Annotated in this window: 50 protein-coding genes (1 of these 50 running past the window's edge); 17 read left to right on the forward strand and 33 right to left on the reverse strand. The window is 63.9% G+C overall.

Annotation, left to right across the window (positions count from 1 at the left end; translation table 11 throughout):
* Positions 1-217 precede the first annotated feature (217 nt).
* The 10 genes from folD to ndk form a co-directional block, all read right to left on the reverse strand.
* Positions 218-1,117, reverse strand: a complete 900-nt coding sequence (gene folD / locus ABB27_RS08070) for a bifunctional methylenetetrahydrofolate dehydrogenase/methenyltetrahydrofolate cyclohydrolase FolD (protein ID WP_057628175.1) — start codon at positions 1,115-1,117, stop codon at positions 218-220.
* Positions 1,118-1,179: 62 nt separating this feature from the next.
* Entirely contained in the window at positions 1,180-3,039 is a 1,860-nt protein-coding gene (locus ABB27_RS08075; RefSeq protein ID WP_057628177.1) for a monovalent cation:proton antiporter-2 (CPA2) family protein, read from the reverse strand.
* A gap of 77 nt (positions 3,040-3,116) precedes the next feature.
* Positions 3,117-4,256, reverse strand: coding sequence for a molybdopterin-synthase adenylyltransferase MoeB (moeB, locus tag ABB27_RS08080; RefSeq protein WP_057628179.1), 1,140 nt, complete (start codon positions 4,254-4,256; stop codon positions 3,117-3,119).
* Between the two features lie 213 nt (positions 4,257-4,469).
* On the reverse strand, positions 4,470-5,870 hold the full coding sequence (gene der, locus ABB27_RS08085; RefSeq protein ID WP_057628180.1) for a ribosome biogenesis GTPase Der: 1,401 nt from the start codon (positions 5,868-5,870) through the stop codon (positions 4,470-4,472).
* 12 nt (positions 5,871-5,882) lie between these two features.
* The gene (gene bamB, locus ABB27_RS08090) at positions 5,883-7,079 is read right to left on the reverse strand and encodes an outer membrane protein assembly factor BamB (protein ID WP_057628181.1); all 1,197 of its coding nucleotides are present in this window, start codon (positions 7,077-7,079) and stop codon (positions 5,883-5,885) included.
* Positions 7,079-7,720 (reverse strand): YfgM family protein, encoded by a 642-nt coding sequence (locus tag ABB27_RS08095; RefSeq protein ID WP_057628184.1) that lies wholly within the window; start codon positions 7,718-7,720, stop codon positions 7,079-7,081. Before ABB27_RS08095 ends, bamB begins: the two co-directional genes overlap by 1 nt.
* A 55-nt stretch (positions 7,721-7,775) precedes the next feature.
* On the reverse strand, positions 7,776-8,618 hold the full coding sequence (locus ABB27_RS08100) for a helix-turn-helix domain-containing protein (protein WP_057628186.1): 843 nt from the start codon (positions 8,616-8,618) through the stop codon (positions 7,776-7,778).
* Between the two features lie 6 nt (positions 8,619-8,624).
* Positions 8,625-9,392 (reverse strand): type IV pilus biogenesis/stability protein PilW, encoded by a 768-nt coding sequence (pilW, locus tag ABB27_RS08105; RefSeq protein ID WP_425477515.1) that lies wholly within the window; start codon positions 9,390-9,392, stop codon positions 8,625-8,627.
* A gap of 10 nt (positions 9,393-9,402) precedes the next feature.
* Complete coding sequence (rlmN, locus tag ABB27_RS08110) at positions 9,403-10,608, reverse strand: dual-specificity RNA methyltransferase RlmN (protein WP_057628191.1); 1,206 nt, start codon at positions 10,606-10,608, stop codon at positions 9,403-9,405.
* Positions 10,609-10,623: 15 nt separating this feature from the next.
* Positions 10,624-11,049 (reverse strand): nucleoside-diphosphate kinase, encoded by a 426-nt coding sequence (gene ndk / locus ABB27_RS08115; protein WP_057628193.1) that lies wholly within the window; start codon positions 11,047-11,049, stop codon positions 10,624-10,626.
* Positions 11,050-11,259: 210 nt separating this feature from the next.
* Here ndk and ABB27_RS08120 point away from each other — a divergent pair, with 210 nt between their 5' ends.
* The 3 genes from ABB27_RS08120 (at position 11,260) to ABB27_RS08130 (ending at position 15,608) form a co-directional block, all read left to right on the forward strand.
* A complete protein-coding gene (locus tag ABB27_RS08120; protein ID WP_057628195.1) occupies positions 11,260-11,913 on the forward strand; it encodes a TetR/AcrR family transcriptional regulator in 654 nt (217 codons plus the stop codon).
* A gap of 34 nt (positions 11,914-11,947) precedes the next feature.
* On the forward strand, positions 11,948-14,320 hold the full coding sequence (locus tag ABB27_RS08125) for a 3-hydroxyacyl-CoA dehydrogenase/enoyl-CoA hydratase family protein (RefSeq protein WP_057628196.1): 2,373 nt from the start codon (positions 11,948-11,950) through the stop codon (positions 14,318-14,320).
* Between the two features lie 79 nt (positions 14,321-14,399).
* Entirely contained in the window at positions 14,400-15,608 is a 1,209-nt protein-coding gene (locus ABB27_RS08130) for an acetyl-CoA C-acyltransferase (RefSeq protein WP_057628198.1), read from the forward strand.
* Positions 15,609-16,006: 398 nt separating this feature from the next.
* On the opposite strand, the gene galU is transcribed toward ABB27_RS08130, so the two are convergent.
* The 8 genes from galU to cmk all read right to left on the reverse strand — a co-directional run bounded on the left by galU (position 16,007) and on the right by cmk (position 24,317).
* On the reverse strand, positions 16,007-16,885 hold the full coding sequence (gene galU / locus ABB27_RS08135) for a UTP--glucose-1-phosphate uridylyltransferase GalU (protein WP_057628199.1): 879 nt from the start codon (positions 16,883-16,885) through the stop codon (positions 16,007-16,009).
* Positions 16,885-18,801: a polysaccharide biosynthesis protein gene (locus ABB27_RS08140; protein ID WP_057628201.1), complete on the reverse strand. Its 1,917-nt coding sequence runs from the start codon at positions 18,799-18,801 to the stop codon at positions 16,885-16,887. Before ABB27_RS08140 ends, galU begins: the two co-directional genes overlap by 1 nt.
* A 14-nt stretch (positions 18,802-18,815) precedes the next feature.
* Entirely contained in the window at positions 18,816-19,766 is a 951-nt protein-coding gene (locus ABB27_RS08145; RefSeq protein WP_425477513.1) for an MraY family glycosyltransferase, read from the reverse strand.
* A 24-nt stretch (positions 19,767-19,790) separates the two neighbouring features.
* Entirely contained in the window at positions 19,791-20,969 is a 1,179-nt protein-coding gene (lapB, locus tag ABB27_RS08150; RefSeq protein ID WP_057628205.1) for a lipopolysaccharide assembly protein LapB, read from the reverse strand.
* A 6-nt stretch (positions 20,970-20,975) separates the two neighbouring features.
* Positions 20,976-21,275, reverse strand: coding sequence for a lipopolysaccharide assembly protein LapA domain-containing protein (locus ABB27_RS08155; protein ID WP_057628207.1), 300 nt, complete (start codon positions 21,273-21,275; stop codon positions 20,976-20,978).
* A 94-nt stretch (positions 21,276-21,369) separates the two neighbouring features.
* Positions 21,370-21,675, reverse strand: coding sequence for an integration host factor subunit beta (locus ABB27_RS08160; RefSeq protein WP_057628209.1), 306 nt, complete (start codon positions 21,673-21,675; stop codon positions 21,370-21,372).
* 89 nt (positions 21,676-21,764) lie between these two features.
* Complete coding sequence (gene rpsA / locus ABB27_RS08165) at positions 21,765-23,450, reverse strand: 30S ribosomal protein S1 (protein ID WP_057628210.1); 1,686 nt, start codon at positions 23,448-23,450, stop codon at positions 21,765-21,767.
* A 192-nt stretch (positions 23,451-23,642) separates the two neighbouring features.
* The gene (cmk, locus tag ABB27_RS08170) at positions 23,643-24,317 is read right to left on the reverse strand and encodes a (d)CMP kinase (RefSeq protein WP_057628211.1); all 675 of its coding nucleotides are present in this window, start codon (positions 24,315-24,317) and stop codon (positions 23,643-23,645) included.
* Between the two features lie 191 nt (positions 24,318-24,508).
* Here cmk and ykgO point away from each other — a divergent pair, with 191 nt between their 5' ends.
* From ykgO to ABB27_RS08200, 6 genes are all read left to right on the forward strand, one after another.
* Positions 24,509-24,634 carry a type B 50S ribosomal protein L36 gene (ykgO, locus tag ABB27_RS08175; RefSeq protein WP_057628212.1) on the forward strand — a complete coding sequence of 42 codons (126 nt, stop codon included), beginning with the start codon at positions 24,509-24,511 and terminating at the stop codon, positions 24,632-24,634.
* Positions 24,635-24,832: 198 nt separating this feature from the next.
* Positions 24,833-25,162 carry a hypothetical protein gene (locus ABB27_RS08180; protein WP_057628213.1) on the forward strand — a complete coding sequence of 110 codons (330 nt, stop codon included), beginning with the start codon at positions 24,833-24,835 and terminating at the stop codon, positions 25,160-25,162.
* Positions 25,163-25,232: 70 nt separating this feature from the next.
* A complete protein-coding gene (locus ABB27_RS08185; RefSeq protein ID WP_057628214.1) occupies positions 25,233-26,270 on the forward strand; it encodes an agmatine deiminase family protein in 1,038 nt (345 codons plus the stop codon).
* A gap of 310 nt (positions 26,271-26,580) precedes the next feature.
* Positions 26,581-27,468 carry a carbon-nitrogen hydrolase gene (locus tag ABB27_RS08190; protein WP_057628215.1) on the forward strand — a complete coding sequence of 296 codons (888 nt, stop codon included), beginning with the start codon at positions 26,581-26,583 and terminating at the stop codon, positions 27,466-27,468.
* Between the two features lie 11 nt (positions 27,469-27,479).
* On the forward strand, positions 27,480-28,010 hold the full coding sequence (locus tag ABB27_RS08195) for a GNAT family N-acetyltransferase (RefSeq protein WP_057628216.1): 531 nt from the start codon (positions 27,480-27,482) through the stop codon (positions 28,008-28,010).
* A complete protein-coding gene (locus tag ABB27_RS08200; RefSeq protein ID WP_057628217.1) occupies positions 28,003-29,235 on the forward strand; it encodes a TraB/GumN family protein in 1,233 nt (410 codons plus the stop codon). Before ABB27_RS08195 ends, ABB27_RS08200 begins: the two co-directional genes overlap by 8 nt.
* A gap of 361 nt (positions 29,236-29,596) precedes the next feature.
* On the opposite strand, the gene ABB27_RS08205 is transcribed toward ABB27_RS08200, so the two are convergent.
* The 3 genes from ABB27_RS08205 to ABB27_RS08215 are packed head-to-tail and all read right to left on the reverse strand — an operon-like array spanning position 29,597 to position 37,273.
* On the reverse strand, positions 29,597-32,668 hold the full coding sequence (locus ABB27_RS08205; RefSeq protein WP_057628218.1) for an efflux RND transporter permease subunit: 3,072 nt from the start codon (positions 32,666-32,668) through the stop codon (positions 29,597-29,599).
* A 4-nt stretch (positions 32,669-32,672) separates the two neighbouring features.
* Positions 32,673-36,140 carry an efflux RND transporter permease subunit gene (locus ABB27_RS08210; protein WP_057628219.1) on the reverse strand — a complete coding sequence of 1,156 codons (3,468 nt, stop codon included), beginning with the start codon at positions 36,138-36,140 and terminating at the stop codon, positions 32,673-32,675.
* Entirely contained in the window at positions 36,137-37,273 is a 1,137-nt protein-coding gene (locus tag ABB27_RS08215; RefSeq protein WP_057628220.1) for an efflux RND transporter periplasmic adaptor subunit, read from the reverse strand. Before ABB27_RS08215 ends, ABB27_RS08210 begins: the two co-directional genes overlap by 4 nt.
* Before the next feature lie 221 nt (positions 37,274-37,494).
* On the opposite strand from ABB27_RS08215, the gene ABB27_RS08220 reads away from it, so the two are divergent.
* Together ABB27_RS08220 and ABB27_RS08225 are read left to right on the forward strand one after the other, a co-directional pair.
* Entirely contained in the window at positions 37,495-37,878 is a 384-nt protein-coding gene (locus ABB27_RS08220) for a c-type cytochrome (protein ID WP_057628221.1), read from the forward strand.
* Positions 37,879-37,887: 9 nt separating this feature from the next.
* The gene (locus ABB27_RS08225; protein ID WP_057628222.1) at positions 37,888-38,349 is read left to right on the forward strand and encodes a c-type cytochrome; all 462 of its coding nucleotides are present in this window, start codon (positions 37,888-37,890) and stop codon (positions 38,347-38,349) included.
* Positions 38,350-38,566: 217 nt separating this feature from the next.
* Here the strand turns inward: ABB27_RS08225 and ABB27_RS08230 are convergent, their stop codons facing one another.
* Complete coding sequence (locus tag ABB27_RS08230; RefSeq protein ID WP_057628223.1) at positions 38,567-40,372, reverse strand: hypothetical protein; 1,806 nt, start codon at positions 40,370-40,372, stop codon at positions 38,567-38,569.
* Between the two features lie 13 nt (positions 40,373-40,385).
* The gene (locus ABB27_RS08235) at positions 40,386-40,985 is read right to left on the reverse strand and encodes an NfuA family Fe-S biogenesis protein (protein ID WP_057628224.1); all 600 of its coding nucleotides are present in this window, start codon (positions 40,983-40,985) and stop codon (positions 40,386-40,388) included.
* Between the two features lie 90 nt (positions 40,986-41,075).
* On the opposite strand from ABB27_RS08235, the gene ABB27_RS08240 reads away from it, so the two are divergent.
* From ABB27_RS08240 to zupT, 3 genes are read left to right on the forward strand one after another with little or no spacing between them, the layout of a single operon-like run.
* Entirely contained in the window at positions 41,076-41,423 is a 348-nt protein-coding gene (locus ABB27_RS08240; RefSeq protein ID WP_057628282.1) for a 4a-hydroxytetrahydrobiopterin dehydratase, read from the forward strand.
* 1 nt (position 41,424) lies between these two features.
* On the forward strand, positions 41,425-41,838 hold the full coding sequence (locus ABB27_RS08245; RefSeq protein WP_057628225.1) for an energy transducer TonB: 414 nt from the start codon (positions 41,425-41,427) through the stop codon (positions 41,836-41,838).
* A 20-nt stretch (positions 41,839-41,858) separates the two neighbouring features.
* Positions 41,859-42,668 (forward strand): zinc transporter ZupT, encoded by an 810-nt coding sequence (gene zupT / locus ABB27_RS08250; RefSeq protein ID WP_057628226.1) that lies wholly within the window; start codon positions 41,859-41,861, stop codon positions 42,666-42,668.
* Between the two features lie 197 nt (positions 42,669-42,865).
* On the opposite strand, the gene ABB27_RS08255 is transcribed toward zupT, so the two are convergent.
* Complete coding sequence (locus tag ABB27_RS08255; RefSeq protein ID WP_057628227.1) at positions 42,866-43,837, reverse strand: RluA family pseudouridine synthase; 972 nt, start codon at positions 43,835-43,837, stop codon at positions 42,866-42,868.
* Positions 43,838-44,248: 411 nt separating this feature from the next.
* On the opposite strand from ABB27_RS08255, the gene ABB27_RS08260 reads away from it, so the two are divergent.
* Positions 44,249-47,470, forward strand: coding sequence for an Rne/Rng family ribonuclease (locus ABB27_RS08260; RefSeq protein WP_057628228.1), 3,222 nt, complete (start codon positions 44,249-44,251; stop codon positions 47,468-47,470).
* A 588-nt stretch (positions 47,471-48,058) separates the two neighbouring features.
* Here the strand turns inward: ABB27_RS08260 and ABB27_RS08265 are convergent.
* The 3 genes from ABB27_RS08265 to ispG all read right to left on the reverse strand — a co-directional run bounded on the left by ABB27_RS08265 (position 48,059) and on the right by ispG (position 50,958).
* A complete protein-coding gene (locus tag ABB27_RS08265) occupies positions 48,059-48,706 on the reverse strand; it encodes a response regulator (RefSeq protein ID WP_057628229.1) in 648 nt (215 codons plus the stop codon).
* Positions 48,707-49,022: 316 nt separating this feature from the next.
* Complete coding sequence (locus ABB27_RS08270) at positions 49,023-49,712, reverse strand: phosphatase PAP2 family protein (RefSeq protein WP_057628230.1); 690 nt, start codon at positions 49,710-49,712, stop codon at positions 49,023-49,025.
* Positions 49,693-50,958, reverse strand: coding sequence for a flavodoxin-dependent (E)-4-hydroxy-3-methylbut-2-enyl-diphosphate synthase (gene ispG, locus ABB27_RS08275; protein ID WP_057628231.1), 1,266 nt, complete (start codon positions 50,956-50,958; stop codon positions 49,693-49,695). The genes ABB27_RS08270 and ispG overlap by 20 nt, the downstream gene beginning before the upstream one ends.
* Positions 50,959-51,039: 81 nt before the next feature.
* Here ispG and ABB27_RS08280 point away from each other — a divergent pair, with 81 nt between their 5' ends.
* Both ABB27_RS08280 and ABB27_RS08285 read left to right on the forward strand, forming a co-directional pair.
* Positions 51,040-52,266: an ATP-binding protein gene (locus tag ABB27_RS08280; protein ID WP_057628232.1), complete on the forward strand. Its 1,227-nt coding sequence runs from the start codon at positions 51,040-51,042 to the stop codon at positions 52,264-52,266.
* Positions 52,263-52,829 carry a response regulator transcription factor gene (locus tag ABB27_RS08285; RefSeq protein ID WP_057628233.1) on the forward strand — a complete coding sequence of 189 codons (567 nt, stop codon included), beginning with the start codon at positions 52,263-52,265 and terminating at the stop codon, positions 52,827-52,829. Before ABB27_RS08280 ends, ABB27_RS08285 begins: the two co-directional genes overlap by 4 nt.
* 215 nt (positions 52,830-53,044) lie before the next feature.
* Here ABB27_RS08285 and pgi read toward each other — a convergent pair whose 3' ends face one another.
* The 6 genes from pgi to pcnB form a co-directional block, all read right to left on the reverse strand.
* Positions 53,045-54,556: a glucose-6-phosphate isomerase gene (gene pgi, locus ABB27_RS08290; RefSeq protein ID WP_057628234.1), complete on the reverse strand. Its 1,512-nt coding sequence runs from the start codon at positions 54,554-54,556 to the stop codon at positions 53,045-53,047.
* A complete protein-coding gene (gene panD, locus ABB27_RS08295; RefSeq protein ID WP_057628235.1) occupies positions 54,553-54,933 on the reverse strand; it encodes an aspartate 1-decarboxylase in 381 nt (126 codons plus the stop codon). Before panD ends, pgi begins: the two co-directional genes overlap by 4 nt.
* Before the next feature lie 180 nt (positions 54,934-55,113).
* Positions 55,114-55,956, reverse strand: coding sequence for a pantoate--beta-alanine ligase (gene panC, locus ABB27_RS08300; RefSeq protein WP_057628236.1), 843 nt, complete (start codon positions 55,954-55,956; stop codon positions 55,114-55,116).
* Entirely contained in the window at positions 55,953-56,768 is an 816-nt protein-coding gene (panB, locus tag ABB27_RS08305; RefSeq protein ID WP_057628237.1) for a 3-methyl-2-oxobutanoate hydroxymethyltransferase, read from the reverse strand. Before panB ends, panC begins: the two co-directional genes overlap by 4 nt.
* A gap of 31 nt (positions 56,769-56,799) precedes the next feature.
* Positions 56,800-57,288 (reverse strand): 2-amino-4-hydroxy-6-hydroxymethyldihydropteridine diphosphokinase, encoded by a 489-nt coding sequence (gene folK, locus ABB27_RS08310; protein WP_057628238.1) that lies wholly within the window; start codon positions 57,286-57,288, stop codon positions 56,800-56,802.
* A 6-nt stretch (positions 57,289-57,294) separates the two neighbouring features.
* Positions 57,295-57,671, reverse strand: partial view of a polynucleotide adenylyltransferase PcnB gene (gene pcnB / locus ABB27_RS08315; RefSeq protein ID WP_057628239.1) — the final stretch only. It continues 997 nt past the right edge of the window; the window shows 377 of its 1,374 coding nt (coding positions 998-1,374); the start codon falls outside the window, past its right edge; it ends in the stop codon at positions 57,295-57,297.

The following is a 57,671-nucleotide window of genomic DNA, read 5'->3' on the forward strand; positions in this document are numbered from 1 at the left end:
AGGCGGTGTCGCGCTGGCGAGGGGGTATTCAGGAATTGAGGCGGCCATGTAGTGCCGAGCCATGCTCGGCAGAGGCATTACCGGGAAGCTTCACCTGTAGAGCCGAGCCATGCTCGGCTGGGGCATTACCGGGGAGGCCTCTGCCGAGCATGGCTCGGCACTACATTAGATGCTGTGCCGGGAAAGCCCCTGCCGAGCATGGCTCGGCACTACCGCCTCAGAACGTCAGGCCCTCGACGCTGGCCTCGGCCGCCTCGATCGTGTTCTGCATCAGCGTGGCCACGGTCATCGGGCCGACACCGCCCGGTACCGGGGTGATCCAACTGGCGCGCTGGGCCGCCGCCTCGAAGCCGACATCGCCAACCAGCCGGCCATCCTCCAGACGGTTGATGCCGACATCGATCACCACCGCACCCGGCTTCACCCATTCACCCGGGATCAGCTGCGGGATACCCACCGCCACCACCAGGATGTCGGCATTGCGCACCGCCTGCTCCAGCACGTCCTTGGGCGTGAACTTGTGGCAGCTGGTCACGGTGCAGCCGGCAATCAGCAGTTCCAGGCCCATCGGCCGGCCGACATGATTGCTGACGCCAACGATGGTGGCATTGCGACCACGCACCGGCTGATCGGTATGGCCAAGCAGTGTGGTGATGCCACGCGGCGTGCACGGGCGCAGGCCGAACTCGCGCAGTACCAGGTGGCCCACGTTCTGCGGGTGGAAACCATCCACGTCCTTGCGCGGGTCGATGCGCTGGATCAGGCGGTTGGCATCGGGAATGCCCGGCAAGGGCAGCTGGATCAGGATACCGTGGATCTTCGGGTCGGCATTGAGCTGGTCGATCAGGTCCAGCAGCTCGGCCTCGCTGGTGCCCTCGGGCAGGTCGTAATCAAAGGCCTCGATGCCAACCTTCTCGGCGGCGCGACGCTTGTTGCGCACATACACCGATGAGGCGGGATCGCCGCCCACCAGCACCACGGCCAGCCCCGGACGGGTGCCACCGGCCGCCAGACGGGCGTCGACACGCACCTTCAAATCGTCGAGCAGTTCCTCGGCGATACGGCGGCCATCAAGGATGCGGGAAGTCTGGGTGGAGGCGTCGGCGAGGACAGTCATGGGGCATGGCGATGAACACGGGGGCGGCTATTGTCCCTGATTACGGCCAGCGCCACACCTTGTCATGGTCCCGGCGCCGCGCCCGAACCGGAAACCGGCTCCTCCCCTGCCCCGGCAATCGCGTCCGGATTGAGGGGGCGCGACTCACGCCGCGGCGGGGTGAACGGGGTTGGCGTCGGCGCGCCCGGCATATTGCCGTAGAGCATCCCGGCACCGGCCTGCAAGCCGCCTCCGGCCATTTCCAGTTCAAAGCGCTCGGCATCGCGCCGGCGGATTTCGGTGGCGACCACATCAGCCTCATCCTCATCCACCCCCAGCTGCAGCAGCGCAGCACGGCCGAACTCCACCGCCGATTCGAAGGTTTCACGGATCTGGAAATCGACCCCGGCATGGATCAAGGCCAAGGAGTGCTCGCGGTCGAACGAGCGCACCAGCAACTTGGCCAACGGAAACTCATGACGCACCAGCTCGACGATGCGGTCGGCGGCAACCCGGTCATCCACGCAGACCGCAATCGCACGCGCTGTTTCGGCGCCAGAGGCACGCAGCACGTCCAGGCGGGTGCCGTCGCCGTAATAGATCTTGAAGCCGAAGCGGCCGGCGCTGCGGATCATCTCGATATCGTTGTCGATGATGGTCACGTCCACATCGCGCGCAAGCAACGATTGGCTGGACACCTGGCCGAAGCGGCCAAAACCAATCACCAGCACGCTGCCGGTCAGCCCATCGGCCGCATCCACGCCTTCGGTGGAGACCTGCCCTTCTTTTACCAGCAGGCGATACACCAGCATGCACAGGGGCGTCAGCGCCATCGACAACACCACCACGGCGGTCAGATTGGCATTGACCTTGGCGTCGATCACGCCCGTTGTCGCAGCAGCGGCAAACAGCACAAAGGCAAACTCGCCGCCCTGTGCCATCAGCACGCCACGGTCCAATGCCTGGCGGTGATCACTGCCCATCACCCGCGCCACACCGTAGATGCACAGCGCCTTGGCCAGCATCATCGCCGGCACCAGCAGCGCGATCACCTTCCAGTTCGACGCCACCACCGACAGGTCCAGCGCCATACCCACGCTGAGGAAGAACAGGCCGAGCAGGATGCCGCGGAAGGGCTCGATATCGGCCTCGATCTGGTGCCTGAAGGTCGACTCGGACAGCAGCACACCTGCAAGGAACGCGCCCATCGCCATCGACAGCCCGCCCAGCTGCATCAGCAACGCCGCGCCCAGCACCACCAGCAAGGCGGCCGCCGTCATCACCTCGCGCGCCTTGGCGGCAGCGAGGATGCGGAACAAGGGGTTGAGCAGATAGCGCCCCACCAATACCAGGCCAACGATGGCACCTGCACCAATGGCAATGCTCAACCAGCGCGAACCCTCCTGCGCCCCGGCCTGCACTGGCGCCATCCACGCCACAACAGCGAGCAGCGGCACGATCAGCAGGTCCTCGAACAACAGGATGGAAACGATTTTCTGCCCTGAGGGCAAAGTCAGGTCACCGCGCTCGCCAAGCAGCTGCATCACCACCGCCGTGGAGGTCAGCACGAAACCAGCAGCAGCGATGAAGGCAATCTGCGGGCGATAACCGAACATCATCGCCACGCCGGTCAGCACCAGCGCACAGGTCAGTATCTGCGCCGTACCCAGGCCGAAGATCTCCCCGCGCAGGCTCCACAGATGCGAAGGCCGCATTTCCAGGCCAATCACAAACAGGAACATCACCACGCCCAGCTCGGCCACGTGCAGGATGGCCTGCGGATCGGAGAACCAACCGAAGCCAAACGGACCGATCGCCAAACCGGCAACGAAATAGCCCAGCACGGAGCCCAGCCCCAGTCGCCGGAACAGCGGCACAGCCACCACGGCGGCGCCAAGCAAGGCGACTATCTTTACCAGTTCCGCTGAGGATTCCGCTGCCATGCCGCATCGCCTTGTAATCGTGTAGGCGCACGATAAAGCAAAAACCGTGCAGATCTGGTCACTGCCCGCCGCTCAATTCAAGCCGTGTGCGCGCAGAAGGCGGCGTAGTCGATGTAGCCCGGGAACGGGGTGCCGGGAGCACACACCGCGCATGCGGGATCTGCAGGGACGCGGGTTTCGCGGAAACGCATCTGCAATGCATCAAAGCGCAGCAGGCGCCCAACCAGCGGCTCACCGATGTCCAGCACCAGTTTGAGTACTTCGGTTGCCTGCATGATCCCGGCCAGGCCGGGCAGGACACCGAGTACACCGGCCTCGGAACAGTTGGGTGCGAATTCAGGCGGCGGCGGCTCCGGGAACAGGCAGCGATAGCACGGCGCGACACCGCGCTGACGGCCGGCATCGAACACGCTCACCTGCCCGTCAAAACGCTCGATCGCCGCATAGACCAGCGGCTTGGCGTGCTTGATGCAGGCATCGTTGAGCAGATAGCGCAGCGGAAAATTATCCGAGCCATCCAGCACCACATCGACATCCTGCAACAGCGCATCGACATTGGCCGAGGTGACACGCTCGCTGACTGCCTCGATCTCGATCCGCGGGTTCAGTGCCAACAGGCGCTCGCGCGCCGAAACCACCTTGGCGGTGCCCAGCGCGGCCTCGGTATGGATGATCTGGCGCTGCAGGTTGCTGCGCTCCACCACATCATCGTCGACGATGCGCAGGCGCCCAACACCGGCTGCGGCCAGATAGAACGCCGCCGGGGCACCGAGGCCACCTGCACCAACCACCAGCACTCGCGCCTGCTGCAGTCGGCGCTGCCCGGCCTCACCGACCTGTGGCAGCAGCAGGTGCCGCGAATAGCGGTCATAGAAGTCACGCTCACCCGCATCCAGCAAGGGCTGGACCAAGGGCAGGCCGCTCGTCCGCCAGGCGACTGTACCCCCGGCTACCGAGGCCAAATTGCTGTAACCGGCGTCCAGCAGTGCCTGCGCTGCATCGGCCGAGCGCTTGCCGCTCTGGCAGATCAGCAGGATCTCGCGCTGCTGCGCTGGCAGGTGTTGCGCCGGGTCGGCAAGCAGATCGGCCTTGGCAATACCCAGCGCGCCCTCCGCCATCCCGCCGGCCCGCTCATGCGCGTCGCGCACGTCGATCAGCAAGGCGCCATTGGCGTGGCAGGCCCGGGCCTGTTCCGGTGTCAGTTCACGGATGCTCATGGCTGGATTATCGGCCAAACGCAGCGGGCAGCGGAAATGAACCGCGCCCACGCTGCCTGTATGGGTCAAGCCTCGCGAGCGCGCCGACGACATCAACCGGCGCAAACATCGCCCCAACCATGCGCAGCAGCCAAGCGGCAAAAAACAAAAGCGGCCTTTCGGCCGCTTTCGTCTACATCACCCCGGGAGCTTGAATCGCGCCCCGGGTGCGAATCACTTTCTGCCCTTGACGTGCTTCATCAAGCGCCGCTTTGCCTTGACCTGGCGGTCGGTCAGTACGTTCTTCTTGCCTTCGTACGGGTTGGCACCCTCACGGAACAGGAAGGTCACCGGCGTACCCACCAGCTTGAAGCGCTTGCGGAAGAAGTTCTCCAGGTAGCGCTTGTACGAGTCCGGCAGTTCTTTCAGGCGCGTACCGTGCACGATGAAGGTCGGCGGATTGCTGCCACCCGGATGCACGTAACGCAGCTTGGAGACATGGCCACGGATGCTCGGCGGCGGGTTGGCTTCGTACGCCACTTCCAGCGCCTTGTTGACCTCGGCCGTGCTGAACTCATGCGTCGCCGAGGCATGCGCCCGGTGAATCGCCTTGAACAACTCGCGCAGGCCGGAGCCGTGCAGCGCGGAAATCCGCACGTTCTCGGCCCACGGCACGAAGCCGAGCTTCAGCGACAACAGGGTTTCAGCCTGCTGCTTGTCGTACTCGCTCAGGCCGTCCCACTTGTTGATCGCAATGACCAGCGCACGGCCGGCATCCAGCACCGCGCCCAGCACGCTGGCGTCCTGATCGGTCACGCCCTCGTGGGCGTCCAGCATCAGCACCGCCACCTGGCACTGCTCGATCGAGCGCAGCGTCTTGACCACGCTGAACTTCTCCACCACTTCCTCGACCCGCGCCTTGCGGCGCAGACCGGCGGTGTCGATCAAGCGGTACAGCTGGCCTTCGCGCTCCAGGTCCACCGCAATCGAATCGCGGGTGGTACCGGGCACTTCGGACGCAATCATCCGCTCCTCACCGAGAATGCGGTTCACCAGCGTCGACTTGCCCACGTTCGGGCGGCCAACGAAGGCAATGCGGATGCGATCCGGATCGTTGTCCAGGGTCTCGGCCGTGCCTTCTTCGGGCATGCGCTCGACAATTTCTTCAACCAGATCGTCGATGCCCTGCCGGTGCGCGGCAGAGACCGTCAGCATCTCGCTGAAGCCATAACGGGAGAACTCCGAACGAACGGCATGTTCGTCCGTACCGTCGATCTTGTTGATCAACAGCAAAGTAGGCCGCGCAAGTTTGCGCAGCCAAGACAGGATCTCGTCATCCAGGGCCGACGTGCCATCACGCGCGTCAACAACAAATACGATCAGATCCGCCTCACCGGCGGCGGCTCGGGCTTGGCGCGCAGTGGCGCCAGCCAGCCCTTCCTCTTCACCGGCGATACCACCGGTATCGACGATCAGGAAGGGATTGTCCTCATCAAGACGGCAGACACCGTAGTTGCGATCGCGGGTAACACCCGGCTGGTCATGGACCAGCGCATCGCGCGTACGGGTCAACAGATTGAAAATAGTGGACTTACCGACGTTCGGTCGTCCAACCAGGGCGACCAAAGGCAGCATCGCTATAACTCCTTATTGGGCCAACCGGAATGCGGTCAGCTTTCCATCAACGTTCTGCACCAGCAGGATGCCGTCAGCAACGACCGGCTGCGCCAGCAGAGCATCACCACCACTCTTCGCACGCGCAGCCAATTCACCATCGCTCAACCGCAGCCAATGCAGATATCCCTTGTAATCCCCCACCACGGCATAGTCACCCTGGATGGCGGCACCGGTCAGCGAGCGGCGAGCCAGCGCCTGCTGTGACCACATTGCCGAGCCGGAATTCTTGTCCAGCCCGTATACAGAACCCTTGCCGTCGGTGACCACGACATTGCCGGAGGACACCGCAACACCGCCGCCACCGCCATGGTCACGCGACCACATCGGGCGACCGGTCGGGCCTTCGATGGCCATGGTCTGGTTCTTGAAGCTGGTCACATACAGCGTATTACCTTCCAGCACCGGGGCGCCGTCAATATCCGCCATGCGCTCCAGCTCGGTACGGCCTTCCGGCGTACCCACCATCTGCTCCCACAGCGGACGGCCATCCTGCATCGACAGGGCGGCGACAGTGCCGTCGTCGTTGCCGATGAACAGCACGCCCGGGCCGGTCACCACCGGCGCGTTGCCACGCACGGTCAGCGAAGGCAGTTCCTGCGCATTGAACCAGCGCTGTTCGCCGGTAGCGGCATCCAGCGCGGTGGTGCGGCCATCATTGCTGCGCACGAACACCAGACCCTGGGCCACGGCCGGGGCGGCAATCACTTCGCCGGTGACCTTGGACTTCCACTTTTCGCTGCCATTGGCCGCGTCCAGTGCAATCACCTGCCCATCCAGCGTGCCGATCACCACCAGGCCATCGCCAACGCCCGGACCACCGGAAAGACGCAGCTTGGGCTTCTTCTTTTCCTTGGCCGGGCTGTATTCCCAGATTTCCTTGCCGGTCTGCAGATCCAGCGCATGCACGCCGCCCTGCACCGCTGCCGCGTAGACGCGGCCATCGGCAACCACCGGACCCTGACGCAGGCCGATACGGCCCTCGCCCTTGCCGACGTTGGCCGACCAGATCTTGTCGACCCTGGCGGTCGGCTCGAACTTGGTCAGTTCGGCCGGCTCCAGCGCCTTCTTGGCCGCAGCGTCCTTACCGGCAAACCAGCCCTTGACCGTGGAACAACCGGTCAAGGCCACTGCCATCAAGGCAATGCCTGCAACTTGCTTGAACTTCATCAATTCTTCTCCGCTGCAGGATCAGCCACGGTACCGCCGGCGTCCATCAATTTGGTTTCCAGCAAGCGGCGCTGCGGTGCAGCCACGTCCAGCTTGGCCAGCGCTTGGGTGTATAGCTCACGCGCTTCATCACGCTTGCCCTGCGCAATCAAGGCGTCGCCACGGATTTCCAGACCAGAACTGTCATCGGCCGCGCCCAGCAGGGTCGCCGCTTCCTGGGGCTTGCCGGTCTCGATCAGCAGCCGCGCAATGCGCTGGTCGATCAGGGTCTTGAACTCCCCCTCGACCTTGAGCGCGCGCAGCGTCTTGATCGCGTCCTCGCTCTTGCCCGCCTCAACCTGAGCCTTGGCCAGCTCCAGCGAAGCCAGGTCGGCATAAATGCCAGCCTTGCCACCGCCCAGCGCCGCTACCTCTTTGGCCGCCTCGTCCAGGTTCTTGGACTGCAGGCTGCGCGCCACGGCTTCATAACGGACATTGGCGTCGGCCAGCTTGCCGACCTGCTCTTTCTGCCACCACTGCCAGCCGGCAATAGCGCCAATACCGAGAACTACTCCGCCGATAATCCCGGCGCCATTCTTGCGCAGCCACGTGCGGACACGTTCGCTTTGTTCGTGCTCGTCGAGCAGGTCGTCAATCGCCATGCGTACTCTCGCTCACCCTGGCGGGGAGCCTTGTTGTTTTGTTCGACGCCTGGTTTCAGTGTGAAACCGGCGCCACGGAGCCGTCAGAGGATACCGTAAAGCGGGCCACATTACCGCGCTTGTACGGAGCCAGGTCGACGTTACCCGCCGCCTGCTGAACCTCAACCTCGGCCGCATTGCCCAACACCATGCGCCCCACCTGGCCGGCTGCAAAGCTACGCTTTTCACCCGCCCGCACCAGCGCCTTTTCGACCGTGGCACCGTCCGGAGCGGAAATATCCACCCAGCTGTCGCCCTTGAAATTCAGCGTCAGCGCCGACGGAGCCGCCGCCGCGGGCCGTGCCAGCGGTGCCATCGAGGCGATATAGGGGCCATTGTCGGGAGCCGCGACCGGCGCCGCCGCAATCGGCGACTGGACCGGCGCAGACGGCTGGCCGCCAGCATCCGTCGCCGGCACCACGTCCAACGAGGCGGTACTTGGCGGAGCGCTATTGGAATTGCCGCTGATCACATACCAGACCGGTACGGCCAGCACGGCAGTGATCACCACGTAGACCGCGCGCCGGCCGATGTTCTCGGCCGCACGCCGCAGCCGCGGGGTATGCGTATGACTGACCAGCTTGGGCGGCTCGACCGGCGCGATCTTGGCCTGCTCCAGCAAACCACCCAGATCGACCTTCAGCAGGCGCGCATAGCTACGCAGCTGGCCGCGCACGAATACCGGAGCGCCCAGTCGCGACCATTGTTCAGCTTCCAGCGCCGCCACCACCTGCACCGGCATGCGCAACTGCCCGCCCACCTGATCCAATGACAACCCGGCGGCCTCTCGCGCCTTGCGCAGCTGCTCGCCGCAACCCAGTACACCTTCTAAAGCATTTACACCCGGATCATTGATCACAATGCATCAGCCTTGGGGATTCGAGGTTGCCGCTGAAGGAAACTCTTCGCGCAACCGCTGTTGGAACCGACCGGCCGCCATCCTGTCGCCGAGTCGCTCTTCAATCTGAATGGCAAGTTGTAACACGGAAACCGTGGCCGGCGCAGCCGCCAAACGCCGCTGGTAGAAGGCTCTGGCCTCAAAGTAACGACCATTCAACACTTCATTGCGGGTCATCGACTCCAGCGCATAGGCATTGGTCGGGGCCAAGGCCAGGGCCTGACGAAGATTCTCTTCGGCGCGTTCGCGCTGGCCGGCCGCCAGTGCACAGCCGCCGGCATTGGCCAGGGCATCGGCGCGGCCACCGTAGTTCGGGTCAGCGAGGGCGCGGTCAAACCAGACCAGCGCCTCGGCGGGATGGCCGTTGCTGCACAGCCAGGCGCCGTAATTATTAAGCACATCACCCTGCTGCGGCGCCAATTCGGCGGCCTTGCGATAAAGCGCCCCGGCCGCCTCGGCCTGGCCCCTATGCCCTTCGATCACCGCCTGCATGGTGTAGGCATCAGGCGAGGCGGGTTCCAGCTTCTGTGCCGAGCGCGCGAACTGCAGCGCCTCGTCGAGCTGGCCACGGCCAAAGCGATCACCGGACAGGCGCAGGAACTCCTGGTAGCGCATGCGTTTATGTGCGGTCTTGTCCTGTTTGACGCTGTAGTCCGGCGCCACGACCCGCGGCCGGCCTATCTTGAGATTGTCGCGCCCGCACGCTGCGGTGAGCGCGACCAGAACCAGCAGCACTATCCAGCGATCAGGCGACCGCATCCCCGCCTTCCTGTTCCTGCAGCAGACGGTTGAACTCGGCCTGGCGACGCGTGCGATCCATCACCTGCCCCTTGAGCTGGCCACAGGCGGCATCGATGTCGTCGCCACGGGTACGGCGCACCATGGTCAGCACCTGCGAATCGAGCAGAATCTTCTGGAAGGCACGGATCTGCTCTTCGTCCGAGCGCTCGTAGCGAGTGCCTGGGAATGGATTGAACGGAATCAGGTTGACCTTGCCCGAATCCTTGGCCTGCACCGCATTGTCGAACTGGCGCATCAAGCGGGCCAGCTGGCGGGCATGCTCGGGCTGGTCGTTGATGCCCTTCATCAAGGTGTATTCAAAGGTCACCGAGTCACGCTTCTTGTTGCCGCGCAGGTAACGCGCGCAGGAAGCCATCAGCTCGGCGATCGGGTATTTCTTGTTGAGCGGCACCAGCGTCTCGCGCAGCTCATCGTTGGGCGCGTGCAGCGACACCGCCAGCGACACATCGCTCTCGACCGACAGGCGATCGATCTGCGGCACCAGGCCCGAGGTGGACAAGGTCACGCGCTTGTTGGCCAGGCCATAACCAAGGTCATCGCGCATGATGCTCATCGCGCGGATGACATTGTCGAAATTCATCAACGGCTCGCCCATGCCCATCATCACCACGTTGGTGAGACGACGCATCTGGTGCGGCACATTGCCCAGGTGACGCGCAGCGATCCACACCTGGCCGATGATCTCGGCGGTGCTGAGGTTGCGGTTGAAACCCTGGGTAGCGGTTGAGCAGAACGTGCAGTTCAACGCACAACCGACCTGCGAGGACACGCACAGCGTGCCGCGGGTCTTGTCGGGGATATAGACGGTTTCGATGGCGTTCTTGCCATCCACGCCCATCGCCAGCAACCACTTGTGGGTGCCATCGGTCGAGGGCTTGTCGAACACGATATTCGGGACGACGACCTCGGCATGCTGCTGCAGCTTGGCGCGCAGCGACTTGCCGAGGTCGGTCATCTGATCGAAATCGGTGACGTAGCGATGGTGGATCCACTTCATCACCTGATGGGCACGGAACTTCTTCTCGCCAAGAATATCGACGAAGAAATGCTCCAGGCCCGCGCGATCAAGGTCGAGCAGGTTCTGCTTGCCAGCGGTCGTTGCCGTTTTCGGCAGCGGCTGGATGGCGGGTGTCTGTACGACCTCGTTCACGACTTCAACCTCTAATTAACGCGAAACCACTTCGGTGGCAGCAAAGAAGTAAGCCACTTCGTTGGCTGCGTTCTCGACCGAATCCGAACCGTGCGCGGCATTGGCGTCGATCGAATCAGCGAAATCGGCGCGGATGGTACCCGGAGCAGCGTCCTTCGGGTTGGTGGCACCCAGCAGGTCGCGGTGGGCCAGGACGGCGTTCTCGCCTTCCAGGGCCTGGATCATCACCGGGCCGGAGATCATGAACTCGACCAGGGCGTTGAAGAACGGACGCTCGCGGTGCACGGCGTAGAAGCCTTCGGCTTCACGGCGCGACAGCTGCTTGTACTTGGCAGCCACAACCTTCAGGCCGGCCTTTTCGAAGCGGGCGTAGATTTCGCCGATCACGTTCTTGGCAACGGCGTCGGGCTTGATGATGGAAAGAGTGCGCTCCAGCGCCATGGGAATTCTCCGATATTGGGCCGGTCGGCCCGAGGGTACATTAAAAAAACCCGCGTGCGGACGCGGGCTTAGCCTGAATTGCGGTGGCTAATTCTACCGGGTGACTCTGCCCTTTGCACAGCGGCAGATGAATGATGCTGCGACGCAGCATGACCTGAACGAGCCGGCGGGCGTAGGATCCAAACAATCGTTTGATTGATTGAGCCAGCCATGGGCAAACCCGCCAGCTTCTCCACCAAGGACCGCATTCTCGGCGCGGCCGAGGAACTGTTCGCCCAGTACGGCTTTGCCGGCACCTCGCTGCGCCAGGTGACCAGTCACGCCGATGTAAACATCGCTGCGGTCAACTACCACTTCGGGTCCAAGGACAACCTGGTCAATGAAGTGTTCCGCCGCCGCATGGACGAGATGACTGCTGCCCGCCTGGGCCAGCTGGAAATGGCCCGCAGCACGCACCCGGGCGACTTGCGCGCGGTATTGGCCGCCTTCGTCGAGCCGGCCCTGGCCTTGGCCCAGGACCGCCAGAGCGGCGGTGCCTTCGTCCGCGTCATCGCCCGCGCCTATGCCGAGAAGAACGACAACCTGCGCAAGTTCCTGTCCGACCACTACGGCCATGTATTGCGCGAGTTCGGCAAGGCCATCGGCGCCTGCGTGCCGGGACTGAGCAAGGAAGAGCTGTACTGGCGCCTGGACTTCCTGGCCGGTTCGCTGACCTACGCCATGGCTGATTTCGGACTGATCAAGCGCCCAGCCAACATCAGCGAGGCCGAGCACCGCAGCAAGGCCGCGCAGGAACTGATCCATTTCGCCGAAGCCGGTTTCCGCGCCAGCGTGCGCAACCCGGCCTCCCCCGCTGTTTCCTGATCCAACCGTCATCGCAGACCAAAGGTTTATCGATATGTCCAATTCCCTGCTTGTCCGCCGCGCCGCCGTCCTTGGCGCAGGCGTCATGGGTGCGCAGATCGCCGCCCACCTGACCAATGCCGGCGTCGACACGGTGTTGTTCGACCTCGCCGCCAAGGAAGGTCCTGCCGACGGCATCGTGCTCAAGGCCATTGCCAACCTGGGCAAGCTGAGCCCGGCACCGCTGGCCAGCAAGGGGCTGGCCGAAGCCATCACCCCGGCCAACTACGACTCCGGTCTGGAGCAGCTGCGTGACTGCGACCTGATCATCGAAGCCATCGCTGAACGCATGGATTGGAAACAGGACCTGTACAAGAAGATCGCGCCATTCGTGAACAAACACGCGGTGCTGGCCTCCAACACCTCGGGCCTGGGCATCAACAAGCTGGCCGACGTGCTACCGGAAGAACTGCGCCACCGCTTCACCGGCGTGCATTTCTTCAACCCGCCGCGCTACATGCACCTGGCCGAGCTGATCCCGGCCAAGGCCACCGACAAGGCGGTGCTGGAAGGCCTGGAAACCTTCCTGACCACCAACCTGGGCAAGGGCGTGGTCTACGCCAAGGACACCCCGAACTTCATCGGCAACCGCATCGGCGTGTTCTCGATCCTGTCCACCATCCACCACACCCAGCAGTTCGGCCTGGGCTTTGATGAAGTGGACGGCTTGACCGGCCCGCTGGTTGGCCGCCCGAAGTCGGCGACCTACCGCACCTCCGACGTGGTTGGCCTGGACACCATGGCCCACGTCATCAAGACCATGGGCGACACCCTGCCTGACGACCCGTGGCACAAGTACTTCAACGCGCCGGCATGGCTGGGCGCGCTGATCAGCAAGGGTGCGCTGGGCCAGAAGACCGGCGCCGGCATCTTCCGCAAGGTCGGCAAGGACATCATGGTCATTGACCTTGAGAAGCAGGACTACCGACCGGCCGACCGCGCTGCCGCGCCGGAAGTGGTCGAGATCCTGAAGATCAAGAACCCGGCCGAGAAGTTCGCCAAGCTGCGCGAGAGCCAGCACCCGCACGCACAGTTCCTGTGGGCGACCTTCCGCGACCTGTTCCATTACAGCGCCTACCACCTGGCCGATATCGCCGAAACCGCACGCGACGTGGACCTGGCCATCCGCTGGGGCTACGGCTGGTCGCTGGGTCCGTTCGAGACCTGGCAGGCCGCCGGCTGGAAGCAGGTGGCGCAGTGGATCGCCGACGACATCGCCGCTGGCAAGAGCATGAGCAATGCGCCGCTGCCGGCATGGGTGCTGGACGGCCGTGACGGTGTGCATGCCGCCGAAGGCAGCTACAGCCCGACCCAGAATGCACTGGTGCCGCGTTCGTCGCTGCCGGTCTACCAGCGTCAGCGCTTCCCGGATGCATTGCTGGGCGAGAAGTTCGCCCAGGGCGAGACCGTGTTCGAGAACGACGGCATCCGCCTGTGGACCGACGGTGACGGCATCGGCGTCATCAGCTTCAAGACCAAGATGAACACCGTTTCCGACCAGGTATTGGACGGCATCCAGCACGCCATCGGCCTGTCGGAGAAGCAGTTCAAGGGCGTGGTGATCTGGCAGAACAAGGAGCCCTTCTCCGCCGGTGCTGACCTGTCCGGCGCGCTTGGCGCCTTGAAGGCCGGCAAGTTCGCCGAGTTCGAGGCGATGGTTGCCAACTTCCAGCGCACCAGCCAGCGCATCAAGTACGCCACCGTGCCGGTTGTCACCGCGGTTCGTGGCCTGGCGCTGGGCGGCGGTTGCGAATTCCAGATGCATGCGGCCAAGTCGGTTGCAGCGCTGGAAAGCTATATCGGCCTGGTCGAAGCCGGTGTCGGCCTGCTGCCGGCCGGTGGTGGCCTGAAGGAAATCGCCGTGCGTGCCTCGCAGGCCGCTGGTACGGACGGCGACGTGTTCGCCGAGCTGAAGAAGACCTTTGAAACCGTGGCCATGGCCAAGGTCTCCAACTCGGCGGTAAACGCCAAGGAACTGGGCCTGATGCGCGGCACCGACAAGGTCGTGTTCAACAGCTTCGAGCTGCTGCACATCGCCAAGGCCGAAGTCACAGCACTGGCCGAAGGCGGCTACCGTCCGCCGCTGCCGGCACGCCGCATCCGCGTGGCCGGTGACGTCGGCATCGCCACCTTCAAGATGATGCTGGTCAACATGCTCGAAGGCCGCTTCATCAGCCCCTACGACTACGAGATCGCCGAGCGCATCGCCACCGTGCTGTGCGGCGGCAAGGTCGATCGCAACACCGTGGTCGACGAAGAGTGGCTGCTGACCCTGGAGCGCAAGCACTTCGTTGAACTGGCCCAGCAGGAAAAGACCCAGGCCCGCATCGCGCACATGCTGACCACCGGCAAGCCGCTGCGGAACTGAGTGAGCGTGCCTCGGGGTGGCGTTGCCAGCGCCGCCCTCGCCCGCCCTCACGCTCACACCTATTGAAGAGATCACTGCAATGACCAAGCAAATCCAGGACGCCTACATCGTCGCCGCCACCCGCACCCCGGTTGGCAAGGCGCCCAAGGGCATGTTCCGCAACACCCGTCCGGACGACATGCTCGCCCACGTGCTTCGCTCCGTGGTCGCCCAAGCCCCGGGCGTGGACGTCAACCGCATCGACGACGCCATCATCGGTTGCGCCATGCCCGAAGCCGAGCAAGGCATGAACGTCGCACGCATTGGCGTGCTGCTGGCTGGCCTGCCCAACACCATCGCCGCGCAGACGGTGAACCGCTTCTGCTCGTCCGGCCTGCAGGCCGTGGCCATGGCCGCCGACCAGATCCGCCTGGGCAACAGCGACCTGATGCTGGCCGGCGGCACCGAGTCGATGTCGATGGTGCCGATGATGGGCAACAAGATCGCGATGGCACCGAGCGTGTTCGACAACGATCACGTCGCCATTGCCTACGGCATGGGTATCACTGCCGAGAAGGTGGCCGAGGAATGGAAGGTCTCGCGCGAGGAGCAGGACGCGTTCGCGCTGGCCTCGCACCAGAAGGCCATCGCTGCGATCCAGAACGGCGAATTCAAGGACGAGATCAGCCCCTACGATATCGTCTCGCACCTGCCTGACCTGGCCGATGGCAAGCGCATCATCACCCGCAACAAGCTGGCCGACACCGACGAAGGCCCGCGCCTGGACTCGTCGGCTGAAGGCCTGGCCAAGCTGCGTCCGGTGTTCCGCAACGGCCAGTTCGGCGGCTCGGTTACCGCCGGCAACTCCTCGCAGATGAGCGATGGCGCCGGTGCGGTGCTGCTGGCATCGGAACAGGCGATCAAGGATTACGGCCTGACCCCGCTGGCCCGCTTCGTCAGCTTCTCGGTCGCCGGCGTGCGCCCGGAAGTGATGGGCATCGGCCCGATCGCCGCTATTCCCAAGGCCTTGAAACAGGCTGGCCTGAGCCAGGATCAGCTGGACTGGATCGAACTCAACGAAGCCTTTGCCGCGCAGTCGCTGGCAGTCATCCGTGATTGCGGCCTGGACCCGTCCAAGGTCAACCCGCTGGGCGGCGCCATTGCCCTGGGCCACCCGCTGGGTGCCACCGGCGCGATCCGTACCGCCACCCTGCTGCACGGCCTGCGCCGTCGCCAGCAGAAGTACGGCATGGTGACGATGTGTATTGGTACCGGCATGGGCGCTGCGGGTATTTTTGAGTCGCTGTAAGCGGTTTGTTGCAAGATTGATTGAAGAAGGCGGCCGCAAGGCCGCCTTCTTTTTCTGCTGTGTTTGTGGCGAAGAGCTACCCCTCTCCCCAACCCCTCTCCCGCAAGGGGAGAGGGGCTAATGCACCGCGAGCGCAAGCATCCTGTGCAACTGCAGCTGTAGCCCCTCTCCCCTCGCGGGGCGAGCGAGAGCAGTTTGCGAACCCTTGGTTCGCTGCTCTCTGAGCGCCTTTGCGCCAGCGCAAAGGCCGGGGCGCGGAGCGGGGGCTGGGGAGAGGCGTGGCTTTTTCGCTCGCACGAAACAACTGCACAGCACCACAAACAAAAAGGCAGCCTTCCGGCTGCCTTTCATACGCACCAAGCCCAGCAAACAACACCAGGCTCCGAAACTCCCAGCGCTTACTCCGCCAGCATCTTCTGCATCATCGCGCGCGCCGGCCCGGCCAGCTTCTCGTTCTCCAGCGCGAAGCGGACAGTCGCCTCGACCAGTCCCAGATGGGTGCCACAGTCAAAACGCTTGCCTTCAAAACGATAGGCATCCACCGGCTCGCTCTTCAACAGCTGCGCGATCGCATCGGTCAACTGGATCTCGCCACCAGCACCAGTGCCGGTCGCCTCCAGCAGCCCGAAGATCTTCGGACTGAGCACATAGCGGCCGACAACCGCCAGGTCGCTGGGCGCATCTTCCGGCTTGGGCTTCTCGACGATCTGGGTGATATGCCCCTTGCGACCATCAAACTTGTCGGTGGCCACGATGCCGTAACTGCCGGTCTTGTCGTGCGGCACGTCTTCCACCGCGATGATGCTGGCACCGCTGGCCTCGTTGAGGTCGGCCATCTGCTTCAAGGCACCTTCACCCCGGTTCCAGATAAGGTCATCGGGCAGCAGAACCGCAAACGGCTCGTTGCCGACAATTGCCTTGGCACAGAGCACGGCATGGCCTAGACCCAGCGCTTCGGTCTGGGTCACGAATACCGCGCGCACGCCCTTGGGCAGCACGTGGCGGATCAGCTCCAACTGTTCCTGCTTGCCGGCACGCTCGAGCTTTTGTTCCAGCTCGTAGGCCTTGTCGAAATAGTCCGCTACCGCATGCTTGTAGCGGTTGGTGATGAAGATCAAGGTGTCGCAACCCGCCTCGATCGCTTCATCGACCGCGTACTGGATCAGCGGTCGATCAATGATCGGCAGCATCTCTTTCGGTACCGTCTTGGTTGCAGGCAGGAAACGCGTCCCAAGCCCGGCAACGGGAAACACTGCTTTTTTGATACGACCGTGCATCAGTGGTTTCTTCCGACTTCTTTGGAGGTGGGGAACGGCACGATGTTGGCAGTACCCGTCTGCGCACCAACATCATTGGCTGGCAGGAATTCGGGAATCGTTGTACCCAAAATATGCCTCATCGCCTCGATATCGTAGTCCGCAACCGCCTTTCGCAGCGCGGTCACATTGCTCAATACCAGTTCTGGCGAAAACTCGCGCACACCTGCAGCCATTACCTTGGGGTGGGCCGTGGGCTGGCAGTTCTCATCTTCGTAGAACAGGCTTTCGTGCAGCTTTTCACCGGGCCGCAAGCCGGTATAGATGATTGGAATATCAACCCCGGGCTGCTTGCCTGCCAGGCGGATCATCTGCTCAGCAAGATGACGGATGAACACCGGCTCGCCCATATCCAGCATGTAGATCGCCCCGCGTGACGACGACGCTGCTGCCTGCAGAATCAGCAGGCAAGCCTCGGGGATCGTCATGAAGTAGCGGCTTACGTCCGGATGGGTAACGGTGATCGGGCCACCCTTGCGGATCTGCTCACGGAACATCGGCACCACGCTGCCCACTGAACCGAGCACATTGCCGAAGCGCACCGTGACAAAGCGGGTATGCGGAGCACGCTTGTTCAGGCTTTGGCAGATCATCTCGGCGTAACGCTTGGTCGCGCCCAGCGCGTTGGCCGGATCCACGGCCTTGTCGGTGGAGATGAAAACGAAGTTCTCGACTTTGGCTTCAATGCAGGCCGTGGCAACGCATTCGGTCGACAAGGTGTTGTTGCGCACCGCTTCGCGCAGCTGCGCCTCCAGCAGTGGCACCTGCTTGTATGCCGCCGCATGGAATACCGTATCCGGGTTGTAGCTGCGCAAGGCATGGCGGATGACGGCCGGATCACCGCAGTCGCCGAGCACGCCATGCACTTCCAGGTCCGGGAAACTTCTGCGCAGTTCGGCCTGGATATTGATCATCAGCAACTCACTGATTTCCAGCACCACGATGCGCGATATGCCGTGCCGCGCACACTGCCGGCACAACTCCGAGCCAATGGAACCACCACCGCCGGTCACCAGCACCGTGCGCCCACGCAACCAGCTGCGCAGCAGCTCCCAATCCGGCAGGATTGGCTTGCGCCCGAGCAGGTCCTCGATGGCCACTTCCTTGAGCTGACCCGGCAGCGAGCTGCCCTCGAGCACGTCCGCAAGTCGAGGCACGGTACGGAACGGCAGACCCGTGCTTTCACACAGGCCCACCACCCGCTGCATGCCGGCGGCATCCAGCGTGGGAATGGCAATCACCAGCAACTTGGCGCTGGTCTCCCTGGCCACCAGCGCAACATCATCCAAGGTTCCCAGAATCGCGGCGCCGTGTACCCAGGCACCTTGCAGATGTGGGGAATCATCCAGCAAGCCCACCGGCTCATAATCGCCGGACCGACGCAAGTCCTTGATCAGGGATTCGGCGGCCTGGCCTGCACCCAGCACCAGCACGCGCCGCGCGCTGGCATCCGAATGCATGGCCTGATAGTCCTTCCAGGCGCGGTACAACAGGCGTGGCCCGCCCAGCAACGCCGACAATGCAAACGGATACACCACCAACACCGAGATGGGGATGCCTTCCAGGCGGCGATAGGAGAACACAACAACGATCGCCAGCAGGCCGATGAACGAGGCCTTGAAGATGTTGATCAGGTCAGCAACGGAGGCAAAACGCCAAAGCCCGCGATAGAGGCCAACCCTCCAGAACGCCACCGCCTGGATGCCGACAACGACCATCGCGTCCAGCGTGAACCATGGATGCACCGGGCCGGCGTCGAGTAGCGCAAAGCGGGCCATCAGCAGCAACTGCCAGCAGAGCCACACCATGACCAGGTCGTGCAGCATCACCGCGTACCGCGGGCCACCACCTGCAAAGCGCTCGTGCCAAGATGCCATAGAAAATTCTGTCCTTATTTGAGTGCCGTGGCACGCAGGAACCCCCAGGCCGCTGCCGTAGCAGCCAGCCAGGTCACGCCCCCTGCCCACCCCCAACCTAGGGGAAGCCTTGAAAATTGCGCTGCAAGTGTAAGCCCCACAAGGGTGAAGAGGGCATAACCCAACGTAACAGCCGTGTGACTGTATTCACGCTTCACGAAACCTTGATAGAGGTGCTGGGTATGCGGCTGCATCCATGCCTCCCCTTTGAGCATGCGTGAGAGCAATGTGAAACCTGCATCAGCAAGAAACACTGCCGGCAACATCAACCAAAGCACCGGCGCTGTGTCGGTAACACTCAGGCCGAGCGCCAGCACGCCGGCCACCAGGTAACCCAGCGCGCCGCTGCCGACGTCACCCATGAAAATGCGCGCCCGCGGAAAGTTGAAAGGCAGAAACCCCGCACATCCCGCCGCCAGCGCCCAGCCGGCCAAGGCGTAGCTGCCGGGCAGCAGCAAGGCAGCCCCTAGTCCCACCAGAATCGCCTGGGTGGTCGCCAGGCCGTTGATCCCATCCATGAAATTCCAGATGTTGACCAACGACACCGCCAAGCCAAAGCAGAACACGGCCTTGAGCAGGCTTCCAGTCCCGAACCAGACAATTCCGCCGAGCAGCAGGCCGGCCAACAGGTGCACACACAAGCGCGGCAGCGCCGGCAGGGAACGGTGGTCATCCCACCAGCCGATACCCGCAACCAGCAGCAGCCCCAACGCGAACACCAGCAGCGCCGCCGAATATTCCGGCAGCAACAGCGCCCCAAGCACACAGGCCAATAACTGCGAGACGACGATGCCAATACCGCCGCCACGTGGCGTGGATACGTTGTGGCTGCGCCGCTCCCCGGGCTGGTCGATCAAGCGCCGCCAATGCGCATAGCGGATTGCCAGCCAGGTCACCGCGGCTGCGGTGATCAACACCAGCAGCAATGGCCAGTAATGCAATCCCTGCACTCAGAGCACCGCGTAGTTCAATAGCGGCTTGACCGTACCCCATTCCTTGCAGCTCGGGCACTGCCAATGATGGGTACGCGCGCCAAACCCGCAACGCGTGCAGCGATAGGCGGGGTTGCGTACCAGCAACTGGTCGGTGATGTGCTTCAGATCCTGCAGGGTCGCAACCGGATCTGCGCCCTCGGCCAGAGTCAGGTCGATCAGGGCGGACTCGCCCCGCACCGACGGCCGGTCCTTGAGCTGACGCCCCAGATAGGCACGCGCCGGCGCAGTTCCCTCCTGCTCTTCCATCAAATGGGTCAGCGCCAGGACCGGAGCGATGCCGCGATAGTGCTCGGTCATCTCCGCCAGGAACGCTCGCGCGCCGGCCAGATCACCCACATTGCGGTAGTTCTTCATCAACTGCGGCAGGATTTCCGGCAGGTAGTCCGGGTCATTACGTGCTGCCCGCTCGAAGGCCCGCACCGCGGCCTCGTCGTTGCCGAAATCACTTTCCAGGCGGCCTTCGATGATGCCTGCGCGCACACTCATCGCATCGGCCGCATTGGCCCGGTTGATGGCCGCACGCGCATCATCCAGACGGCCTGCCGCACGATAGCGCTCAGCCAGCTCGCATTCGAACTGACCAATCAACTTGCCCATCGGCTCGTCGGTCACCGCTTCGTAGCGGGTGGCGTTCTCAATCGCCTTTTCCCAGTCGCGTTCGGCCTGGTAGATGCTGATCAGGTGCTTCAATGCCTGCGGCGCACGCTGGTCCAGCTGGGCCAGCTCGCTGAACACGGTTTCGGCCCGATCCAGCAGGCCGGACTTCATATAGTCCTCGCCCAGCGCCAGCAGCGCCTGTACCCGCTGCGCATCGCTCAGATCATTGCGATTGACCAGGCCCTGGTGCAGGCGGATCGCACGATCCACTTCACCACGACGGCGGAACAGGTGGCCGAGGGCGACCTGCGTCTCAAAGGTTTCCTTGTCCAGTTCGGCGATATGCAGGAACAACTCGATGGCCTTGTCCGGCTGCTCGTTGAGCAGATAGTTCAAGCCACGGAAATAGGTACTGGAAAGACGGCTGACCTGGTTCTCGCTATGGCGTTGGCCGCCGCGGCGCCCGATTACCCAGCCGCCCAGCGCGGCGATCGGCAGGAACAGGAAAAACCAGAACCATTCACTGATGAAGGCCATCGTTGCTCAGCGTCCGTCAAAGGGAGAAGGTGCCTGCGCAGCAGGCGTGGCGGGCTCGGGCGATGCTGTGGCAGCAGCCTTGTTGGCGCGCCGCAGTTTGGCGTACATGGGTACGACCAGGCCAGCCATCACCATGCCGCCGCCGACCAATGCACCCAGCAGCAACGAAGCAATGATCGCGATACCCGAGGTGGTCTTGAGCACCCAGAACGCAAGACTGATTTCGATGGCCTGGGAGTTGAGCGAGCCGATCACCAGGCCACCTATCAACACCGCCAGCAGGACCACTAATCGAACGATCTTCATGCGCCGGCTTACTCCTGTAACAAGAGCCCGTAGCTTACCGTTCAGCGCATGAATTCGCAGCATTCAATCCGCTGCAGAACACGAACAAGGTGAATCAGGCAGGGTCGCTTTCCAGCGGCACCACCGAACTTACGCGCTCGCGCAGTTCCTTGCCCGGCTTGAAATGCGGCACATGCTTACCCGGCAACGCGACCGACTCACCCGTCTTCGGGTTGCGGCCCAGGCGCGGCGGGCGGTAATGCAGGGAGAAACTACCGAAACCGCGGATCTCGATGCGATCCCCGGAGGACAACGCCCCACCCATCATTTCCAGCAATGACTTGACCGCCAGATCGACATCATCGGCCTTCAGGTGCGCCTGGTGGCGCGCGAGGATTTCGATCAATTCGGATTTGGTCATTGCGTACTCGTCAATGGCAGGGTCTTACCCTGAAGCGGCCCGGACTGATGTCCGGGCCGCTCAGGTCACAACTACTTACAGCAGGCCGATTACTCGGACTTGTTGCCGTTCAGCTGTGCGCGCAGCAGTGCGCCCAGCTGGGTGGTGCCGCTGGATGCCGAAGAGGACTGGTATTCCTCCAGCACTTCGCGCATTTCGGCATCGTCCTTGGCCTTGATCGACAGCTGCAGGGTACGGCCCTTGCGGTCCATGCCCACGAACTTGGCTTCGACCTTGTCGCCGACCTTCAGGAACTGGGTCGCATCGTCGACGCGCTCGTTGGCGACGTCACGTGCCGAGACATAACCCTCGATGCCGTCAGCCAGCTCGATGATTGCGCCCTTGGCGTCAACTTCCTTCACGACGCCTTCGACCTTCGAACCCTTCGGGTTGGCAGCCATGTACTGACCGAACGGATCCTGCTCAAGCTGCTTGACGCCCAGCGAGATGCGCTCGCGCTCCGGATCGACGGCCAGGACCACTGCGTCCAGGGTGTCGCCCTTCTTGAAGTTGCGAACCACGTCTTCGCCGGTGGTGTTCCAGCTGATGTCCGACAGGTGAACCAGGCCGTCGATGCCGCCGTCCAGACCGATGAAGATACCGAAATCGGTGATCGACTTGATCTGACCCGAAACCTTGTCGCCCTTCTTGAAGATGGCGGCAAAGGTTTCCCACGGATTGGCAGCAACCTGCTTCATGCCCAGCGAGATGCGGCGACGCTCTTCATCAACGTCCAGCACCATCACTTCGACTTCATCACCAACCTGGACAACCTTGGACGGGTTGACGTTCTTGTTGGTCCAATCCATCTCGGACACGTGCACCAGGCCTTCGACGCCCGGCTCGATCTCAACAAACGCGCCGTAATCGGTCACGTTGGAGACCTTGCCGAACACGCGGCTGTTGGCCGGGTAACGACGTGCGATGTTGTCCCACGGATCTTCGCCCAGCTGCTTCAGGCCAAGCGAAACGCGGTTGCGCTCGCGGTCGAACTTCAGCACGCGCACGTCCAGCTCGTCGCCGACGTTCACGACTTCGGACGGATGGCGCACGCGCTTCCATGCCATGTCGGTGATGTGCAGCAGGCCGTCGATACCGCCCAGGTCCACGAATGCGCCGTAGTCGGTCAGGTTCTTGACGACACCCTTCAGGATGGCGCCTTCCTGCAGCTTGTCCATCAGCTGCTCGCGCTCTTCCGAGTGCTCGCTCTCGACAACTGCACGACGCGACACGACCACGTTGTTACGCTTGCGGTCCAGCTTGATGAGCTTGAATTCCAGCTCCTTGCCTTCCAGGTAGGCCGGGTCGCGCACGGGGCGCACATCGACCAGCGAACCGGGCAGGAATGCGCGGACATCCTTGATGTCCACGGTGAAACCACCCTTGACCTTGCCGCTGATGCGGCCGGTGATGGTTTCGTTCTTTTCCAACGCTTCTTCCAGCTCGTCCCACACCATGGCGCGCTTTGCTTTCTCGCGCGACAGGACGGTTTCGCCGAAGCCGTTCTCGATCGAGTCGAGGGCAACCTTGACCTGGTCGCCCACGCCCACGTCGATCTCACCAGCGTCGTTACGGAACTGTTCGATCGGCACGATGCCTTCGGACTTCAGGCCGGCGTTGATGATCACCACGTCGCCGCGGACATCAACGACGGTACCGATAACGATGGCACCGGGCTTCAGCTTGGCCAGATTGGCCTGACTGGCTTCAAACAGTTCTGCAAATGATTCGGTCATTAGATTTCTCAGTTGAACATATGGACAGCGGATCTGTTGCGAAAACCCGTACTGTCCAGCCTGTTGGACGACCCCATGACGGCAGCCGCATGTGAATGAAAAAGCCCACCACGCACCATTGCGCAGCGGGTTGTTGCAACATCTTTGGTGCGACTGCGATCGATCAACTGATCGCACTCAACGCAGCCAGGGTCAGGCTTCCTTGGAAACCAGACCCAGCACCTTGGCAACGACGTCGTCGATGCCAATACCGCTGGTGTCGATGAGGACGGCGTCTTCGGCCGGCCTCAGGGGCGCCACTGCGCGCTGTGCATCACGGGCGTCGCGGGCCATGATCTCACGCAGGAGGTCTTCAAAGTTAACCGAAACCCCTTTTTCTTTCAACTGTTTATGCCGCCTTTCAGCCCGCTCCTCGGCGCTCGCAGTCAGGAAAACCTTGAATGGGGCGTCCGGAAAGATGACGGTCCCCATGTCACGGCCGTCGGCCACCAACCCCGGTAAAACCCTGAATGCGCGCTGACGCTCCTTGAGCGCCGCGCGCACCTCCGGAATGGCGGCAATGGCCGAGGCCAGCGCCCCGGTGGTTTCCAGCCGCAGTTCATCGGTCGCATCGGTACCGTTGACCAGCACCCGCAGGCTTTCGCCCTGCTCCACGAACTGCACCCTGGTATCAAAGGTGCAGCGCACCAGCGCCGACGCATCCGAGGTGTCGATATCGGCCCAGCTGGCGGCCACGCCCACCGCGCGGTACAGCGCACCGGAGTCCAGGTAGTGCCAGCCCAACTGGCGGGCAACGATGCGACTGACGGTACCCTTGCCGGCCCCGGACGGGCCATCAATGGTAAGAACGGGGGGCAGCTGGCTCATCTGGAGGCCTGTCTGGAGCGAGAATCAGGCTATTCTAGCGCCCCGCACCGCCATACCGGCAGCTGTTTGCACGCAAGCACTTGAACCGGCGTGGAATTACCCGGTAGAATGGCGGGCTTGAACGGGCGTTATCCTGCATATCCGCGGCCACGCTCCTAAGATCTCCTTACTAGTATCCGCCGAGGTATGTCATGAAAGTTCTGTCCTCCCTGAAGTCGGCGAAGACCCGTCACCGTGATTGCAAGGTTGTGCGCCGTCGCGGCAAGATCTTCGTGATCTGCAAGTCGAACCCGCGCTTCAAGGCTCGCCAGCGCTGAGCCAACTGGCGCAAGCCAGCGCCTGATCCGCAAGGATCGGGTAACGTCAAAAAGCCGCCCTCGGGCGGCTTTTTGCGTAACGGGCCGAACGCAGCGCTGACGCAATGCTGAGCGAGCTCACTAAAAACGACATGAACCCGTACTTTCGGCTTCGTTTTTTGCTGTAATCGCAGCCTGTCCTCTGGGGAGATGTGACCAATGAAGCAAACCTTGAAGATTCTCGGCCTGATCGCCGCACTGGCTGCCGCACCGGCAGCACTGGCCGACACCTTGTTGATCGAGCGCGCGCAGGAAAAACCTGCCGAAGCGATTCCGACCCGCGGCCAGAGCATGGCCCAGGTGGAAGCCCGTTTCGGCGCGCCCAGCGAGCGCATGGACCCGCGCGGCGGCCAGAAGCGCCAATGGCCGACCATCAACCGCTGGGTCTACCCGGCCTTCACCGTGTATTTCGAACGGCAGCGCGTGATTGACGTGGTGGCCCGCCAGGCCAGCCCTGACGAAGTCGGCCCCAAGCCACCGATCCGCTGAGCCCTTTCCCGGCAGCAGGCCCCGGCCTGCTGCTCCCAACGCCCAACCGGGCCGACTGCATCCGAGAAGAATGAACGAAACGCTCCGCTTTCCAGCCGAATGGGAAACCCAGTCCGGCGTATTGATCGCCTGGCCGAACGCCGACACCGACTGGGCCGAACGCCTGGCCGAGGTCGAGGAAACCTACATCGCGCTGGTCAGCGCCATCACCCGTTTCCAGCCAGTGCTGATCTGCGTGGCCGATGATGACATCGAGACCTACGCGGAAATGCGCCTGCGCTCCAACCGCGTGGAGATGGATCGGGTGCGTTTCGTCACCGCCGCCTACGACGACACCTGGCTGCGCGATTCCGGCCCGATCACCCTCAAGCGTGCCGACGGCAGCTTCCAGCTGCTGGATTTCCGCTTCACCGGCTGGGGTGGCAAATTCGAAGCCAGCCTCGACGACCAGCTGGTCGGCGTGCTGGACCAGGCGCAGGTGTTCAACAACGCACAGGTGCGCAGCATTCCGTTCGCACTGGAAGGCGGTGCCATCGATACCGACGGCGCCGGCACCTTGCTGACCACCTGGAACTGCCTGCACGAACGCCACCCGGACCGTGACCGCGCCTCACTGAGCGCGGACATGGCGGCGTGGATGCAGCAGGACCGCGTGCTGTGGCTGGACCATGGCTACCTGGAAGGCGACGACACCGACGCCCACATCGACACCCTCGCCCGCTTTGCCTCGGTCGACAGCATCGTCTATCAGAACTGCGATGACCCGCAGGACTCGCACTACGCCGAGCTGCAGGCCATGGGCGCCGAACTGGCCGCGCTGCGCACCAGCGACGGCCAGCCGTACCGCCTGTTCCCCCTGCCATGGGCAGAACCGGTGCTGGACGAAGGCCGCCGCCTGGCCGCGTCCTACGCAAACTTCCTGATCATCAACGGCGCGGTGCTGATGCCCGCCTACGGTGACGTTGCAGACAACGCTGCGCGCGATGTTCTGGCCCAGGCTTTCCCGGACCGCGAAATCGTGCAGGTGCCCTGCCGCTCGCTGATCTGGCAGAACGGCAGCCTGCACTGCATCACCATGCAGCTCCCCGCCGGCCTGCTGAAGAACTAAGCAACGGCAACCGTAGTGCCGAGCCATGCTAGGCAGAGGCTTTACCGGCGAAAATAGCCGTCGACATCCCCCCTCTTCCGCCAGCGGAAGAGGGGTTCAAGCCATAACACCAAGCCACCTACGGCTGCATTTCGATCCGGCAGCATGCAAACCGGATCCGTCGCGTACATGCTCAGCCGAGCCTGGCTCGGCTCTACCCAGAGGCGGCACGAAGCGCCTACGCGCCCTGCAACGCCCTCTGTTCAGCCGCAGCCGCAACGCAGACGCACATCCGCGCTAACATGCGCGTTTTCCCCCGCAGGATCGCAGCATGAACTCGCGCAGCCCCCTTACCGTCGCTCTGGTCCAGGAGCGTAACCACGGTGATGCCGCCGCCAATCTGGCGGTGATCGACGCACGTGTGGCCGAGGCTGCTGCGCAGGGCGCCAAACTGGTGCTGCTGCAGGAACTGCACAACGGCCCGTACTTCTGCCAGCACGAGTCGGTGGATGAGTTCGACCTGGCCGAACCGATCCCCGGCCCCAGCACCGAGCACCTGGGTGCACTGGCCAGGAAGCATGCAGTGGTGATCGTCGGCTCGCTGTTCGAGCGCCGCGCCGCCGGCCTGTACCACAACACCGCCGTGGTGTTCGAGAAGGACGGCACCCTGCTGGGCAAGTACCGCAAGATGCACATCCCTGACGACCCGGGTTTCTACGAGAAGTTCTACTTCACCCCGGGCGACATCGGCTTCAAGCCGATCGATACCTCGGTCGGTCGCCTTGGCGTGCTTGTCTGCTGGGACCAGTGGTATCCGGAAGCCGCCCGCCTGATGGCGCTGGCCGGCGCCGAACTGCTGCTCTACCCCACCGCCATCGGCTGGGACCCGGACGACATGCAGGACGAGAAGAACCGCCAGCGCGATGCCTGGGTACTGAGCCATCGCGGCCATGCCGTGGCCAACGGCGTGCCGGTACTGAGCTGCAACCGCGTCGGCCACGAAGCCTCGCCGCTGGGCGCATCGGGCATCAACTTCTGGGGCAACAGCCATGTGCTGGGTCCGCAGGGTGAATTCATCGCCGAAGCCGGCACCGACCCGACCCTGCTGGTCTGCGAGATCGACCTGCAGCGCAGCGAGCACGTGCGTCGCATCTGGCCGTTCCTGCGTGATCGCCGCATCGATGCCTACGGCGATCTGCTCAAGCGTTACATCGACTGACTGGACCTGCGATGAGCCTGCAACTGCGCCCCGCAACACCGGCCGACATCCCGGCCATCACCGCGATCTACGCGGTGGAAGTCCGCGAACTGGTCAACACCTACGAGTACGAGGTGCCCGGCGAAGCGGAAATGGCGCAGCGCATGCAGGACATCACCACGCGCGGCTTCCCCTACCTCGTCGCTACCGTTGACGGCGAGGTCGCCGGCTATGCCTACGCCAACAGCTACCGTGCGCGCATCGCCTACCAGTGGACCGTGGAGAACTCGGTCTATGTGGATGGTCGCTTCCAGGGCAAAGGCGTTGGCCGCGCCTTGATGCAGGCACTGATCGACGAGTGCACCGCACGCGGCTACCGGCAGATGATCGCGGTGATCGGCGAACCAACCAATACCGCATCGATCAAGCTGCACGAACGCTTCGGCTTCGAGCTGATCGGCATCTTCCGCGGCCTTGGCCGCAAGCACGGGCGCTGGCTGGATACGGTGCAGATGCAACGCGCACTCGGCGACGGTGCCGACAGCGCCCCTTCCAATGAATGAAGCAATGACTGACTCCTCTGTTGAATCCGCCGGCGAACTGCTGGCCGGCCAGCCTGTGCGCGTGGTTGAACGCGACGGCGTGCGCTACACCCTGCTGGGCACCGCCCACGTCTCCGCTGCCAGCGTGCAGGCGGTGGAGCAAGCCATCGCCAGCGGTCAGTTCGATGCCGTTGCAGTGGAACTGGACCCGCAGCGCCTGCAGGCGCTGACCAATCCCAACGCCTTGGCACAGCTGGATCTGGTTGAAGTAATCCGCAAAGGGCGCGTAGCGCTGTTTGCCGCCAACCTGGCCCTGGCCGCCTATCAGCGGCGGCTGGCCGAGCAGCTGGGCATCGAACCCGGTGCCGAGCTCAAGCGTGCGGTGGAACTGGCCAAGGCCAGCAACCTGCCGGTGCATCTGATCGACCGCGACGTCGGCCTGACCTTCCGCCGCGCCTCACAGAGCCTGGGCTTCTTCGGCAAGATCAAGCTGGTGATGGGCCTGGGTGCCGGGCTGTTCTCTTCCGAGGATGTCGGCGAGGACGAGATCGAAAAGCTCAAGCAAGGCGACATGCTGGAATCGAGCTTCGGCGAATTCGCCAATGAAAGCCCCGCGCTGTACCAGGCCATCATCGGCGAGCGCGACCGCTACATGGCCACGCGCCTGCGCGAAGAACACAACAGCGAACAGCGCAATGTGCTGGCGGTGGTTGGTGCAGGCCATCTGGCCGGCCTGGCCCGCTATCTGGAAACCGATACCGAAGCTCCCGGCCCGTTGCGCGAGCAGCTGGAGTCGGTGCCGAAGAAGCGCAACATCCCCTGGATCACGCTGGGCATTCTGGCCATCGTGCTGGGCGGCATTGGCTTTGGCTTCTGGAAGGGCGGCATGGGCATGGGTGCTGACATGCTGCTGACCTGGGCGATGTATACCGGCGGCTTGGCAGGTTTGGGCGCCTTGTTGGCTGCCAGCCATCCGCTGAGCATCCTGACCGCGATTGTTGTCGCGCCGTTCAAGCCGTTCCGCCTGAGTATTCCTACTGGCGCATTTGCTGCGTTGGTGGAAACCCGCCTGCGCAAGCCGACCTATCAGGATTTCCTGCAGCTGCGTGATGACGCGCAGAGCGCCAAGGGCTGGTATCGCAACCGGGTCACCCGCATCGTGCTGACCTTCATGCTGACCAACCTGGGCAGCATGCTGGGGCTTTGGCTGACGGGTTTCAGCGTTTATGGCAAGTTGGCTGGGTGACGGCTTGGGGCTTTTGAAGCTGTAGGGCATCGAAAGCTTCAAAAGCTGAAGAGCTGCCCTCACCCCTACCCCTCTCTCGCACGCGGGAGAGGGGATTAGCTCTCACGCTTCTGCGTCTGCTGCGGCACCTCGGCTTACGGCCGCAAAAAGGCTTCAGGCTTTTGCTTGGGCTTTTGCTTGGGCTTTTGCTTGGGCTTTTGCTTGGGCTTTTGCTTGGGCTTTTGCTTGGGCTTTTGCTTGGGCTTTTGCTCTGGCTTTTGCTTCGGCTGTCCCCTCTCCCGCATGCGGGAGAGGGGTAGGGGTGAGGGGAGCTTTTGCTTTTGCAGTTACTGCCTCATTCGCAGCTGCATCAACCTGGCAATCAGCCCTCCGCAACAGCCCCCTGCTCCACCGGCGGCAAGCCACGGGCGCGGCGGGTCAAACGCGCCGTGCCGGTGCGCAGATCATCCAGCAGCGCATAGATGGTCGGCAGGAACAGCAGGCTGACCACCGTCGAAAACGCCAGGCCACCGGCAATCGCGCGTGCCATCGGGTAGTACGGCGGCATGCCATCGGCCGTGGTGGTGTTCAAGGCAATCGGCACCATCGCCAGGATCGCCGTACCCATCGTCATCATGATCGGGCGCAGACGCTCGCGGCTGCCTTCGATCAAGGCCTCGGTGCGCGACACCCCACGCCGCCGCAGGTTGTTGATGTGCTCGATCATCACGATGCCGTTGTTCACCACCACACCCATCAGCACCAGGATGCCAATCACCGCCATGATGTTCATCTCGGTACCGGTCAGCCAGAACAGCCAGTACACGCCATAGATCGAGAACAACACGCAGGACATGATCGCCGCCGGGAACAACAACGACTCAAACACTGCGGCCATGATCACCACCATCAGGATCAGGGCGATGAAGATCGCACTGACCATCTGGTCCATGCCGTCGAAGTTGATGTTGAAACCGGCACCGTTGAACGTATAGCCATAGCCCGGCGGGAACTGCACCTTGTCCAGGGTTTCCTCCACCGACTTGCGCGCCTGGTCCATCGGCACGTCCTTGGCCAGGCCGGCCTCGATGCGCAGCATGGTCTGGCGGTTCAGGCGCTGGATGGAGTTGGCCGCCGGATTGACGTTGACATCGACCATCGCCAGCAACGGGATTTCCTTGCCATTGGAGCTACGCACCATGAACGAGGACAGATCCTCGATGCTGTAGTTCTCCGAGCCGGAGAAACGCACGTTGACCGGAATCTCGACATCATCACGGTGGAAGTCACGCAGCGAGGAACCACGCAGCGCCATGCCCACGAACTGCGCCACCTGCTGGGCACTGAAGCCATAGGATGCGGCACGCTCGCGGTTTACCCGCACCGCAAGCTCGGCATTGGCATCGCCTACGTCCACACGCACATCGCGCAGCTTGGGGTTGCGCGCCAGTATCGGCACGATGTCATCGGCCAACTCGCGCAGGGTCTGGCTTGAATCACCGACCAGGCTGAAACGCAGCCCTCCCCCTTCACTGCCCATGCCACCGGGCCAACCGATACCGATCTTGGCACGCGCCGACTGCGGCAGCCCCTTGCGCACTTCCTCCTCGATCTTCTTGCTCTGCTCGCGGTCGTCGACGCTCAGGTACAGGCGCGTCTGTGCCCAGCCCTGCTCGGCGAAGCGACTGTAGACGCGCTTGATCTTGAACTGCTCGCGGTTGGCGTTGACGAAGTCCTCGACACGCTGCACTTCCTTGCCCATCTCTTCCTTGGAATAGGAACCCTTCCACTGGTAGAAGATGTTGATCTCATCCGGATCGTTGTCATCACCGCCGCCGGTGGTATGGGTCATCGGCCACACGCTGAGCACCGACACCAGCACGATGCCGGCGACACTCCAGCCACGGTTCTGCAGCGTCCAGCGCAGTATCCGCGCATAACGTTCCTGCAAGCGGCTGATGAAAGGCGACTTCAATGCCGGCGGGGTTTTCATCCGCGCCGACAGCATCGGAATCAGGCTCACCGCTACCAGCCACGAGGCCAGCAACGAGAACGAAATGGTCAGCGCCAGCTGGGTCAGGTAGATGGTGATGATGTTCTTCTCGCCGAACATCATCGGCAGGAACACCACGCAGTGGCACAAGGTACCGGCAGACAGCGCGATCGCCACGTGGCGGGTACCGATGATGGACGCCATCTCCGGCTTGCCGGGGTATTTCTCGCGTTCCTGGTAGATGCTCTCCACCACCACCACGGCGTTGTCGACCAGCATGCCTACCGCCAGCAGCAAACCCATCATCGAGATGATGTTCAGGCTGATGCCGGTGAAGTACATGAAGCCCAGGGTCATGATGAAGCAGATCGGGATCGCCATCGACACCATCAGTGTTGACGGCCAATGACGCAGGAAGGCGTACAGCACGATCACCGACAGCAGCAGGCCGATCGCTCCGGCCTCGGCCAGGGCAAGCAGCGAACTGGTGACTGCCTTGCCGGAGTCCCAGGCAATCTCGATGTCGACACCGCGCAGCGCCGGATCCTCGGCCAACAGCGCGACTTCCTTGGTCACAGCGCGCGACAGATCCACCAGGTTCGCCGAGCGCTCCTTGTAGATGTCCACGCCCACGCTGGGCTTGCCCTCCATGCGCCGCACATAGCTCATGCGCTGCGGCTGCAGGCTGACCTCGGCGATGTCGGACAGGCGCGTGCCACGGTTGTTGACCGGCAGGTCACGCAGCTCCTGCACCTCAAGCAGCTCACCCTTGGGCTGCACGCGCAGGCGCCGGCCGTCCTCGGTGATCTGCCCGGCTGACACGGCGAAGTTGGCCGCCTGCAGCTTCTGCACAAGATCGTTCAGCGCAACCCCGTGTGCACTGATGCGATCCTTGTCCAGGGCGATCAGCACTTCCTGCTTGGCTACGCCCTCCACTTCCACCCGGGCCACACCCGGCAGACGTTCCAGCCGCTGCTTGATGGCCCGTTCGATCATGTCAGCGCGCGCGGTCAGGTCCTCGGCACTGTTCAAACGCAGGCTGATCGCTTCCTGGTCGCTAGTGCTCCAGCGCTGCACGTAATAGCGACGGAAGTCATCCGGCAATTCGTCACGCACCGCATCGATACGCTCGCGCGCTTCGGATGCGGCCATCGCGATGTCACGGTTCCAATCGCTGAATTCGACCTGGATCTGGCCGCCCTCGGCGTTGGCGCGCGAGTTCATCGTCTTGATGCCGGGCATCGTCGCGATGGCTTCTTCCACCGGCCGCAGCAGGTTGCGCTCCACTTCTTCCGGGGTCGAGCCCGGATACGGCAGGGCGATGAAGAAGAACGGGATCGAGGCTTCCGGCTCGGACTCCAGCGGTAGCTTGAACGCGGCGATCAGGCCGATCACCACCATCGACACAAACAGCATGATGGTGGTGACGGGGCGGCGGATGGAGAGTTCGGTGATATTCATCCGATCAGTCCTTGATGCCGCCGATGGGGTCCTGCTCATGGCTCAACACCTGCTCGGCCTGGGCCATCGCCTGGCGGGCACGACGGCCACGCTCGGCGTAATACTCGTCAGGCTTGCGGTCCAGCAGGTCGTACACAACCGGGATCACCAGCAGGGTCAGCATGGTCGATACCAGCAGGCCACCGATCACGGTGATCGCCATCGGCGAGCGCACCTCGGCACCTTCGCCGAAGGCCAGGGCCAGCGGCAGGAAGCCGAACACCGCGCACAAGGTGGTCATCATGATTGGACGCAGACGCGAACGCGCGCCCTCCACCAACGCCTCACGCTTGGGCACACCTTCCTCGCGCAGCTGGTTGACCTTGTCGATCAGGATGATGGCGTTCTTCACCACCAGGCCGACCAATAGAATCAAACCGATGAACACCACCACCGATACCGGTGAACGTGCCAGCAGCAGGGCCGCCACCGCGCCAACCAGCGCCAGCGGAATGGTGAACAGGATGACGAAGGGATGCAGCAGCGATTCGAACTGCGATGCCATCACCAGATAGACCAGAAACACCGCCAGCGCAAAGGCGAACAGCAGCGAGCGGATCGACTCGCCCAGCTCCTGGCCCTGGCCACCGATATGCATGCCCACGTCGGTGCCCAACGGGTTCTTGGCAACCATGTCCTGCACTTCGGTGATGGCCTTGCCCAGGTCGATGTCGCGCAGGTTGGCCGAGACGATGGCCACACGGCGCTGATCGGCGCGATGGATTTCGCTCGGACCAGTGGTGGCGATGACATCGGCCACCGAAGCCAACTCGATCGCCTTGGCACCGGTCGGGTTGACGATCAGGCGGCGGATGTCGTCCACCGAAGAGCGCTCCGATTCCTGCACCCGCACCAGCACGTCGATCTTGCGATCACGGAAGCTGTAGCGGGTGGCCACGTTACCCTTGACCTTGTTGACCACCGCATCGGCGATCTGCCGCGTGGTCAGGCCCAGCGCCGCAGCGCGGTCCTGGTCGAACACCACCTGGATTTCCGGGAAGCCCTGCTCCACCGTCGATTTGACGTCGGCATAGTGCGGGCTTTCGCGCAGCATGCCGGCCAGGCGATTGCCGGCGACGCGGATGTCGTCAAGGTTGTTGCCCTCGATTTCAATTTCCAGCGGCGGCGACAGTGCAAACAGCTCCGGGCGGGCAAAGTCAACCTGTGCGGACGGCCATGCCTTCATGGTCTCGCGCAGCTTCTCGGTCAGTTCCGGCTCGCGCTTGGTGTCGCTCATCACCACCGACAGCTTGCCGATGTTCTCGCCGCTCTCGGTCGGGCTGGCATCCAGCCGCGTACCAGTGCCGGACACGCCGTACAGCAGGCGCACGCCTTCTTCGCCTGCGTGTTTGCGCTGCACTTCGCGTACCAGTGCATCGGTCTGCGCCAACGGCGTACCCGGCGGCAACTTGGCGGTCATCTCGAAGCGGTCCTGGGCCAGCTGCGGCAGCAGGTCCACACCCAGCAAGGGCAAGGCAGCCAAGGTCAGGCCAAAGGCCAAGGTCGCAAAACCCAGAATCGGCCACGGGCGCTTCAACGCCGCTGGCAGCGCGCGCAGATAGCTGGCCTCAGCGCGGCCATACGGCGCCATCGCCAGGTCGCTTGCCTTGCGCATCACCGGGCCGACCACCGCGGCAATGCCACGGAAGATCCTCACCACCGTCCACGCCAGGAAGTAGAAGCCGTAGCGGAACATCGCGCCGATGCCACGGCCTGCATAGGCGGCCGGTTTCTTCCAACGGCTTTCGGGACGCCACGGCTCACGCGGATCCTCGGCCGGGAACTCCAACGGCGGGCGCCCCTTCAAGGCGCTCAGCATCGGGATCAAGGTCATCGACACCACCAGCGACACCGCGATGGCGATCGACACGGTCAAGGCCTGATCGCGGAACAACTGGCCGGCGATACCTTCGACGAACACCAGCGGCAGGAACACCGCGATGGTGGTCAGGGTGGAGGCAACCACCGCCATGAACACTTCGCGGGTGCCCTTGATCGCCGCTTCCAATATGCCCATGCCACGCTCACGCGCCTTGGCAATGGATTCCAACACCACGATCGAGTCATCCACCACCAGACCAGTGGCCAAGGCCAGGCCGCCCAGCGACATCACGTTCAAGCTCAGGCCCAGCTGGCCCATGAAGAAGAAGGTGGCGATGATCGAGATCGGCAGCGACAGCGAGATCACGAACGTGCTCCAGCCATCACGCAGGAACAGGAAAATGATCAGCACCGACAACAGGCCGCCGATCACCGCATCGATCTTGACGTCCTTGATGGCGTGGCGGATGAAGACCGACTGGTCTTCCACCATCGTCATCTCGATGTCCTTGGGCATTTCCTTGCGGATCTGCTCCAACTTCGCTTCCAGCGCATCGGCGGTGGAAACGGTATTGGCATCGCCTTCCTTGTAAACCGCCAGCTCGACCGCCTCATGGCCGCCGCTGCGGATCACCGCTTCGCGTTCCTTGTAGCCCTGGCGCACCTCGGCTATATCCTTCAGCCGCACGCTGGGTGCACTGCTGCTGCCATCGCTGCGCATCGCCGCGATAACATTTGGATCACTGCTGCCGAGGATGGCCGACATCAGCTGCCGGTTCTCGCCGGCCGAGCTGGCGGTGCTGGAGCCGCTGACCGTGGTCAGCAGCATTTCGCGCATCTGTTCAACGGTGGCGAACTGATTGACGGTGCGCACCAGGTAGCGCTGCGAACCTTCTTCCAGACGCCCACCGGACAGGTTCACGTTTTCCTGCTGCAGGCGCTGGATCACCGTATCCAGCGACAGACCCAGCGCGGCCAATTTGCGTTGATCGATATCGACCTGGATTTCATCCTCCAGGCCACCGCCAACCTTGACCGCAGCCACACCGGTAACCGGCTCAAGCTTGCGCTTGAGATCTTCATCGGCATAACGGCGCAGTTCCATCAGGCGCCGCACCGCGTCAGCCTCATTGCCGGCTTCCTGCTTGGATGACAGCGCCAGGCGCATGATTGGCTGGGTCGACGGATTGAAGCGCAGCAGCACTGGCGGCTTGGCCTCCAGCGGCAACTGCAGGGTCTCCATCTTGTCGCGCACGTCCAGCCCGGCCTGCTGCATGTCCGTGCCCCAGGCGAACTCCAGCACCACGTCGCTTTGGCCGGTGCGCGAGATCGACTTGAGTTTGCGCAGGCCCTTGACGATGCCCAGCGCCTCTTCGGCCGGCTGCGAAATCAGGGTTTCCACCTCGGCCGGTGCCGCACCTTCGTAATCGGTACGCACGGTCAGGGTGGGATAGCTCAGGTCCGGCAGCAGTTCGACCTTCAAGCTGGACAGCGAGATCAGGCCGAACAACACCAGGGTCAGCGTCATCATCGCGATGGTGACGCGGCGGCGGGTGGCAAACTCGATCAGATCGAAGCCACCGCCGGAAGCCGACGGTCCGTGGCCACTCATTGCTTGGACGCCTGTGCAGCTGCCGGTGCCTTGGCTGCCACCGCCTTGTCCTTGTCCTTGCCGATCACCTGCACGGCACTGCCTTCGCGCAGCGCGGCCTTGCCGGCGATCACCACTTCATCACCCTGCTGCAGGCCATTGCGTACTTCCATCCAACCGGCATCGTCGTAACCCAGCACCAGCTCGGTACGCATCGCCTTGCCATCGCGGACCACGTATACCGCCGGCTTGCCGCCGTCTTCCAACAGTGCGGTACGCGGCACCACCAGTGCATCGGCGCGCTGGTCATAGTTGATGCTCAGGCGACCGAACATGCCGGCCTGCAGTGCGTCTTCACCGGTAAAGGTAGTGACTACGCGGAACGTACCGGTGCCGTTGTCGACCACCGGCGCAACACGGTCGACGGTACCGGTGAAGGGCTTGCCCGGCAACGCATCGACCTGCAGCGACACCGCCTGGCCCGGCTTGAGCTTGGCGATTTCGCGCTCGGGCACATTGAGCGTGGCCTCGAGCTGGCCGCTGTCGACGATGCGGATGATCGGCGAGTTGATCTGTACGAAGTTGCCCGGCTTGATGTCACGCGAGGCGATCACACCGGAAATCGGTGCGACCACCGTGGTGTAGGACAACTCCAGCGTCGCCATCCGGTACATCGCCCGCGCGTTTTCCAGGTCATAGCGCAGCTGATCCACATCGGCGGCGCTGACCAGCTGCTGCTGCACCAGCTTCTCAGCGCGGTGGTAGCTGTTTTCCAGCTTGCGCATCTGCGCCTCGCTCTGCGCAACGCTCAGCCGCGCGCGGTCCGGGTCCAAGCGCACCAGCGGCTGTCCGGCACGCACCATCTGGCCTTCCTCGACCAGCACCGCCAGCGCCACGCCCGAGGTCTTGGCGACCACCTGCGACTCGGCACGTGGCTCCAATGCGGCGGTGCCGGCATAGCTGGCGGCAATGCCACGGCGCTCGGCCTTGGCCACTTCCACCGGCACCGCATCGCTGGCCTTCTGCTCATCCGGGGTCTTTGCCTTGGCCTCTTCGCCGCCGGCCTTGCAGCCTCCCAGCAACAGTGAAGTGGTGATCAGAAGTGCAGCAGCGCAGCTTCCGGTGCGGGCGTGCAGAGTGAAAAGTCGCGACATCGTCTTGTCCCTGGGGATGCGTAGGCAGGTGTTGTAGCAAAGTATTGCACCACCCCACGTCTACACCATGCCCCGAAAGTCATGGGTACCTGCTGATCGACGCCGGTTATCGCATTGCAGCATCCAGTTGCCTGTTCCGAACGGGTAAATACGCGGGCTATACTCGGGCCGTTCCGTATCCCACGGCGGAACCCCAGACCCGCTCACCGGACAAGGAAACCATGCGCCCGCAGCCGCTCGCCGCTTGTTTCGCTCTGGCTTTTGCCCTGACCTTCGGGGCCGCCCAAGCTGATCCGCAGTCTGCTACACCCGCCGTCGCCCCTGCCCCCGTTGCCGCACCGGCAGCGCCCAGCAGCGGCAATGCCACTACCGGCCGGACCCTGGCCTATACCTGCCAGGGCTGCCACGGCATCACCGGCTACAAGAACGCCTACCCCAGCTACCGCGTGCCGAAGATCGGCGGGCAGTCGGCCCAGTACCTGACCCAGGCGCTGACCGAGTACCGCGAAGGCAAGCGCAAGCATCCAACGATGCAGGCGCAATCGATGAGCTTCAGCCAGCAGGATATCGCTGATCTCTCCGCCTATCTGTCCACCCTCAAATAAGCGCCGACCATGACGAAAGCCACGCACGCACTGCGCTTGTCCATCGCTCTGTTCGCCGCCATGGGTCTGGCTGCCTGTACACAGTCGGAGGTGGAATCCAGCGACAAATCCGCGGCCGACCCGGGCCACGCCAGCGGTGAACACGGCTCCAGCTCGTCCGCCGGCCTGCCGGCCGGCCGCGTCGCTGCCGGCGAGCACTTGGCCGCCGCCAAGGGCAAGGCGACCGGGCAAAGCTGCATCGACTGCCACGGTGCCGACGGCAACAACCCGATCGACCCGACCTATCCCAAGCTCGGCGGCCAGTACGGCGACTATCTTGCCCACGCGCTGCAGGCCTACCGCGCCAGCACCCGCGACCACATGCTGATGACCCCGCAGGCGCAGAAGCTCAGCGACCAGGACATCGCCGACCTGGCCGCGTACTTCGGCTCGCGTCCCAGCCAGCTGCGCGACCTGCACGGCGTCGATTGACGGCAGCTGTCGCAGCACCGCGCTTGAACCAACAAAGCCGCCCTTGGGCGGCTTTGTCTTGTTGGTCCTGCCGCGTTGTGGACGTTGTGGGAGCGGCGTAAGCCGCGAAGCTGACATTACTGCGGGCCTTGGTACTCCGGCGATCTGTTGGTGCACCTGCTTCGCGGCTGACGCCGCTCCCACAAGAAACAAGAACAACCGCGGCATACGGCGCCCATCAACGACTGCCGTTGTCTTCCTGCAGCTCTTTCTTGAACGGGATATCCGGTGGCGGTCGCGCCTCAGCCGGCTGTTCCTGCATGTTCGGGTTGGTCAGGCCGCAGCCGCCGCCGAACTGCAGCATCGACACCACGCAGGAAATCTTGCTGTTGGAGCCGGGGATGGGAATCTCCACGCTCTTGATGCCCTTGCGCACCCATTCGGCCAGCAACGATTCGTTGGGCGCCCAGTATTTGTCGAACGAGGTCGGCGTGTAGTCATACGGCGGCCGCTTCAGCCAGGTGCCAGACTCGGCGATGCGCTCCTTGCTCCAGGTATCGGCATCACCGCCCGGCGCACCGCGCTTGGCGGCGTCCTGCGCCTGACCTTCATTGCCACCCAGCCGTACGCTGCCATCGGCATTGAACAGGCCGGTTCCCTTGTCGGCCTGCCCACCCGCACTGCCAGCCACCTGCCGCTGCGATGCGCCCCAATCATCACCGCGCGTCGGCGCTGCCCAGCCGCCGCTGCGATCCTGCGGCTTGGGGCCGGCACCGGCGCTGGTGCCAGGACGCGGATTGGGAGTGGCGGCTGCAGCCTGCCCGGTACTGGCCGATGGACTGGCTGCGGCAGTTGCAGATGCGCTGCCCTGCGCCATGTTCGTGGCGGCCTGTGCACTGGCCGCGGCAGCCGCGTTTGCCGATGCCGCCGGCTTGTCCGCTACGCCCGGCACCGCACGCTCACGCACGGCCATGGCCGGTGCCTTCACCTGCACCTCGGCGCTACGGGTTGGCAAGGTCGGCATCGAAACCGATTCCTGCGTTGCGGTTTCGACCTGGCGCTCACGCACAGCCAGCTGCGGCGTACGCAGCTGCACCGGTGCCTCACGTACGCGCGGCTGCGCAAGCGCGATCGGCTGCTGCTCGGTAGTTTCGACCTGACGCTCGCGGACCTGCACCTGGGGTTGGCGCAGTTGCACGGCAAGCTCGGCAGCGGGACGCGCCGCCTGGGTCGGCTGCGGACGATCAACCGCGGTTTCAACCGTGCGCTCGCGCACCTGGGTTTCTTTGCCACGCAGGGTCGGCGCCACCACCGCTACTGGCGGAACCACGAAATCGGTGGTCGGCCGGTTTGTCTCGGTCACCTGCAAGGGCTGCTCGACCGGCGGTGCGGGCTGCGGGCTCGGTGACTCCACCGGCACCGGTGCGGCGGCAATGTCCGCCGTGGCGGTGGGCGCCGCCTGCTGTTCGACAGACGGTTCGGTCGGGGCGGCCTGTGCAGCCGCTGCCGAAGGCGTCGCCGCCGATTGCGCAGCGGCTGCTGCCTGCGCCGCAACTGCAGCGGCCGCCGCAGAGCCGGCAGCAGGTGTTCCGCCACCTTCGTCCTGCGCGGTACCGTCGCCGAGGAACTCGACCTGCACGCGCTCGCCTTCTTCGGCGTCCTGCTCGGGCACATTGCTGCGTACCAGTGCAACCCACAGCAGCAACAGCGCGAACAGGACGTGCAGGCCGGCGCTGAAGAAACCGGCAAACCAACGCAGGCCACGCTGATCGCGCGGCGGCGGCTCGCCACCGTTCCAGAACAGCGACACGATGATCCACCACAGCGGCCGCGCGGCTGCAGGCGCGGCACGCGGACGCGGCGGGCGCGCTGCGATTGCCTCGCCCACATCGCCATCGACAAATGCCGACAAGCCCTTGGACATGCGCGTGCGCAGCCAGTTGCTCCAGCTATACGGCATGCCGGTGCGACGGTCGTGCAGGATGCTGGTCTGCCGGCGCGAGGCCAGCAGATTGATCAGCTCGGTAACCGATGTCACCGGCATGCGTGGTGGCGGCTCAGCCCGCGCCGTCGCGCGGAATATAGGGTGCCTGACCGGTTTCGTGGTCGGTGGCGTCACGCACGGCGGTAATGCCCGGCACCCGGCCCATCAAGGTTTTTTCGATCCCCTGTTTCAAGGTCACATCGGCCATGCCACAGCCATGGCAGCCGCCGCCGAAGCGCAGCAACACCACGCCGTCAGCCGACACTTCCTGCACCGCGACACGGCCACCGTGCGAAGCCAGCTGCGGATTGATTTCGTTTTCAATCACCCAACGCACACGCTCGACGATGGACGCTGCGTCGCCGGGCGCTTCGCCCTTGATCTTGGGTGCCTTGATGGTCAGCTGCTGGGTACCTGCGGCCTGGGTGACATAGTCGATCTCGGCACCGTCCAGCCAGGCCACACTGGTAGCGGCCACATACAAGGTGAAGCCATCGCAATCCACGGCCCATTCATCGCCCAGCAGCTCAGACGGGTCGGCAAATTCAAGGCGCGCATCGGCGCTCGGGGTTCCCGGGTCCATCGCGCTCAGGCGCACGCCCATACCGGGCACGGCCTCGCGTTCGATCAACTTGCGGAAATGACGTTGGGCGGTATCTGAGATCTGGATCATGCGGGTATTCTAGCCGTGTCTTGGTCGCCACCGATGGGACAGTGATTCCAACGGCGGCACGGTTCAGTCACCTGTTTGATGGAGGTTTGCATGGCCCCTGATCTGATTCCACTGCAACAAGCGCGTTGCAGCCCACGCCGGGGCAGCGAATACCGCCTCAGCCAAGCGCGGCTGGCCGAACTGCTGCCGCAGATCCCGGGCTGGGAGCTGGCCGAGAATGGCCAGGCGCTCACCCGTACATTCCGCTTTGACAACTACCACGGCACCATGGCGTTCGTGAACGCGCTGGCCTGGATCGCCCATCGCGAAGACCACCACCCCGACCTGGGCGTGCATTACGACCGTGCCGTTGTGCGCTTTTCCACCCATGATGTGGGCGGCCTGAGCGAAAACGACTTCATCTGTGCCGCCAAGGCATCCGCACTAACGGAGCAATGACATGAAACTGCGTCTGCTGTTCGCTGCATTGGGCACCGTGGCTGCATTGAGCGCCTGCAACTCTTCCCAACCGGACGCGCCGGTCATCGCCCCGACCGAAGTGGCCGCCGTGCAGACCCCGCCGCCGGACTACCCGGCCGAACTGGCCTGCACCGGCGTTGGCGGCAAGAGCGTGCTGCGCGTGGTGGTTGGCCCGCAGGGCACCCCCACCGAGGTATCGCTGGTAACCAGCAGCGGCAACAGCCAGTTGGATGACTCGGCCGCACGCCGCGTGCGCGAATGGAAGTTCAACCCGGCCACCCGCAACGGCCAGCCGGTGCCCACCACCATCCAGGTGCCGGTCAGCTTCAACCCGCCCGACCCTAAACCCAATGAATGCTTTGCCATTGAAGAGCGCGCGCGCCGCGGCGGCTGAGCCGTCAACGGCCCCCGCGCATGCACGCCATCTCCAGTGACAACCTCTGGCTTGCGTTCAGCCTGACCTTCGCTGCAGGCCTGGCCACGGCCGTCGGCAGCCTGCTGGTATTGTTCTCCAAACGCCCGAACCCGCGCCTGCTGGCGTTCGGGCTGGCCTTTGCCGGCGGCGCGATGGTCTACGTCTCGCTGTCGGAGATCCTGAACAAGTCGATCAGCTCCTTCGCTCACGCCTATGGCGACCGCCTCGGCTATACCTACGGCACCCTGTGGTTCCTCGGCGGCGTGCTGCTGGTGGTGTTGATCGACCACCTGGTGCCCAACCCGCACGACAGCCTGGACAAACAGGACCCGGCCTTCCACGACCATAGCCACACCCAGATCCGCCGGGTCGGCTTGCTCAGCGCCATCGCCATCACCGCGCATAATTTCCCGGAAGGCCTGGCGACCTTCTTCGCCACCCTGGAAAGTCCTTCAGTCGGCTTGCCGCTGGCCTTTGCCATCGCCATCCACAATATCCCGGAAGGCATCGCCATCGCCGTGCCGGTGTATCTGGCCACTGGGCGCAAATCCTATGCCTTCGGTGCCAGCCTGCTGTCCGGCCTGGCCGAGCCGGTCGGCGCCGCCATCGGCTACTTCCTGCTCGCGGACGCCCTGTCCCCGGCCACCTTCGGCGCGGTGTTCGGCCTTATCGCCGGCATCATGGTGTTCCTCGCCCTGGACGAACTTTTGCCCGCGGCCAAGCGCTATGCCCAGGGCCATGAGACCGTGTACGGGCTGGTGATCGGCATGGCCACGATCGCGGTGAGCCTGGTGCTGTTCAAGTGGTAGCCGGCTGGGCCCGGTCTGCCGCCGGAATCGGATCTTTGTAGGAGCGGCGTAAGCCGCGAAGCCGACATCGTTGAAATCACCAGCATGTTCGCGACCTGTCTGATCTGTTGCTTCGCGGCTTACGCCGCTCCTACAGACTTCCGTCCGGCAATGGGGAAGCGCCGTTCTGACGATCCCCCAATCCCCGCTTCACGCCCTCAAAGCTTGTTCATCGCATCCACCAGATCCGGCGGCAGCGGTGCATTCAATACATAAGGTGTCTTGCCACCATCCAGCGCGAACTCCAGCGAGGCCGCGTGCAGGAACAGGCGCTTCAGCCCGATCTGCTCACGAAAGCGCTTGTTGACTGCAGGATCGCCGTATTTGTCGTCACCTGCCACCGGATGACCGATATGCTGGGCATGCACGCGGATCTGGTGGGTACGGCCGGTTTCGATCCGGACTTCGCAATAGGACTGGCCGCCGCGGCGCTCCAGCACCTTGAAATGGCTCAACGACGGTTTGCCGATCGCATTCACCTGCACATGACGCTCGCCACCCTGGCGCAGACCTACATGCAGGGGCGCATCCACGCTCATCACGCCGTCGGGCATGCGCCCGGCCAGCAGGGTCAGGTAACGCTTCTGGATGCCGCCATGGTCTTCACGCAGCAAAGCCTGCAGCTCGACCAGGGCCGAACGCTTCTTGGCGATGATCAGCAGGCCGGAGGTATCCCGGTCCAGGCGATGCACCAGCTCCAGGTTCATATTCGGCCGCAGCGCGCGCATGGTTTCGATCGCACCGTGGCTGATACCGCTGCCGCCATGGCTGGCCACACCGGTCGGCTTGTTGATCACCAGCAGCTTGGCATCTTCAAAGACGATGGCCTCCTCCATGCGCTGCAGGAAACTTGCCGGAGGTGGCGCCTTGTCTCCAATCTCATTGAGATTGACCGGCGGAATACGCACCTCCTCACCACCGTCCAGCTTGCGGTCTGCCTTGGCACGGCCGCCGTTCACACGGACCTGGCCGCTGCGGACCAGCTTGTACACCAGGCTGCGTGGCGCCCCCTTCAGCTGGCCCAACAAAAAGTTGTCCAGCCGTTGTCCTGCCCGGTCTCCGGGCACTTTGATCATGCGTACGCTGCTCTTGGCGGCAGGCGGTGCTTGGGGCTTGTCGGAATCAGTCATCGGCCTATTTATTCTGCTACACTCGGGGGGCGATATAAGGGATTGATTTCGTTGGAAGTTGGTCAGGGCCAGAAGCCCCGCTCCCCACGAATCCGGCACAGTGCGCGGCCACCGCCCCCGGGGCGGCCATGTTAGCGGCTCGTCGGCGTCCCCGGCCATCGCCGGATGCTCAAAAAGCATCTGAGCTGGACGAAACCCATGTCCCGCGCGACGCCATCGGCCCCGGCCGCGGGCGGCCGCCGGCCCTGAAACACCTAAAACAAGAAAGAAGCGCTCCCGCGGCCTGCCGTGGTGTCGTAGCGCTGGAAACCCAAGCCGCCCTGCCCGCGCCTGCGCGAATGGGCGGCGAACCGTGTCCAGAGGCGAAACCCCATGGCGTTCCGCGCGGTAGCAGCGCGCGAGGAACGCACAATGAAGCGAATGCTGATCAATGCCACGCAGGCTGAAGAACTGCGCGTGGCCATCGTCGACGGGCAGAACCTGTACGACATCGACATCGAACAGCCGTCGAAGGAACAGAAGAAGTCCAACATCTACAAGGGCCGCATCACCCGCCTGGAGCCGTCGCTCGAGGCCGCCTTTGTCGAGTACGGCGGTGAACGCCATGGCTTTTTGCCGCTGAAGGAAATCTCCCGCGATTACTTCCAGGCGGGCGTGGACCATAACAAGGCCACCATCAAGGAACTCCTGCGCGAAGGCCAGGAAATCGTCGTGCAGGTCGATAAGGAAGAACGTGGCAACAAGGGCGCTGCCCTGACCACCTTCATCTCCCTGGCCGGCCGCTACATGGTGCTGATGCCCAACTCCCCTTCTGCCGGCGGCGTTTCCCGTCGCATCGAAGGTGAAGACCGCGCCGCCCTGAAGGAAGCGCTGGACAAGCTCAACATCCCCGACGATATGGGCGTGATCATCCGCACCGCCGGCGTCGGCCGCGATGCCGAAGAGCTGCAGTGGGATCTGGACTATCTGCTGCAGGTCTGGCGTTCGATCGCCGAAGCCGCACTGACCAAGCCGGCACCGTTCCTGATCTACCAGGAATCCCGCCTGATCGTGCGCGCCCTGCGCGACTACCTGCGCTCGGACGTCGGCGAGATCCTGGTTGACACCGAAGAGCTGTACGAGACCGCACGCGACTTCATGCAGCAGGTGATGCCGCAGACCCTGCGCAAGCTCAAGCATTACAAAGATGACATCCCGCTGTTCAACCGCTTCCAGATCGAATCGCAGATCGAGGCGATCTACGAGCGCAACGTGCGCCTGCCGTCCGGCGGCTCGATCGTGGTTGACCAGACCGAAGCGCTGACCGCCGTCGACGTCAACTCGGCCCGCTCAACCAAGGGCAGCGACATCGAGGACACCGCGTTCCAGACCAACCTGGAGGCCGCCGAAGAAGTGGCCCGCCAGCTGCGTCTGCGCGACCTGGGCGGCCTGGTGGTCATCGATTTCATCGACATGTCCTCCAGCAAGCATCAGCGCGAAGTCGAAAACCGCCTGCAGAATGCGCTGAAGTACGACCGCGCCCGCGTTCAGCTGGGCCGCATCTCGCGCTTTGGCCTGATGGAAATGAGCCGCCAGCGCCTGCGCCCGAGCCTGGGCGAATCCAGCCAGATCGTCTGCCCGCGTTGTGACGGCCAGGGCCGCATGCGCAGCATCGAGTCGCTGTCGCTGTCCATCATCCGCGTCGCCGAAGAGCATGCGATGAAGGAGAACACCGGGCAGGTGCTAGTACAGGCACCGGTCGAGATCGCCAACTACCTGCTCAACGAGAAGCGGAGCGCACTGCGTGAAATCGAGCAGCGTCACGACGCCCCCATCGTCATCGTTGCCGATGAGCAGCTGCACACCCCGCACTACGAAGTCACGCGCCTGCGCGACAACGAGCTGGGTGAAGAGTCGAACAAGCCCAGCTACCAGCGCGGCACCCCGCGCAAGTTGCCGGTGCATGCCCTGACCAAGGCACAGCTGAACATTCCGCCGGCACCAGCCGTGACCCACGTCAAGCACAGCCAGCCGGCACCGGTACGCGAGATCGCCGACGTCGCTCCGGCACCGGCACCGGTTGCCGCCCCTGTCGCACCCGCCGCTGGCGGCGTGATGGGCTGGCTCAAGCGCGTCTTTGGTGGCGAGCCGGCAAGCAGCGCAGCGCCGGCACAGCCGCAGCGCCAGGATAGCGGCCGCAACGACCGCAACCAGCGCCGCGACGGCCGCAATGGCCAGCAGGCGCGTGGCGGCAAGGGTGGCAATGGCGGCAATGCCAACGGTAATCGCCGTGACGAGCAGCGTCGTGACGAGCGCCGCCAGGGCACCGACAAGCCGCAGCAGCAGGCCCAGCCGCAGGCGCAGAATGGCGCCCAGCAGCAGCCCAAGCAGCGCAATGAACAGCGCGGCGAGCAGGCCCAGCAGCAGCCCAAGCAGCCGCGCAACAACGAGCAGCAACAGCCGAAGCAGCCCAAGCCGCCGAAGCAGCCCAAGCCGCAGCAGGACGCCGACAAGCAGGCTCCGCAGCAGAACGCACAGGCCGAAAAGCCCGCGCGTCAGCCGCAGCCGCAGCAGGAAGCCGTTCGCGCAGTGGCGCCGGTAGCCGCCGCAGCCACCGTTGTTGCCAACGAAGTCGTTGCCAGCACCGAGGCCGTGGCCAAGGAAAACAACCTGGCCGCCGAGATCGCCAAGCCGGTGATCGTTGCCGAAGATCAGCCGGCCATGGCCGTGGTGGTTGATGAGAACGGCGTGCCGGTCGCAGGCGAAGATGCTGGCGGCGAAGCCGGTGGTCGTCGTCGTCGCGGTCGTCGCGGCGGTCGTCGTCGTCGTCGTGGCAATGGTGAAGGTGCCGCCGGTGGCGACAACCTGGGTGGTGACGAGGACGGTATCGACGGCATCGACGATGCCGATGGTGAAGTCGCCGAAGCCCCGACCAAGGCCACCAGCAGCCAGCCCGAGTTCGAGTTCGATGACGAACCGGCTACGGCAGCAGCCCCGTCTCCGGCAGCCTCTCCGGTTGCAGAGGCAAAGCCTGCTGCTCCGGCCGTGGAAGCCAAGCCGGCCGTTGCTGCACCGGTACAGGCCGTCGCAGCCGTCGCCGCCGTCGCCGCAAGCATCCCGGCCGCTGTGCTCGAGGCGCCTGCACAGGTGTCCGCTCCGATTGCCGCAGCCGTTGCCGAGCCAGTAGTGGCCAAGACCGAGCAGGCCCCGGCCACTGCTGTCGCTGAAGCCGTTGTCAGCGCGCCGGCAGCGCCGGCGGTTGCAGCCGCTGAAGTGGTTGCTGTCGAACAGGTAGCTGTCGCTCCCGCTGCCGCTGCGCCAGTAGTGGTTGCTGCACCGGTGGTTGCCGCGCCAGTTGTCGCTGCGCCGGTCGAGGTGACTGCGCCTGTCGCAGCGGTCAGCACGCCGGCTCCGGTCGTCGCACCGCAGGCCGAAACCGCCGCTCCGGCAGCACCGCAGAATGGGCAGCTGTTCGCCCAGACCGTGGTGGCTGAAGAAGCCGTGGCTGAAGAAAGCGTCGAAAAGGCCGTTGCCGAAGCTGTTGTACCGGCACCTGTCGCTGCACCGGCCGCGCCCGCCCAGAGCGAGCCAACCGTGGCAGCGGTTGAGGCAGAAGCAGAGAAGAAGCAGGACGATCAGCCGCACAACGCCTGATCAGCCCTTCCCTGCGTGACGACAGAAAGCGGCCTTCGGGCCGCTTTCTGCTTTTCTGTGGGAACGGAATCAGCGCTCTGGCTTCGGATGCGGCTCCCCGTACCCTTACCTGTAGGAGCGGCGTCAGCCGCGAAGCTGGCATCGCTCAAACTATTGCTGTCACTGCCATCTGACGATGTACCTGCTCGACTGATGCCACTCTTACATCTGACAATCCATCAGCTTCGCGGCTGATGCCGCTCCTACAAGAGCGGCCATCATCAGCGCTCTGACTTCGGATGCGGATCCCCGCATACTTGCCTGTGGGAGCGGCGTCAGCCGCGAAGCTGACATCGTTCAAACTATCGCTGTCACTGCCATCTGAAGATGTGCCTGATCAGCTGATAGCGCTCCTACATCTGACAATCCATCGGCTTCGCGGCTCACGCCGCTCCTACATGGATCCCGTTCCTACGTGGGCGCTGAGCGAACAAAAAGAGCGCAACATTGCCGTTGCGCTCTTTTTGGTGCGCTGCTCAGTCGCAGCGACTTACCAACCCGACATTTTCATCCTGCACAGAGCTGCAGTTGCAGCCCGCTGCGACTGACTCAGATTGCCCGGGTCGGGTCGCCGACGCCGTACTGCGCGGCAAGCCGGGCCAAGGCGATGTTGTCCTGCACGCCCAGTTTCTGGAACAACCGCGCCTTGTGCGTATTGACCGTCTTGGCACTCAGGCTCAAGCGGCGCGCAATTTCTTCCTGACGGTGCCCCTGGATCAGCAGCAGCGCTACTTCCAGCTCGCGCGGCGAAAGCAGGTCGAACGGCGACGCACCACCCTCGAGATTGGACAGCGCAAGGTTCTGCGCGATGCTGGTGGCCAGGTAACGCTTGCCGATGGCAACGTCGTGGATGGCACGGATCAACTCCTTGGAGTCACCGCCCTTGCCGACATAGCCGGAGGCGCCAGCCTCAAGCAGACGTTTGGGCATCGGCCCATCTTCCAGCACGGACACAATGATCACCCGGGTGCCGTGATCGCCTTTGACGATCCGCTCGGTGATTTCCAACCCGCTCAGGCCGGGCAGGTGCAGATCGCAGAGGACAACGTCCGGTTTCAGGCGCCGGATCTGCGGCAGCGCGATGTCGCCGCTATCCGCTTCGCCGATGACTTCAATCCCGGTTTGCCCCGAAAGAATCATCCGAATGCCCGTGCGTACTAGCGCGTGGTCATCGATAAGAAAAACACTGATGGTCATGAAGGATTCCTCGCGGCGAGGTGACAGTTGAAGCCTTGGGCGCGGCAAAATCCGAGCATGCGAGGCGACGGCCCTCCCCGTCCCCTCATGGCAAGGCCATGCGTATTATCAAGCAGAAGTGGCCCAACTGGGCTCTATCGGACACCCACTCGCAGGAAATGTGTCTGTAGTTTTAAGCATCAGGATGATGCGGTTTATGCGCCTGCGGCTGGCGAGTTCACTATGCCGTCCCAACCCATACTGTATCCATCAGGTCAATTCGTCCAATGACTTAGGACTTCTCTTACCTTTTGGACAATCCCCCTTGCAACACGTTTTATGGCGCAGGCAGCGACCAGCGGCGGCGGAACATCAGCATGTATACGCCTGTGACCCAGATCATTGCAGCACACCAGCCGCCCAGGATATCCGAGGGGTAATGCACCCCCAGGTAGACCCGCGACAACCCTACCGAGACGACAAAACCGCTGACCAAGGCCAGCACCGGCCACCGCCAGCGTGTGCGCCAGGTCAAGAAAACCAGGGTCAGCGCCAGCGTCATCGAGCCCATGGCATGGCCGCTGGGAAAGCTGAAGGTGCTTTCCGGCGCAATCGACTCCCATAGGCTGGGGCGCTCCCGCTGGAAAATCTGCTTGCTGCCCAGGTTCAACAATGCCGAGCCAATGAATGCCGTCGCTGCGAATGCCGCCTTGCGCCAACGCCGGCGCAGCAGCAGTACCGCCACGATCACGACATCCAACGGGATGACGCCCCACTGGTAGCCGAGCTTGGACATCAGCACAAAGAACGCGTTCAGCCCGGGCGATGCCATTGCATGCATGCGCAGCAGCAAGGCCGCGTCGAAGTGGAACGCCTCGGCCTCGTGGATATCGTCGGCCAAGGCCACGAAGCCCGCGAGCGGCAGCAGCACGCCGATGAACAGCACCACCAGCCGCCACGCATTGTGGGCGAGCCAACGGCGCAGGCCGGCTGCTTCGCTCCGGGAATCAACCGGAGCTTCGTGCATACCGGGTCTCGACGTAGTCATCGATGAGCGCGACAAACTCGTGCGCGATGTTCTCGCCACGCAGGGTCACCTTCTTTTCGCCATCGACGAAGACCGGCGCGGCCGGCGTCTCACCGGTACCCGGCAGGGAAATGCCGATATTGGCGTGACGCGACTCACCCGGGCCGTTGACGATGCAGCCCATCACCGCCAGGGTCATGTTTTCCGCACCCGGGTGGCTGATGCGCCATACCGGCATCTTTTCGCGCACATGGTTCTGCACCACCTTGGCCAGCTCCTGGAAGAACTCGGAGGTGGTACGACCGCAGCCCGGGCAGGCGGTGACCATCGGCGTAAAGGCGCGCTGACCGGTGGTCTGCAGCAACTCCTGGGCGACGATGACTTCCTGCGTACGCGACTGTCCCGGCTCGGGCGTCAGCGAAATGCGGATGGTGTCGCCGATGCCCTCCTGCAACAGCACCGCCAAGGCCGCCGACGAGGCGACGATGCCCTTGCTGCCGATACCCGCCTCGGTCAGGCCCAGGTGCAGGGCGAAGTCCGAACGCTGCGCCAGATCGCGGTAGACGGCAATCAATTCCTGCACGCCACTGACCTTGGCCGACAGCACGATGCGATCGCGCGGCAGGCCCAGCTCAACCGCGGTCTGCGCCGAATCCAGCGCCGAGCGGATCAGGGCTTCGCGCAATACCCGGCCAGCATCCCAAGGCTGGGCGCGCAAGCTGTTTTCATCCATCAGCCTGGCCGCCAGTGCCTGGTCCAACGAGCCCCAGTTGGCGCCAATGCGCACCGGCTTGTCGTACTTGATGGCGAACTCGATCAGCTGGGCGAACTGGGTGTCCTTCTTCTTGCCGAAGCCGACATTGCCCGGATTGATGCGGTACTTGGCCAGTGCTTCAGCGCAGGCCGGCTCACCGGTCAGCAACTGATGGCCGTTGTAATGGAAGTCGCCGATCAGCGGTACATCGATACCCATCATCGCCAGCTTCTCGACGATGCGCGGGATGGCCGCGGCCGATTCGGGGTTGTTGACGGTCAGCCGCACCATCTCCGAACCTGCGCGCCACAGCTCAGCCACCTGCTTGACGCTGGCAGCCACATCGGCGGTGTCGGTATTGGTCATCGACTGCACGACCACGGGGTTTCCTCCGCCCACCTTGACGCCGCCGATGGCGACGGACTGGGTGATACGGCGGGGCCACGCGGTAGCGTCGGTGGGCGGTGTTGGGCGGGTCACGGCGTCATGCATGGCCCATTTTAGCGCGCCAACCGCCCCAAGGCATGAACCTTGGATTGCGTTGTAGCCACCACGACAGCATACGATTGCGCCATGGAAACCCGAGACACCTCTTTTCTGCGCACGCTGTGCAGCCTGCGCTGGCTGGCCACCGCCGGCCAGGCCGCCACCATCCTAGTCGCCACCTGGCTGCTGGGGCTGGATCTACCGCAGGAACCCTTGTGGGCCGGCGTGGCGGTCTTGGCCCTGTTCAACCTCTATGTGCAGCTGCGCGTGCACGACAGCGACCCGGCACCGGTTACCGCCTTCGGCCACATCCTGGTCGATGTGACCGTGCTGACCTGGATGGTGGGCTGGAGCGGCGGCATCGCCAATCCGTTTGGCTCGCTGTTCCTGATCCTGATCGCGTTGGCCGCGCTGGCCCTGCCCTTGCGCTGGACCCATGCGGTCGCGGCGGCCTGCGTCGGCGGTTACGCGTTGAGCGCGGTATTCGGGCTGCCGCTCAAGGGTGGTTACTTCGACACGATGAGCCTGCATCTGTGGGGCGCGGCGGCCAATTTCCTGTTGTCCAGCGTGGTGGTACTGGTGTTCTCCACGCGCCTGGCGGCCGCCCTGCGCGAGCGCGAGAACCAGCTGGCGATGCTGCGCGAGCGTTTCGTCCGCAACGAGGGCATTGTCGCCCTGGCCACGCATGCGGCCTCCGTCGCGCACGAACTCAACACCCCGTTGGCGACCATGACCCTGCTCACCGACGACATCGTCGAGCAAGGTGCCGCCACCCCGGAAATGCGTGACGACCTGGAAACCCTGCGCGAACTGCTGGTCCAATGCCGCGAAAAGGTGCTGGCACTGGCCGCACCGGCCGAAGGCGCCGGCAGCCGTGCACCGGTATCCATCGCCAGCGTGCTCGAACAATGGCGGCTGGTGCGCCCGACGATCCAATTGCGACGCAACCCGGATGCCCCGCTGCAACTCAAACTGGACCCCGGCATTGGTCATCTGCTGCAGGTATTGCTGAACAACGCCGCCGATGCCGGCGAACACGCTGGCCGCGCGCAGATCGACCTGGACCTGCGCATCCACGAAGGTCAGCTGTACGGCGAAGTGCGTGATTACGGCCCGGGTTTCAACGCCAATGATGCGGCGCTGCCAGGCACGATGTTCAACAGCGGCAAAAGCAACGGCATGGGTGTCGGCCTGGCCCTGTCGCATGCCACCATTGAACGTCTGCACGGCGAACTGTGGATGCGTCCGGCCGAAGGCCAGGGAGCACGTGTCGGCTTTCGCCTGCCGTTGAACAACATCGAGGTAAGTCCATGAATGCTCCCGCCACCCATGGCCTGCTGGTCGACGACGACCCGCTCTACCTGCGCACCCTGCAGCGCACGCTGGCCCGCCGTGGCATCGAAGCGATCACCGCCACCGATACCGGCAGCGCCCTGCAGCTGGCCACGCAGAAGCCGCCGGCATTCGCGCTGATCGACCTCAAGCTGGGCAGCGAATCCGGCCTGACCCTGATCCAGCCGCTGCGCGAACTGCGCCAGGACATGCGCATCCTGCTGGTCACCGGCTATGCCTCCATTGCCACGGCAGTGGAAGCGATCAAGCTGGGCGCCGATGACTACCTGCCTAAGCCGGCGACGGTACAGATGATCCTGCGCGCGCTCGGCGAGGAAGACGATGCCGGCGAGGAACCCGAAGAGATCGAACCGCCGGATGCGATGACCCCGATCAGCCGCCTGCAATGGGAGCATATCCAGCAGGCACTGCATGAGACCGGCGGCAATGTATCGGCTGCGGCGCGTCTGTTGGGCATGCACCGGCGCTCACTGCAGCGCAAGCTGACCAAGCGACCCAGCCCGGAACGGGATCCGAACAGGTAACCCGACTTTCTGTAGTGCCGAGCCATGCTCGGCAGGGGCCTTCACCCGCAATGCGAAGGGCGTACCTCTCCCCAACCCTCCCCTTGCCTGCGGCAAAGGGAGGGGGCAGATCAAGGTCGCTCTCCCGCCTGCGAGGGGGCAAAGAAAAGCCGCGCATTTCTGCGCGGCTTTGTTGGAACGACAATCTGTTGTCTGCGTAAAACAACAACCCGCTCTCAGCGCAGCCGTGCCAGCAACTCGCGCGTCATCGGGTCGGCAATTTCCACCGTCTCACCCTGCAAGGCCGGCAGCAACTGGCTGGCCAACTGCTTGCCCAGCTCGACGCCAAACTGATCGAAGGCGTTGATGTCCCAGATCAGCGACTGCACATACACCGCATGCTCGTACATCGCGATCAGGGCACCCAGCGACTGCGGGGTTAGCGCGTCCAGCAAAATCATCGTGCTGGGACGGCCCCCCGGGTACTGGCGGTGCGGATCTTCGCTGTCCTGGCCGTTGGCCAAGGCTTCGGTCTGCGCCAGCAGGTTGGCCAGCAAGGCCTGGTGGTTGATTTCGTAAGGGTCGTCATTGCGCACGCAGCCGATGAAGTCGGCCGGCACGATGCTGGTGCCCTGGTGCAGGGCCTGGAAGAAGCTGTGCTGCACGTCCGTGCCCGCACCACCCCACCACACCGGGACCGTGTCGCCATCGACCGGGCTGCCGTCGCATTTGACCCGCTTACCCAGGCTCTCCATCACCAGCTGCTGCAGGTAGGCCGGCAACAAGGCCATGCGCTGGTCATAGGTCATCACCGCATGCGTGGCATAACCCAGCACGTTGCGGTTCCAGATGTCGGTCAGTGCGTGCAGCACCGGCAGGTTTTCCGCCAAGGGTGCACTGGCCGCATGCGCGTCCATCTGCGCGGCACCTTCCAGCAACTGGCCGAAACGCTCAAAGCCAATCGCCAAGGCAATCGGGAAGCCTACCGCCGACCACAGCGAGTAACGGCCACCTACCCAATCCCACATCGGCAGCACGCGCTCGGCGGCGATGTCGAAGGCCTTGGCGGCGCGCTCGGGATTGGCACTGACTGCGTACAGGCGTTCGCTACCACCCAGCCAATCGCAGAGGATGCGGCCATTGAGCAGAGTTTCCTGGGTGCCGAAGGTCTTGGAGATCAGGATGCCGGCAGTGGTTGCCGGGTCCAGCGTCGCCAAGGTGCGCTGCATGGCTGCGCCGTCGACATTGGAAACGAAATGCACGCGGAAACGCGCACCTGCCGCCGGGCGCAGGGCGTCAGCGACAAGACGCGGACCAAGGTCCGAACCACCAATGCCGACACTGACGATATCAGTGACATTGCTGGCTTCCAGCGTCTTGATCAAGCCGCCCATCTGCGCCTGCACCGCCGTTGCTTCGGCGTGCGCGGCCAGCGCAACCGGAGCGTCGCTGGCATTGCCGCGCAGCGCACTGTGCAGCACCGAGCGATCTTCGGTGAGGTTGATTTTCTGGCCAGCGAACAGGCGCTGGAAACCGCCGGCGACATCGCGCGCGGCGGCCAGTTCCAGCAAGGCATCCAGGGCCGCGCGGTCGTATTTCTGCCGCGCGAAGTTCACGTACAACGGACCGACTTTCAGCGCCATGCGCTGCACCCGGTCAGGCTCTGCGGCCATCAGCGAGGGAATGCCTGTGCCCTGCAAACGCTGGGCGTGGGCGTGCAAAACGTCGAATCCGTTGTTGGTGATCATGCGGCCTGTGTGGGGATGCTGTCGTTGGTGTGGGAAATGCGGTTGTCGCCGTCAACATAGACGAGCTTGGGCTTGAAGCTGTCCGCCTCGGCTTCGCTCATGCTGGCGAAGGCAGCGATGATGATGATGTCGCCCACCTGCACGTGGCGCGCGGCGCCGCCGTTGAGCGAGATCACGCCGCTGCCGGCTTCTGCCCGCAGTGCATAGGTGGTGAAACGGGCACCGTTGGTCACGTCCCAGATATGTACCTGTTCAAACTCGCGGATGCCGGTCGCCTGCAACAGGTTGTCGTCGATCGCGATGGAGCCTTCGTAGTTCAGCTCCGAATGGGTGACGGTGGCGCGGTGAATCTTGGTCTTGAGCAGGGAGAGTTGCATGACAATGCCGAAACTGCGTGAGAAAGAGCGCAGTCTAGCACCGCTGCGAGGCCCTGCCCGCACTGCAACATGACCTATCCGGCGGCCGTTCCGCACAGACAACAATGGCGCCACAGGGGCGCCATTGAAGGTCATGCGAACAGTCGTGGACGGACAGTAGAAGTCCGCCCGCTGCCCTGTTCAGAACTCGATGTTGTCGATCAGGCGGGTGTTGCCCAGCTTGGCCGCCACCAGTGCCACGCGCGCGCCCTCATGGCTACTGCCTGGCTCGCTCAGGTCAGGCATGCGCACCACCGCGTAGTCGACCAGGTAGCCCGCAGCCTGCAGCCGTGCAGCCGCCTCCTGCTCCACCGCCACCCGCTCGGCGCCGCCCAGGTAGGCGTCGCGCGCGGCCAACAGCACCTTGCGGATCACCGTGGCCTGCGGCCGCACGTCGGCGGTGAGGTACTGGTTGCGCGAGCTCATCGCCAGGCCATCGGCCTCGCGCACGATCTCGCCACCCAGGATCTGGATCGGGAACGCCAGGTCGGCCACCATCTGCTGGATCACTGCCAGCTGCTGGTAGTCCTTGCGCCCAAATGCGGCCACGTCGGGCTGCACCTGGTTGAACAGGCGGCTGACCACCGTGCAGACACCGTCAAAGTGCCCCGGGCGATGCGCCCCTTCCAGCAGCGAACTGACGCCGGGTACATGCACGTTGGCAGCCAGCTCCACGCCGAACGGGTACATCGACTCGACCGTAGGCAGCCACAGCACGTCGCAACCGGCCTGCTCCAGGCCACTGGTATCGGCCTCGGGCGTGCGCGGGTAGCGGGTGAAGTCCTCGTTCGGGCCGAACTGGGTCGGATTGACGAAGACACTGGACACCACCTTGTCGGCGTGCTCACGCGCCAGCTTCACCAGCGAATAATGGCCGGCATGCAGGTTGCCCATGGTCGGCACCAACGCCACCCGCAGGCCATCGCGCTTCCAGCCGCTGACAACGCCGCGCAGCCGGGAAAGTTCGGTAACGGTTTCGATCATGATGCGTAAGCGTGCTCTGCGTCGGGGAAGATGCCGGCGCGCACGGCGTCGGCATAGGCACGGACCGCACCGGCCACCGAGCCGCCTTCGGCAAGGAAATCCTTGACGAACTTGGGACGTCGGTGGCCGCTGTCCAGACCGAGGAAGTCATGCAGCACCAGCACCTGCCCGTCGCAATCGGGGCCGGCACCAATACCGATGGTGGGAATGGCAACGCCAGCGGTGACGCGGCCGGCAATCGGGGTCGGCACGCATTCCAGCACCAGCAGGCTGGCGCCGGCCTCGGCCACGGCCTTGGCATCGTCGAGCAACTGCTTGCCGGCATCGCCACGGCCCTGCACGCGGTAACCGCCCAGGCGCAATACCGACTGCGGGGTCAGGCCCAGATGCGAACAGACCGGGATCTCGCGCTCCACCAGGTGGCGGATGATGTCCAGCTTGAAGCCGGCACCTTCAATCTTGACCATCTCGGCGCCGGCCTGCAGCAGCTTCAGCGAGGCGTCCAGCGCGCGCTCGGCGGTGGCGTCGGCGCCAAATGGCAGGTCCGACACCAGCAGCGCGCGTTCCAGCACACCGGCGACGGCGCGGGTGTGATAGACCACGTCGTCAACGCTGACCGGCAGCGTCGAGTCGTGCCCCTGCACCACCATGCCCAGCGAATCGCCGACCAGGATAAGGTCCACGCCATTGGCGTCGAAGGCGCGGGCGAAGCCGGCGTCGTAGGCGGTCAACATCACCAGCTTCTGGCCGTTGCGCTTGGCCTCGGCCAGGGCGGGTACGGTCCAGGGCTTGCTATCTGCGTGTGTGCTCATGTGGTCATAACGGTGGCTTATGAGCCGCCCATTATCCCCCTATCGGATCGATACCGCTGGTATTGATACCAACCAATACGTCCCGCACTGTTCCATGGCCCGGAATCAGGGCCTGCGGCGCCACATCGGCCAAAGGCAGCAAAGCGAAGCCGCGCTGGTGCAGGAAGGGGTGCGGCACCTGCAGCTGCGGCAGGTCGATCACCTGCTCGGCATATAAGAGCAGGTCCAGATCCAGCAGCCGCGGGCCCCAGTGCTGGCCCGGCTCGCGTACCCGCCCGAACTGCTGCTCGATCGCCAGCAGCTGCTCCAGCAGCTGCGGCGCAGGCAGTTCGGTCTGCAGCGCCACGGCTGCATTGACGAAGTCCGGCTGTGCTTCATTGCCCCAGGCCGGGCTGCGGTACAAGCGCGAGCTGGCCAGCAACTGCGTGCCCGGCAAGCCCGCAAGCACCTGGATCGCCGCACGCAGGGTGGCGGGCGCGTCACCGAGGTTGGCGCCCAATCCGATACAGGCTACGACCATCCCAGCTTACTCGCCCGCAGTTGCGCTGCCGCGGGGACGACGACGCCGACGACGGCGCGGTGCGCCTTCTTCGACCTCCCGGTCGGTATGTACTGAATCCAGTTCCACACCCAGTTCCTGGCCAGCCTGCGCCTGTGCCTCGCGCCAGAACGCGATGTCTTCCTGGTGTTCGCTGGAAGCGGCCTGGCGCAACGCCAGGAAATCGAACGCAGCGCGGAAGCGCGGGTGGCTCAAGGTACGCATCACGCGCTTGCGCTGACGCGAGCTGAAACGTGACTGCAGCAGCCAGATTTCCTGCATCGGCAGCGAGAAGCGGCGCGGCAGGGCAATGGTGCTGAGCTGGTGCAGAGTGACCCGGTCGGCGGCACGGCGCTGTGCCTCTT

Origin of the sequence: Stenotrophomonas terrae (assembly GCF_001431465.1) — a bacterium.
Taxonomy (GTDB): Bacteria; Pseudomonadota; Gammaproteobacteria; order Xanthomonadales; family Xanthomonadaceae; genus Stenotrophomonas; species Stenotrophomonas terrae.

Coding starts and splice junctions, on each gene's coding strand:
- ABB27_RS08180 (WP_057628213.1), top strand. CDS start 24,833: ATGAAGCAAACCTTGAAGATTCTCGGCCTGATCGCCGCACTGGCTGCC.
- cmk (WP_057628211.1), bottom strand. CDS start 24,317: ATGAGCCAGCTGCCCCCCGTTCTTACCATTGATGGCCCGTCCGGGGCC.
- ABB27_RS08210 (WP_057628219.1), bottom strand. CDS start 36,140: ATGAGTGGCCACGGACCGTCGGCTTCCGGCGGTGGCTTCGATCTGATC.
- ykgO (WP_057628212.1), top strand. CDS start 24,509: ATGAAAGTTCTGTCCTCCCTGAAGTCGGCGAAGACCCGTCACCGTGAT.
- panD (WP_057628235.1), bottom strand. CDS start 54,933: ATGCAACTCTCCCTGCTCAAGACCAAGATTCACCGCGCCACCGTCACC.
- ABB27_RS08220 (WP_057628221.1), top strand. CDS start 37,495: ATGCGCCCGCAGCCGCTCGCCGCTTGTTTCGCTCTGGCTTTTGCCCTG.
- ABB27_RS08140 (WP_057628201.1), bottom strand. CDS start 18,801: ATGGCATCTTGGCACGAGCGCTTTGCAGGTGGTGGCCCGCGGTACGCG.
- ABB27_RS08215 (WP_057628220.1), bottom strand. CDS start 37,273: ATGTCGCGACTTTTCACTCTGCACGCCCGCACCGGAAGCTGCGCTGCT.
- ABB27_RS08125 (WP_057628196.1), top strand. CDS start 11,948: ATGTCCAATTCCCTGCTTGTCCGCCGCGCCGCCGTCCTTGGCGCAGGC.
- ABB27_RS08190 (WP_057628215.1), top strand. CDS start 26,581: ATGAACTCGCGCAGCCCCCTTACCGTCGCTCTGGTCCAGGAGCGTAAC.
- ABB27_RS08155 (WP_057628207.1), bottom strand. CDS start 21,275: ATGAAGATCGTTCGATTAGTGGTCCTGCTGGCGGTGTTGATAGGTGGC.
- bamB (WP_057628181.1), bottom strand. CDS start 7,079: ATGAAGTTCAAGCAAGTTGCAGGCATTGCCTTGATGGCAGTGGCCTTG.
- ABB27_RS08075 (WP_057628177.1), bottom strand. CDS start 3,039: ATGGCAGCGGAATCCTCAGCGGAACTGGTAAAGATAGTCGCCTTGCTT.
- folD (WP_057628175.1), bottom strand. CDS start 1,117: ATGACTGTCCTCGCCGACGCCTCCACCCAGACTTCCCGCATCCTTGAT.
- ABB27_RS08160 (WP_057628209.1), bottom strand. CDS start 21,675: ATGACCAAATCCGAATTGATCGAAATCCTCGCGCGCCACCAGGCGCAC.
- moeB (WP_057628179.1), bottom strand. CDS start 4,256: ATGAGCATCCGTGAACTGACACCGGAACAGGCCCGGGCCTGCCACGCC.
- ABB27_RS08185 (WP_057628214.1), top strand. CDS start 25,233: ATGAACGAAACGCTCCGCTTTCCAGCCGAATGGGAAACCCAGTCCGGC.
- ABB27_RS08235 (WP_057628224.1), bottom strand. CDS start 40,985: ATGATCCAGATCTCAGATACCGCCCAACGTCATTTCCGCAAGTTGATC.
- ABB27_RS08200 (WP_057628217.1), top strand. CDS start 28,003: ATGAATGAAGCAATGACTGACTCCTCTGTTGAATCCGCCGGCGAACTG.
- rpsA (WP_057628210.1), bottom strand. CDS start 23,450: ATGACCGAATCATTTGCAGAACTGTTTGAAGCCAGTCAGGCCAATCTG.
- ABB27_RS08225 (WP_057628222.1), top strand. CDS start 37,888: ATGACGAAAGCCACGCACGCACTGCGCTTGTCCATCGCTCTGTTCGCC.
- der (WP_057628180.1), bottom strand. CDS start 5,870: ATGCTGCCTTTGGTCGCCCTGGTTGGACGACCGAACGTCGGTAAGTCC.
- ABB27_RS08095 (WP_057628184.1), bottom strand. CDS start 7,720: ATGGCGATTGACGACCTGCTCGACGAGCACGAACAAAGCGAACGTGTC.
- zupT (WP_057628226.1), top strand. CDS start 41,859: ATGCACGCCATCTCCAGTGACAACCTCTGGCTTGCGTTCAGCCTGACC.
- panB (WP_057628237.1), bottom strand. CDS start 56,768: ATGAGCACACACGCAGATAGCAAGCCCTGGACCGTACCCGCCCTGGCC.
- ABB27_RS08230 (WP_057628223.1), bottom strand. CDS start 40,372: ATGCCGGTGACATCGGTTACCGAGCTGATCAATCTGCTGGCCTCGCGC.
- ABB27_RS08130 (WP_057628198.1), top strand. CDS start 14,400: ATGACCAAGCAAATCCAGGACGCCTACATCGTCGCCGCCACCCGCACC.
- ABB27_RS08245 (WP_057628225.1), top strand. CDS start 41,425: ATGAAACTGCGTCTGCTGTTCGCTGCATTGGGCACCGTGGCTGCATTG.
- galU (WP_057628199.1), bottom strand. CDS start 16,885: ATGCACGGTCGTATCAAAAAAGCAGTGTTTCCCGTTGCCGGGCTTGGG.
- folK (WP_057628238.1), bottom strand. CDS start 57,288: ATGGTCGTAGCCTGTATCGGATTGGGCGCCAACCTCGGTGACGCGCCC.
- ABB27_RS08195 (WP_057628216.1), top strand. CDS start 27,480: ATGAGCCTGCAACTGCGCCCCGCAACACCGGCCGACATCCCGGCCATC.
- ABB27_RS08280 (WP_057628232.1), top strand. CDS start 51,040: ATGGAAACCCGAGACACCTCTTTTCTGCGCACGCTGTGCAGCCTGCGC.
- panC (WP_057628236.1), bottom strand. CDS start 55,956: ATGATCGAAACCGTTACCGAACTTTCCCGGCTGCGCGGCGTTGTCAGC.
- ABB27_RS08270 (WP_057628230.1), bottom strand. CDS start 49,712: ATGCACGAAGCTCCGGTTGATTCCCGGAGCGAAGCAGCCGGCCTGCGC.
- ABB27_RS08240 (WP_057628282.1), top strand. CDS start 41,076: ATGGCCCCTGATCTGATTCCACTGCAACAAGCGCGTTGCAGCCCACGC.
- ABB27_RS08285 (WP_057628233.1), top strand. CDS start 52,263: ATGAATGCTCCCGCCACCCATGGCCTGCTGGTCGACGACGACCCGCTC.
- lapB (WP_057628205.1), bottom strand. CDS start 20,969: ATGGCCTTCATCAGTGAATGGTTCTGGTTTTTCCTGTTCCTGCCGATC.
- ABB27_RS08255 (WP_057628227.1), bottom strand. CDS start 43,837: ATGACTGATTCCGACAAGCCCCAAGCACCGCCTGCCGCCAAGAGCAGC.
- ABB27_RS08265 (WP_057628229.1), bottom strand. CDS start 48,706: ATGACCATCAGTGTTTTTCTTATCGATGACCACGCGCTAGTACGCACG.
- pgi (WP_057628234.1), bottom strand. CDS start 54,556: ATGATCACCAACAACGGATTCGACGTTTTGCACGCCCACGCCCAGCGT.
- ABB27_RS08205 (WP_057628218.1), bottom strand. CDS start 32,668: ATGAATATCACCGAACTCTCCATCCGCCGCCCCGTCACCACCATCATG.
- ispG (WP_057628231.1), bottom strand. CDS start 50,958: ATGCATGACGCCGTGACCCGCCCAACACCGCCCACCGACGCTACCGCG.
- ndk (WP_057628193.1), bottom strand. CDS start 11,049: ATGGCGCTGGAGCGCACTCTTTCCATCATCAAGCCCGACGCCGTTGCC.
- ABB27_RS08120 (WP_057628195.1), top strand. CDS start 11,260: ATGGGCAAACCCGCCAGCTTCTCCACCAAGGACCGCATTCTCGGCGCG.
- ABB27_RS08260 (WP_057628228.1), top strand. CDS start 44,249: ATGAAGCGAATGCTGATCAATGCCACGCAGGCTGAAGAACTGCGCGTG.